The organism is Marinifilum sp. RC60d5, assembly GCF_052400665.1.
GTDB lineage: Bacteria > Bacteroidota > Bacteroidia > Bacteroidales > Marinifilaceae > JBQTGK01.
The window spans coordinates 1-57,671 of record NZ_JBQTGK010000013.1; the positions used below are offsets into that span (position 1 = coordinate 1).

36 protein-coding genes and 2 tRNA genes (1 of these 38 running past the window's edge) are annotated in these 57,671 nt (G+C 35.8%); 13 read left to right on the forward strand and 25 right to left on the reverse strand.

Features of this window, described 5'->3' with window-relative positions:
* The 3 genes from ACT3CE_RS17015 to ACT3CE_RS17025 form a co-directional block, all read right to left on the reverse strand.
* A partial coding sequence (locus ACT3CE_RS17015) for a hypothetical protein (protein WP_444710976.1) occupies positions 1 to 4,985 on the reverse strand: 4,985 nt, incomplete at its 3' end.
* Positions 4,986 to 5,310: 325 nt separating this feature from the next.
* Positions 5,311 to 6,036, reverse strand: coding sequence for a pseudouridine synthase (locus ACT3CE_RS17020; RefSeq protein ID WP_444710977.1), 726 nt, complete (start codon positions 6,034 to 6,036; stop codon positions 5,311 to 5,313).
* A gap of 102 nt (positions 6,037 to 6,138) precedes the next feature.
* Positions 6,139 to 6,678: a carbonic anhydrase gene (locus ACT3CE_RS17025; RefSeq protein ID WP_444710978.1), complete on the reverse strand. Its 540-nt coding sequence runs from the start codon at positions 6,676 to 6,678 to the stop codon at positions 6,139 to 6,141.
* A 384-nt stretch (positions 6,679 to 7,062) separates the two neighbouring features.
* Between ACT3CE_RS17025 and ACT3CE_RS17030 the strand changes: the two genes are divergently transcribed.
* Complete coding sequence (locus ACT3CE_RS17030; protein WP_444710979.1) at positions 7,063 to 7,779, forward strand: hypothetical protein; 717 nt, start codon at positions 7,063 to 7,065, stop codon at positions 7,777 to 7,779.
* Between the two features lie 4 nt (positions 7,780 to 7,783).
* Here the strand turns inward: ACT3CE_RS17030 and ACT3CE_RS17035 are convergent, their stop codons facing one another.
* From ACT3CE_RS17035 to ACT3CE_RS17050, 4 genes are all read right to left on the reverse strand, one after another.
* The gene (locus ACT3CE_RS17035; protein ID WP_444710980.1) at positions 7,784 to 9,127 is read right to left on the reverse strand and encodes a hybrid sensor histidine kinase/response regulator; all 1,344 of its coding nucleotides are present in this window, start codon (positions 9,125 to 9,127) and stop codon (positions 7,784 to 7,786) included.
* Between the two features lie 120 nt (positions 9,128 to 9,247).
* Entirely contained in the window at positions 9,248 to 10,294 is a 1,047-nt protein-coding gene (locus tag ACT3CE_RS17040) for a CNNM domain-containing protein (protein WP_444710981.1), read from the reverse strand.
* 77 nt (positions 10,295 to 10,371) lie between these two features.
* A complete protein-coding gene (gene pbpC, locus ACT3CE_RS17045) occupies positions 10,372 to 12,669 on the reverse strand; it encodes a penicillin-binding protein 1C (RefSeq protein WP_444710982.1) in 2,298 nt (765 codons plus the stop codon).
* Positions 12,670 to 12,859: 190 nt separating this feature from the next.
* Complete coding sequence (locus tag ACT3CE_RS17050) at positions 12,860 to 18,418, reverse strand: alpha-2-macroglobulin family protein (RefSeq protein WP_444710983.1); 5,559 nt, start codon at positions 18,416 to 18,418, stop codon at positions 12,860 to 12,862.
* Positions 18,419 to 18,697: 279 nt separating this feature from the next.
* Between ACT3CE_RS17050 and ACT3CE_RS17055 the strand changes: the two genes are divergently transcribed.
* Genes ACT3CE_RS17055 through ACT3CE_RS17065 form a run of 3 tightly spaced genes read left to right on the forward strand, consistent with a single transcriptional unit; the run spans position 18,698 to position 21,015 of the window.
* On the forward strand, positions 18,698 to 19,240 hold the full coding sequence (locus tag ACT3CE_RS17055; RefSeq protein ID WP_444710984.1) for an RNA polymerase sigma factor: 543 nt from the start codon (positions 18,698 to 18,700) through the stop codon (positions 19,238 to 19,240).
* Complete coding sequence (locus tag ACT3CE_RS17060) at positions 19,224 to 19,943, forward strand: hypothetical protein (RefSeq protein WP_444710985.1); 720 nt, start codon at positions 19,224 to 19,226, stop codon at positions 19,941 to 19,943. Before ACT3CE_RS17055 ends, ACT3CE_RS17060 begins: the two co-directional genes overlap by 17 nt.
* Positions 19,944 to 19,983: 40 nt before the next feature.
* Complete coding sequence (locus ACT3CE_RS17065; protein WP_444710986.1) at positions 19,984 to 21,015, forward strand: hypothetical protein; 1,032 nt, start codon at positions 19,984 to 19,986, stop codon at positions 21,013 to 21,015.
* An 86-nt stretch (positions 21,016 to 21,101) separates the two neighbouring features.
* On the opposite strand, the gene ACT3CE_RS17070 is transcribed toward ACT3CE_RS17065, so the two are convergent.
* From ACT3CE_RS17070 to ACT3CE_RS17125, 12 genes are all read right to left on the reverse strand, one after another.
* Positions 21,102 to 21,320, reverse strand: coding sequence for a hypothetical protein (locus ACT3CE_RS17070; protein ID WP_444710987.1), 219 nt, complete (start codon positions 21,318 to 21,320; stop codon positions 21,102 to 21,104).
* A 9-nt stretch (positions 21,321 to 21,329) separates the two neighbouring features.
* Positions 21,330 to 22,610, reverse strand: a complete 1,281-nt coding sequence (locus ACT3CE_RS17075; protein WP_444710988.1) for a DEAD/DEAH box helicase — start codon at positions 22,608 to 22,610, stop codon at positions 21,330 to 21,332.
* Between the two features lie 196 nt (positions 22,611 to 22,806).
* A complete protein-coding gene (locus ACT3CE_RS17080; protein ID WP_444710989.1) occupies positions 22,807 to 23,511 on the reverse strand; it encodes a type 1 glutamine amidotransferase domain-containing protein in 705 nt (234 codons plus the stop codon).
* Between the two features lie 47 nt (positions 23,512 to 23,558).
* Complete coding sequence (locus ACT3CE_RS17085) at positions 23,559 to 24,551, reverse strand: NADP-dependent oxidoreductase (protein WP_444710990.1); 993 nt, start codon at positions 24,549 to 24,551, stop codon at positions 23,559 to 23,561.
* Between the two features lie 60 nt (positions 24,552 to 24,611).
* On the reverse strand, positions 24,612 to 25,274 hold the full coding sequence (locus ACT3CE_RS17090) for an NAD(P)H-binding protein (protein WP_444710991.1): 663 nt from the start codon (positions 25,272 to 25,274) through the stop codon (positions 24,612 to 24,614).
* Positions 25,275 to 25,285: 11 nt separating this feature from the next.
* Positions 25,286 to 25,864, reverse strand: coding sequence for a TetR/AcrR family transcriptional regulator (locus ACT3CE_RS17095; protein WP_444710992.1), 579 nt, complete (start codon positions 25,862 to 25,864; stop codon positions 25,286 to 25,288).
* A 9-nt stretch (positions 25,865 to 25,873) separates the two neighbouring features.
* On the reverse strand, positions 25,874 to 26,266 hold the full coding sequence (locus ACT3CE_RS17100) for a DoxX family protein (protein WP_444710993.1): 393 nt from the start codon (positions 26,264 to 26,266) through the stop codon (positions 25,874 to 25,876).
* A 271-nt stretch (positions 26,267 to 26,537) separates the two neighbouring features.
* Positions 26,538 to 27,335 (reverse strand): EFR1 family ferrodoxin, encoded by a 798-nt coding sequence (locus tag ACT3CE_RS17105; RefSeq protein WP_444710994.1) that lies wholly within the window; start codon positions 27,333 to 27,335, stop codon positions 26,538 to 26,540.
* 105 nt (positions 27,336 to 27,440) lie between these two features.
* Positions 27,441 to 27,515: transfer RNA gene (locus tag ACT3CE_RS17110), tRNA-Arg, on the reverse strand.
* Positions 27,516 to 27,550: 35 nt separating this feature from the next.
* Positions 27,551 to 27,628 (reverse strand) — tRNA-Arg (locus ACT3CE_RS17115).
* Positions 27,629 to 27,728: 100 nt separating this feature from the next.
* Positions 27,729 to 29,510, reverse strand: coding sequence for an aconitase/3-isopropylmalate dehydratase large subunit family protein (locus ACT3CE_RS17120; RefSeq protein WP_444710995.1), 1,782 nt, complete (start codon positions 29,508 to 29,510; stop codon positions 27,729 to 27,731).
* A gap of 122 nt (positions 29,511 to 29,632) precedes the next feature.
* Positions 29,633 to 31,441, reverse strand: coding sequence for an aconitase/3-isopropylmalate dehydratase large subunit family protein (locus ACT3CE_RS17125; protein WP_444710996.1), 1,809 nt, complete (start codon positions 31,439 to 31,441; stop codon positions 29,633 to 29,635).
* A 192-nt stretch (positions 31,442 to 31,633) separates the two neighbouring features.
* On the opposite strand from ACT3CE_RS17125, the gene ACT3CE_RS17130 reads away from it, so the two are divergent.
* A complete protein-coding gene (locus ACT3CE_RS17130; protein ID WP_444710997.1) occupies positions 31,634 to 32,806 on the forward strand; it encodes an MFS transporter in 1,173 nt (390 codons plus the stop codon).
* 94 nt (positions 32,807 to 32,900) lie between these two features.
* On the opposite strand, the gene ACT3CE_RS17135 is transcribed toward ACT3CE_RS17130, so the two are convergent.
* The 6 genes from ACT3CE_RS17135 to ACT3CE_RS17160 all read right to left on the reverse strand — a co-directional run bounded on the left by ACT3CE_RS17135 (position 32,901) and on the right by ACT3CE_RS17160 (position 43,354).
* Positions 32,901 to 34,463 carry a sulfatase-like hydrolase/transferase gene (locus ACT3CE_RS17135; protein WP_444710998.1) on the reverse strand — a complete coding sequence of 521 codons (1,563 nt, stop codon included), beginning with the start codon at positions 34,461 to 34,463 and terminating at the stop codon, positions 32,901 to 32,903.
* A 19-nt stretch (positions 34,464 to 34,482) separates the two neighbouring features.
* Entirely contained in the window at positions 34,483 to 35,916 is a 1,434-nt protein-coding gene (locus ACT3CE_RS17140; protein ID WP_444710999.1) for a glycoside hydrolase family 28 protein, read from the reverse strand.
* A gap of 4 nt (positions 35,917 to 35,920) precedes the next feature.
* Positions 35,921 to 37,999 (reverse strand): beta-L-arabinofuranosidase domain-containing protein, encoded by a 2,079-nt coding sequence (locus tag ACT3CE_RS17145; RefSeq protein ID WP_444711000.1) that lies wholly within the window; start codon positions 37,997 to 37,999, stop codon positions 35,921 to 35,923.
* Positions 37,897 to 39,441 carry an alpha-L-fucosidase gene (locus ACT3CE_RS17150; RefSeq protein WP_444711001.1) on the reverse strand — a complete coding sequence of 515 codons (1,545 nt, stop codon included), beginning with the start codon at positions 39,439 to 39,441 and terminating at the stop codon, positions 37,897 to 37,899. Before ACT3CE_RS17150 ends, ACT3CE_RS17145 begins: the two co-directional genes overlap by 103 nt.
* Positions 39,442 to 39,591: 150 nt before the next feature.
* On the reverse strand, positions 39,592 to 40,980 hold the full coding sequence (locus tag ACT3CE_RS17155) for a glycoside hydrolase family 28 protein (protein WP_444711002.1): 1,389 nt from the start codon (positions 40,978 to 40,980) through the stop codon (positions 39,592 to 39,594).
* Positions 40,981 to 41,272: 292 nt separating this feature from the next.
* Positions 41,273 to 43,354: a LamG domain-containing protein gene (locus tag ACT3CE_RS17160; protein ID WP_444711003.1), complete on the reverse strand. Its 2,082-nt coding sequence runs from the start codon at positions 43,352 to 43,354 to the stop codon at positions 41,273 to 41,275.
* 370 nt (positions 43,355 to 43,724) lie between these two features.
* On the opposite strand from ACT3CE_RS17160, the gene ACT3CE_RS17165 reads away from it, so the two are divergent.
* From ACT3CE_RS17165 to ACT3CE_RS17200, 8 genes are all read left to right on the forward strand, one after another.
* Positions 43,725 to 45,290 (forward strand): sulfatase family protein, encoded by a 1,566-nt coding sequence (locus ACT3CE_RS17165; RefSeq protein ID WP_444711004.1) that lies wholly within the window; start codon positions 43,725 to 43,727, stop codon positions 45,288 to 45,290.
* Positions 45,291 to 45,296: 6 nt separating this feature from the next.
* Positions 45,297 to 47,114 carry an arylsulfatase gene (locus ACT3CE_RS17170; protein WP_444711005.1) on the forward strand — a complete coding sequence of 606 codons (1,818 nt, stop codon included), beginning with the start codon at positions 45,297 to 45,299 and terminating at the stop codon, positions 47,112 to 47,114.
* Between the two features lie 34 nt (positions 47,115 to 47,148).
* Entirely contained in the window at positions 47,149 to 48,528 is a 1,380-nt protein-coding gene (locus ACT3CE_RS17175) for a family 43 glycosylhydrolase (RefSeq protein WP_444711006.1), read from the forward strand.
* A gap of 51 nt (positions 48,529 to 48,579) precedes the next feature.
* Entirely contained in the window at positions 48,580 to 50,112 is a 1,533-nt protein-coding gene (locus tag ACT3CE_RS17180) for a sulfatase family protein (protein ID WP_444711007.1), read from the forward strand.
* A 402-nt stretch (positions 50,113 to 50,514) separates the two neighbouring features.
* Positions 50,515 to 52,986, forward strand: a complete 2,472-nt coding sequence (gene galB / locus ACT3CE_RS17185; RefSeq protein WP_444711008.1) for a beta-galactosidase GalB — start codon at positions 50,515 to 50,517, stop codon at positions 52,984 to 52,986.
* Positions 52,987 to 53,034: 48 nt separating this feature from the next.
* Positions 53,035 to 54,627, forward strand: a complete 1,593-nt coding sequence (locus tag ACT3CE_RS17190; protein ID WP_444711009.1) for a sulfatase family protein — start codon at positions 53,035 to 53,037, stop codon at positions 54,625 to 54,627.
* A 13-nt stretch (positions 54,628 to 54,640) separates the two neighbouring features.
* Positions 54,641 to 56,296, forward strand: a complete 1,656-nt coding sequence (locus tag ACT3CE_RS17195; RefSeq protein WP_444711010.1) for a glycoside hydrolase family protein — start codon at positions 54,641 to 54,643, stop codon at positions 56,294 to 56,296.
* Between the two features lie 165 nt (positions 56,297 to 56,461).
* On the forward strand, positions 56,462 to 57,671 hold the 5' portion of the coding sequence (locus tag ACT3CE_RS17200; RefSeq protein WP_444711011.1) for an alpha-L-fucosidase. The gene runs 350 nt beyond the window's last position; the window shows 1,210 of its 1,560 coding nt (coding positions 1–1,210); the start codon lies at positions 56,462 to 56,464; its stop codon lies beyond the right edge, outside the window.

Here is a 57,671-nt window from a genome sequence, read left to right on the forward strand (position 1 = left end):
TCATCAGTAGCGGAACAACCATTGGCGTCAGTCACGACTACTGAATAATTACCGGAAGTTGAAACTGTAATTGTCTGGCTTGTTTCTCCTGTCGACCATAAATATGTTGAACCTGCATTGCCTGCGTCTAAAGTAATGGTAGTACCTGTACAAGTTTCCTGATCAGCTCCTAAATCCACAACTGGATTCGGGTGAACTGTCACATTTACATCATCTATAGCGGAACAGCCATTGGCGTCAGTCACGACTACTGAATAATTACCGGAAGTTGAAACTGTAATTGTCTGGCTTGTTTCTCCTGTCGACCATAAATATGTTGAACCTGCATTGCCTGCATTCAATGTAATGGTACTGCCTGCACAAATTTCCTGATCAGCTCCTAAATCTACAACTGGATTCGGGTGAACTGTTACATTTACATCATCGCTTGCTGAACAACCATTGGTATCAGTCACGACTACTGAATAGTTAGCACTTACATTTACTGTAATTGTCTGGGTTGTTTCTCCTGTCGACCATAAATATGTTGAACCTGCATTGCCTGCATCCAATGTAATGATAGTACCTGCACAAGTTTCCTGATCAGCTCCTAAATCCACAACTGGATTCGGGTGAACTGTTACATTTACATCATCAGTAGCGGAACAACCATTGGCGTCAGTCACGACTACTGAATAGTTAGCACTTACATTTACTGTAATTGTCTGGCTTGTTTCTCCTGTCGACCATAAATATGTTGAACCTGCATTGCCTGCGTCTAAAGTAATGGTAGTACCTGTACAAGTTTCCTGATCAGCTCCTAAATCCACAACTGGATTCGGGTGAACTGTTACATTTACATCATCAGTAGCGGAACAACCATTGGCGTCAGTCACAACTACTGAATAATTACCGGAAGTTGAAACTGTAATTGCCTGAGTTGTTTCACCTGTCGACCACAAGTAGCTTGAACCTGCATTGCCTGCATCCAATGTAATGGTACTGCCTGCACAAGTTTCCTGATCGGTTCCTAAATCTACTACTGGATTTGAATGAACTGTCACATTTACATCATCTATAGCGGAACAGCCATTGGCGTCAGTCACGACTACTGAATAATTACCAGAAGTTGAAACTGTAATTGTCTGGCTTGTTTCTCCTGTCGACCATAAATATGTTGAACCTGCATTGCCTGCGTCTAAAGTAATGGTAGTACCTGCACAAGTTTCCTGATCGGTTCCTAAATCTACTACTGGATTTGAATGAACTGTCACATTTACATCATCTATAGCGGAACAGCCATTGGCGTCAGTCACGACTACTGAATAATTACCGGAAGTTGAAACTGTAATAGCTTGTGTTGATTCACCGGTATTCCACAAATAGCTTGCTCCTGCATTGCCGGCATCCAATGTAATGGTAGTACCTGCACAAGTTTCCTGATCGGCTCCTAAATTCACAACTGGATTCGGGTGAACTGTTACATTTACATCATCGTTCGCACTACAACCATTGGCGTCAGTAATTGTTACTCTATAATTTCCGCTTGCAGAGACTGTAATTGCCTGTGTTGTTTCTCCTGTCGACCACAAGTAATTTGAACCTGCATTGCCTGCATCCAATATAATAGTAGTACCTGCACATGTTTCCTGATCAGCTCCTAAATCTACTGTTGGATTCGGGTGAACGGTTACATTTACATCATCGCTCGCACTACAACCATTGGCGTCAGTAATTGTTACGCTATAATTTCCGCTTGCAGAGACTGTAATTGCCTGTGTTGTTTCTCCTGTCGACCACAAGTAGCTTGAACCTGCATTGCCTGCATCCAATGTAATGGTACTGCCTGCACAAGTTTCCTGATCGGCTCCTAAATCTACTGTTGGGTTTGGGTGAACTATTACATCTACATCATCAGTAGCTGAACAGCCATTGGCATCGGTTACGACTACTGAATAGTTACCAGATATCGATGTTAAAATCGCTTGAAGAGTTTCTCCATTACTCCAAAAATAAGTAGATCCCGGAAGGCCTGCATCTATCATAACATCAACACCATCACAGGTTTCCTGATCCGGACCTAAATCGACAATAGGATTTGAATGAACCGTTACGTTAACATCGTCGCTACCATTACAACCGTTAATATCGGTAACAATTACCGAATAATTACCAGTTGTTTTTACAATTATAGATTGAGTTGTTTCCCCTGTATTCCAAAGGTAACTTCCACCAGAATAATTTGCATCTAAAATAATTGAATCTCCCTGACAAAATTCACGATTTACTCCTAAATCAATAGCTAAATTTGCATTGATATCCACACGAAGTGTATCTAAATCGGGATCGGTACATGGAATAATTGGCTGAACACTCAATTCAAGTTCAACATATCCATTAGCAATATCGGATAATCCAGGTGTATATGTAGCATTTAGATTTCCGGCGTTATCAAAACTTCCATCGCCTAAAGTATTCCAAACAAAGGAAGAAGCATTTTCCACAGACCCATTAAGAGAAACTGTTCCTGCTTCGCAAATTATAAGATCATCTCCAGCATCAGCAACAACATGTTGGATTACTGTGACTGTAACATCCAATGGCATTTCGGACAACTTGAACATACTAATTCCATCAAAAGCGAAAGCATTACCTGTTCCTGTTGTTGATGTATTATTAATTTGAATATTAAGCTGAGTTTCTGTATCAGAATACACCAATGTTTTATATTCTTTCCAATCACATGGATTATCAGTGCTAAACTGTAGAACAACACGTCCGTTAATTATTAATTCAAATTCGTCGGAGCTACTATTTTTCAGGTTAGTAACATTTAAAGAGAAAGTATAATAACTGTCTGTATCAACATCGATATCCTGTTCCCAAACAGTACTATTTACATTTCCACCTTCAACCACTAAAACATTATCGTTAGAGTTTCCTGTAACACCACCACAATTACTTTTGTCAGAACCAAAAGCATCTGTATCATCATCAATTGTATATTTACTACTTCTATTACGACATGACCTATAATAGGTCCTAGAACAATAGTAATAATCACTTTGAAAACCGATATTACCCAGAGTAAAATCACCATTATTAACAAGTTCCAGTGTTTTATCAACATAAAACAATCTTAAATTGTAGGTTGTTGTTGAATCGGGAGCAACTACAACACGTGAAGATAATCCATCTACATCCCAGTTAAACAAAAAATCGTTACCAGCATAAAGTTCTACAGATTCATCTCTACAAATAATTGTATCGTTAAGCGTAACATCTGGGATAGTTCCAGACACACTAGTAATATTAACCATATCCATTGCCGAACAGCCATTAATATCCATAACCCTAACAGCATAAAGACCAGGTTTGTCTATATTCAAATATCTACTCCTAGATCCATCATCCCATATATACATAAAATGATTACCAGCATCAAGTGTAATTACATCTCCATCATTAAGAACCTGATCTGGGCCTAAATCTACGGTAGGAGGAGGAACTAAATTAACATTTACATCATCGGTAGCATCACAACCGGATGAATTCGTTACTGTTACAGAATAATTACCCGCGTTATAAACAATTATTTCCTGAGTTGTTTCTCCAGTACTCCATAGATAGGTAGCTCCAGAGATACCTGCATCTAAGACTACAGGCTCACCTGTACAAACAGTTTTATCGGGACCAAGATCGATAGTAAGATTCGGATAAAATCCAACATGAACTGTATCTGCCTCAATACATCCGTAGGAATTTGTTACTTCTACAGAATAATCACCATCGGTAGATACAGTAATGGTTTGAGTCGTTTCTCCTGTATTCCATATATAAGTAGATCCCGAATTACCAGCATCAAGAAGATAATCTCCACCATCGCATGAGGCCTGATTATCGCCAAACCCAATAACAGGAACTGGATTAAAATTTAATCTTAAATCATCGCTAACAGCTCCGCACGGAGAATTTGAATTGGCATTTGCAGTAATTATTACCGAACCGTTTGCAACATCGTTTACTCCAGGAACATAATTAGAACTTAGACTTGTAGAATTAGTGAATACACCGTCGCCAGAAGTAGTCCAATAAAAACTTGAATAATTAGAAGCTGATGCTGAAATAGAGGCAGAAATATTTCCACAAATGGTCTGATCTGCCCCAGCATCAACAATTGCAGGATCAATAACATTCACAATTCTGGTATCCGGAACTTCGACCAAAGGATTAAAAGAAATACCATCTAATGCATAATCGTTACCACTCCTAATTAAGTTTTTATTTACAATAGATATTTCTATTGATGTTTTTGCGTCAGAATACCATAAAGAATAAAACTCTTCCCAATTACAAGTTAATCCAGAACTGGGTTCTATATAATCGCCCATTAAAACACCGTCAATCATAAATTCGAGTCTGGCCGGATTGGTTGGATGAACATTTGCAGCCCAGGTTGAAAATGCATAATATTGATTTGGGTTTACTGTAATTGTCTGACTCCACACAACAACATCCTCATCGGGTGCTCCATTAACAATCAAAAAATTATCTGGAGAATTCCCTGTATTCCCACTGCACGCAGAAAAATTTGCATGATATTCGTTAGGATTATCATCTACAGCATATCTTCCTTCCTGCCATAATGATTGGGAATGAGCATGATTTGCTGAAGAAACTGAAGGATCAGGACAATATACATATTCACTATAAAAGCCGGAATTTCCTTTTTCAAAATCGCCATTGTCGATTAATTCTGTTCCTGTATCAGGGATAAAAACACGTAAACTATAAGACGTAGTTGTTAATGGCGATACCGAAATCCTTTTAGATAAAGCTCCGGTACTCCAATTATACATGTATGAACCTGCTTTGGCTTCGAGCTCAACAGATTCTCCAACACAAATTGTTGTATCACTAGACGGTCGTACAATTTGAGCTTTTCCAAAATAACAACTAAATACAATAATCGACGTAAAACAAAAAACACGTAAAATTTTATCCATCTGTTCTCCTTTTAAAACATCATCTCCACAATCCCCAACGTTAAAGTTGTTTTTGACGAAAAACTATTTTATATACTTTAACTACGTAAATTTACTGATTAAAGTTCAATTATTTCATGTCAAGCCCCTATGATTTTCAATAAAAACATCCAACATACTGAATATTAGAACATTTAAGATACTCTCATTTTTTATTAAAAACGAGATTAAATAAGAAAAAACCAAGTACAACAAACAGAAATTCAAGACATAAGAATCCCACACCTAAGACCATTTAAGGCTTACAGTACTATTTTAAAGAATAAAAAGAGAAAAGTGTGATTATTTAAAAACTATCGTGAGTTTTAAGAGAATCTTCACAAAGAGCAAGCAGATCCTTTAACTCTTTTTTAGTAAACGAACGATACTTACCAGGCTTTAAATTCCCTAGTGAGATATTCATAATTCTTAATCTTCGTAAGGATGTAACTTCGTATCCTAAAAATTCACACATTCTACGAATCTGACGATTTAATCCCTGAGTCAGGATAATTTTAAAGGTATAATTATTTACTCTGGTAACGCGACATTTTTTTGTGACTGTATCGAGAATAGGAACTCCATTACTCATTTTCTTAATAAAATCGGAGCTTATCTTTTTATTAACAGTTACAATGTACTCTTTCTCGTGATTATTTCTGGAACGAAGAATTTTATTTACAATATCACCATCATTGGTCATAAAAATAAGGCCATCGCTTGGCTTATCCAATCTACCAATTGGAAATATTCTTTCCGGATAGTTGATATAAGATATGATGTTTCCTTTAATTCGAAGATCGGTAGTACAAGTAATCCCAATGGGTTTATTAAAAATCAAATAAATATTACGAGCTGTTTTGGTAAGTACTTCTCCCATTACCGATATTTCATCCTCACGGGTAACTTTTACACCCATTTCGGCAAGTTTACCATTTACTCTTACCTTCCGTTTTTCAATTAGCTTATCAGCTTCTCTTCGCGAACAGTATCCAGTCTCTGCAATTGCCTTATTTAATCTTGTGTATTCCATTGGGTGTTAATTTTAAATTCAATCGAACAATGAAGGAATTAAAGTGGGGCAAAAGTACGGCATTATTTTTAAATGATAATATTTTTTCGAATCTCTGTTCAACTATTCTTCTATCATGTACAATTTATTGTCATCAACATTATAAAACAATGGAGCAACAATAATTTTAGGATATTTAACTCTCAACCTTTTTGCTTCGGAAACCACAAAATCGATAGCATTCCCAATTTCAAACATAGGCGCGAAATTATTGAAGTGCTCTACAGCCTGATCCATTGTCCAACCAGCTTGTTTAACTAGTCCACCAATAAACTGCTCCTTTTTCGAATTCAAGTTCACCATTCCGCAGTTATTGTGTCCTATCAAAGCAATGTGCTTTATGCCACCCACCGAAATTGCATAGGAAACTTTAAATTCACTATATCTTAAATTTGCTCCCCCAGTTCTAATAATATATGAAAAATTCTCAGGAATATGAAGATGTTTCCTATGATCCATACACATTCCCACTAAAAGCTGGGCTTGCTGATAATCAGCATAAGGTCGGTTTAAATTATGAAATTCAATTAATAAACTAATAGGCGTATTCTGATATTCTGGTAATATATCATTAAACTTTATAATCTTTATTAGTTGGCTCATAGTTCTGTAAAAATTGTGGTTGTAGAATAATATTAAAGATAAGTAAACGAATGACATCTACAAATCAAAGTCATTCCCTAAAATATAGAAGACTCAGAAACTATAAGTCTGAAATATAAGATGCTATATTACGAAAAACATCTAGAATCCTGCATTTGAAAAAAAATTCGAAAATATTTCCTGATACTACATTCATATTTAGTTAGGATAAAGATACATATAGCTTGTAAATTACCTATGCCAATTATGCTCAATTTTTGTAGATAAAAACAAGTAGATTTTTCCTTAAATCAAAACATTCCCACAAACACAAAATTTAACAAGGCAATATTCACCAACTTAATCCGTTTTAGAACAATACTTTAAACAAATACATTCACATTCATGCTACACACAACAACAAACACTCATATAAAATATTATTTTATCTTATTATTAATTGGCATTAGTCTATCTTCAATTGCACAAGAGCAAACTAAATTTAAAGAAAAAACAGATTTTCAGTTTACTGCCGGACTTAACAGAGGATTTGGCTTAGGCGTTAATTTATTATTTAACGATCCTGCTAAAGAATTTCCTCTTGACATTAGACTTGGACTTGGATACACCTGGCTAAAACCAGGAAGTTCCTCTGCTGCAAGAAAAATTTTCATTAACAATGCAAGCAATGGTGTCCCCGAAGAAAAAGGACATAACATCGATCTTCGCTTAGATTTTCTAAAAAAGATCACAATACTAGATAATCAGGATTCTTACGGATATTTTGGCCCAAGGTACTCCTCTTTCAAAGGAAATTTTAAATATGTAGGCGGCAACGAAGATTTTGATATCACAACAAAACAATATGGTTTGGGCGCAGGTATCGAAAGTCGTTATAATATATCTTCGAATGTAAAATTGGTAGTAAGTGCAGGATTAGATTATTTTTTCGATGCAAAACTTCAGGGACATGATACATCGTACTCGCCCAATAATGATAATACCAATGCCCGAACAAATAACACTACTGATGAACAATTTCGTTATAAAGACGCCGATAAAGCAATAGACCAACCCGGTTTTATGCCTCGCATAATGTTTGGAGTACAAATGGATTTATAAAAAACTAATTTAAATTTTGAAAATTCTCTATCAGAGTTAATATGTCTGTTTTTTTAAATGGTTTTGCGATATAATCTGTACATCCAGCTTCGATTGCTTTTGTTCTTTCATCGCTCATTGCAAAAGCTGTTTGGGCAATTATAGGCACATTTTTATTAAACTCACGAATTTTTCCTGTTGCCTCATAACCACTCATCAAAGGCATTTTTATATCCATTAGTATAAAACTTATTTTCGGGTTCTTTTTAAATAAATCAACAGCCTCAACACCATTACATGCTCTTATAATTTCCAGCCCGGCATTTTCTAATATTGTTAATAAATAATAGAAATTCGTATCCTCATCCTCGGCTACTAAAATGCAATTTTTATCAGGCATAACACAAGGTTTCTCCACTTTTTCAGATAAACCTTTGATTTCCTCAGCTTTTTCGAAAGGAATTGTAAAATAAAACGAAGAACCATTCATATGATTTGGCTCAACCCATATTTTACCTTTCATAACATCCAAATTTCCACGACAAATTGCCAAACCCAAACCTGCTCCACCAATAGTTTTTGTCGTTTCAATTTTTGCCCTTAAAAAGCGATCAAATATTTTCTCTTTCATTTCTGGATCAATTCCAATACCACTATCTTTCACATAAAACAATAGCTGAAAATCATTTAATTCGTAACCAAATTCCACATTTCCTTTTTCTGTAAATTTTTGAGCATTACTCAGCAAATTATTTAATATCTGACGAAATTTTACATCATCAGTAATAATTTTCAATCCCTCTTTTACGCCTTTATTTAGTTGCAAATTAATTCCTTCTTTCAAGCTAACGGAATAAACGTCATAAAACTCATCTAAAACTGCATTTACATCAACAACATCTCTTTCAAGAATAATACTTCCGGTTTCAATCAAAGATAAATCTAACACATCATTTACCACATGCAGCAATTGATCTGAGCTCTGAGTTAAAATGTTTAAGTATCTGTCTCTCTGCTCTTTCGTTATATTACTATTTCTAAGAAGTGCGGCAAAACCAATAATTCCATTCATGGGAGTACGAATTTCATGCGACATATTTTGTAAGAATGCGGATTTTAATTGCTCACTTTCTCGGGCTTTTAATTCGGCATCCCGTATTTTGATAAGATGTTTTTTCAATAAATAATAAAAAAACCAACCTGTAATTAACACATAAAACCAGCCTTTATAAGTTTGAATAGTAGTTAAATAATCTTTATCTGAAATAAATGCATTTAAAATCTTATCAGAAAATAATATCCACAAACATCCAATTAATAAATATCCAATAAAAAACTTATACTCAAATTTTAACAGCAGTTTCTTCACAATTTTAATTTTATCTATCAGCAAATCGTTATACCATTTATTACAGGTATACTCTTAAAAATAGTCAATTCTAAGAACCAACACAACTACTTACTATAATAGTATTAAAAACAAATAAAATCACTCTTTAAATACATTATATTTCACTTGACGTTGTTTCCATCTTTCCCGCGCATATTGCTGCATATTTTCAATTTGATCATGCTCATCGAGAATTTCAAGTCCTAGTAATGTTTCAATAATATCTTCCATTGTTACAATACCATCCATTCCGCCATATTCATCAACCACCAGTGCCATGTGTTCTTTTCGGTTTAGCAAATTATCCCAGGTGTTTAATATAGTCTGAAATTCGGGAACAATAACAATCTTACGAGCTATATCTTTTAAGCGTAATTTTTCTTCTCCCTCGGCAAGCTTCTCAAAAACCTTCTGCCTCAATACATAAGAAGTTATATTATCAGTATTTTTAGAATAAATAGGAATACGGGAATAGTACAAATATTCCTTTTTACTCATAAACTCTTTTAAGCTCATATTTTCGTCAGCAATAGCAACAACAACTCGTGGAGTCATTATTTTAGTAACATTTATATTCCTTAATCGGATTAAGTTTTGAATAATTCGATTTTCTTTCTCCTCAAAAACACCTTCTTTCGTTCCAATTTTTGCCATTACGGATATTTCTTCTCTACTAATACTTCCGCCTTCCTGTTTGTTGGATAGTAAGCGAGAAATATAACCCGTTAACACCACCAAAGGATAAGTAATAACTACCATTCCGTTAATAATTAAACCTGAAGCAATAGCCAATCTTCTCCAATATATTGCCCCAATTGTTTTGGGAATAATTTCCGAAAATATCAATATCAGGAAAGTCAGTACTGCCGATATTACACCAAAATAAACTTCTCCAAAAAGTTGAGTTGCCTGAGCTCCTACTCCTGCAGCCCCAATTGTATGAGCAATTGTATTTAATGATAAAATTGCAGAAAGAGGTTTCTCAATATTCTCTTTTAGTTTAATAAAAGTATTAACTGATTTTATTCCCTCCTCCTTTTTCACTTCTAAAAAAGATTGTGGAGTCGATAATAAAACTGATTCCATAACAGAACACAAAAATGAAACAAAAAGAGCTAGAAATAAATAAAATAAAAGTAAAACCATTTAATTATATGAATTAATAAAGCATGTAATTTACCAAAAAACACAGGGATTTAAAACTGTTTTCTCCTAAGAATACTCTAATTATTGTGAACAACGGACCTTGCATTTTTCCCAACAATAGTAAATTTCTTGTACAATGTACTTCCCTGTTCATCTACAAAAGTAAGAAGATGTTCTCCTTCGGCAGGACTCAGTTCCATTTGGTGAATACCGCAGGTGGTTCCAATAAATTTACCATCTAAATGCCAATACACCTCCATATCCGAATCGTGATGTGCCATTTCGAATACAATTTTCCCTCTGCTTCCATCCAGATTTACCGGCACAAAAATTCTATCGTTCCCTTTTGGATATACTAACTCCATGGCTTGTGCTTCTATAGTCAGGCAGTCATCCCGAAAAGGCGGTAATGGCCTATAAAGTGGATTTCTTTTTTTATAATACCATTCCATTGCGGGGGGCAGCACAAACCACGATTGATGTATCATATTACTCACCTTTTCGCAATTAGAATTAACCCGAAAGCTTTTTGACTGATCTAAATGCACCAAACGATGATAAGGACAGACTTCAGTTTTCAAACCCTGCTTACAAATCCATAAAGAATCTGTTTCTTCACACCATCTTCCGGCCCGGTATCCACTTTTTCGACATATCGGCACTAGTTCCATTTCATCAAAAGGCTGTTCGAACCATTCGCTATCTGGCAACATACCAAAAACATCGAACATTACCGGAGCTGCAACACTTACACCAGTTAGACCAGGTCTTCCCTCACCATCAGCATTTCCTACCCAAACGCCAACAACATATTTTGAGCTTGTTCCTATGGCCCAGGCATCGCGAAAACCAAAACTTGTTCCTGTTTTCCATGCAATTTTCTTTGATGATGAAAATGATTTCCACCCATTTTCTGCATCGGGACGATTCACCTCTAATAAAGCCTCGTAAGTTTGATAAATTGCCGATGCTTTTACAATAGATTGAGAAACCGTTTTACCACGATCAAATTTGCTATCGATATAAACCGGATTTGCAATATCATTCAAAAAGTAACTAGAATTAAAATGATTGTAATGGTTTAAAATTCGAGTCATACTTGCATACATACCACACAAATTCCACAAGTTTCCTTCTGCACCTCCTAAAATTAATGATAAGCCATAATGGTTGGCAGGTCTGTTTAAGGTATTCATCCCAAATTTCTTTAAAAAGAAATGAAATCGCTCTACTCCATAATCTCTTAACATGCGAACCGAAGGAACATTTAATGAACGAGCTAATGCCCTTTGAGCTGGAACAGCTCCATCGTATCTTAAATTAAAATTTTTAGGAGAATAACCTGCAATTTGAGTAGGAATATCAGGTACTAAAGTATTGGGTAATATCTCCCCCTGACTTAACATATTTGCAAATAAAAATGGCTTTAATACGCTTCCAGTACTGCGAGGGGCACGAATAATATCTACCTGATTGCCATGATTTTCTTTTCCCAATTTTTCGGTATTCCCAAGGTAAGCAATGGCTTCTCCGCTTTCTACCTCTAAAACCAAAACAGCCAGATTATGAATTTGATTGCCTTCGAGATTTATCTGATGTTTTTTTACAATTCTATTTACTCTTTGCTGCAAATTATATTGAATTGAACTCGTCACTTTCTCGCCTTTATAATCAGCATGTACTCTATCGAGCAAATGAGGTGCTACCCTAGGAAGGTGATGAATCTCTCTGGGAATTTCTTCTAATTTTGCCAGCTCACAACTCGTTGAGTCGATTATTGCAAGGGAACGCAACTTATTAAGTAATCGATTTCTTTTAATCCGTAATTTTTCACTATTTTTTCCCGGATAAATTAAAGAAGGAGCATTGGGTAAAACTGCAAGAGTTGCAGCCTCGGCCCATGATAACTCTTCAGCGGTACGTCCAAAAAAACGCCATGCGGCAGCATCTACACCAACCACATTTCCGCCAAAAGGAGCGTGAGATGCGTATAATGCCAAAATCTCCTTTTTCGAATATCTTAACTCCAGGCGCAATGCTAAAAACATCTCGATAAGCTTTTGATATACCGTTCGTGCTTTTCCCTTTCTGGATATTCTAATCAATTGCATACTAATAGTACTACCTCCACTAACAATCTTGCCTGCTTTAAAATTTTGTATCATTGCCCTGCCCACCGCAATAGGGTTAATTCCCGGATGAGAATAAAAATACTGATCTTCGAAAGTTAAGAGTGCCTTCTCAAATTTTTTGGGGGTGCTATTTAATTCAGGAAAACGCCATTGTCCGTCATCGGCTATTCTGGCACCCATTAAATACCCATCATTACTATAAAGAATTGTAGATGTTGGATCCTTAAATAATTCTGCTGGCAAGGAAAACCAAAAAAGAAAAGACAGCAGAAAAAATGCCAACAATAACATGCGGCATTTTCGGGATTGGCAATATTTATTTTTCTTACTAAACAATTTCTATATCACTAAATATTTTTAATTATTTAATCAACATTGTCACATTAAATAATCTGGCAAGTTTCAGAAACCTACCAGATATTTATGTACTTTTTTATTTAATCACTTCTACCCATCGACCAGGTTTTCTGGCATTCACCCGATTGTCGTACATTGCTTCACAACTTACGGTTGGCAAATAATATTTCCCAACATAAGCAGCAGTTAAATTAATTACAAATGTCTTGCGCTGATTTTTCTCCAAATCGAAATAAGAATACACCCTATCGTCACGAATATCCTGGTAATTAGGCGTATCCGATTCAATAACCTGATCTACTTCACCATAACGAGTATTTAATATCTCCCAGCCCGAAGGAAAAATCTGGCTTAAAGCCATTTGTTCGTATTTACCCATTACACCAGGATTTTCGATTGTTATTTCAGCCTTAAAATCAGTTCCCTGTTTTAATCTTCCCACATCAATGGTATTGCCCTTCATATCTGTATAATTAATCTCCAGATTCAAATTCATTTCTGCAGAAGTACGATCGCCAGTTTCTGGAATTCCACTAACAATTACTCGAGCATAAAGAACACCTTCCGCTAAATTTTCTATTTTCACATTTGGTGCACCCTCGCTCAAATTAATCGGAATTTGACTTATTGGACGATTGCTTGATATTTCCTTCTCCTCATTATTTATGGCATACTTAAACCTCATTGTGCCAGCATCGTTATTTGCTGCAAATTCGGCCATTGCAATTAAACAAAATGCCGTTGTCTGAGTACTCATCCATGAATCTCCCGACAACTTATTCGATAATTCCTTAACAATAGGAAAAGCTTTCGTTTTTTGTTCCAGCAAGCTTAATGTTTCTAGTATCATCGCTTGATCACGTACAGAAGAACCAAAACTACCCGAATGTTCACGATAAGTATTTACCTCAGTACTTGCTGTTTCAACCAATTCTTCGGCCACTTCTTTTTTACCAATAATTCTATAAGCAGCAGCGAGTCTCCATCTTGCATCATCCGATAATTTTGCTTGTTCTCTCAATCTGTTCATCGATGCCAAATCAGGATGATCAGCCAAAGCTAAAGTATACAGTCTGTAGGCTTGCAGTAAATCATTTCTGCGATAATAAGAACCTGAATAATCTGTTTTTTTCCAGCTTTTGGCAGCCGATTTTTGATATTTAAGCCATGATGATTTTAAGCCAACAGGTAAAGTATAGCCCATCTCTTCTGCTTTCAGCATAAAGTGTCCGGCATAACTTGTTCCCCAGGAATTTGCAGAAGCTGCTCCCGGCCAATAAGAAAATCCACCATTAGCCAACTGAAAACTTAACAAACGACTTAATCCGGCTCGTACATTTTCTTCTATTCTTAATTTTTGATCGGCAGTAAGCTCAATCACATTTTCCAAAAACAATTGAGGAAATACTGCCGAGGTAGTCTGTTCGATACATCCATGAGGATAATCAATAAGATATTCTAAACGACGACCAAAATCAATTGGTGGAATGCTAGACAATTCTAGAACTGCTTTATTAGTACCTGGCATTCCTGGTAAGTGCAACAAATGAGTCCAATTCTGATTTGTTTGCAATAAAGTATCACTAAGATTATGCACTCTAGGATTCGGATTTCTCACATCAAGCTCAATATCGTAAGTCGCTTTATTATTGCCACTTTCTGCAATTACTTTTACTTTTGCAACGCCTAATTTTGAAGCTACTTTTAAGTCAAAATTTACGACCTGCTCTCCAATTTTATTAAATGTTAAGTTTTTAACCTTATCAGCTTGAGGAATTAAAAATTCATTTGGCTCGATTCTGATTTTCACATTTTTAACTTTCGAATCCATAGCAAAAACTGTAGCTGGAAGTTTAACTGTTTCGCCAGGTCCCAAAACCCGAGGAAGAGTAGCCAATACCATTAAAGGCTTACGAACCTTGGAGGTTTTTTCGGCACAACCATAAGCTCCATTATCACCGGCAACTACCATTGTTCTTACCGACCCCACATAATTAGGCATGCTTATTCTATGTAATTTAGAATCGCCGGCATGAAGGTTAAAAGGACCATAAAACATTACAACAGGTTTAAATCTATTGGCTTTGGCCTGCTTTTTCCCTTTTAAATCTTCGTCACCACCAATAGCAAAAGCTTTCTCTAAGCGAGCACCAAATGCTCCCATAACCAAATCGTACATATCCCAGGTTTTAACACCTAGAGCCTCTCTAGCATAAAATACATTCCAGGGATTTGGAGTTTTATAACGAGTTAAATCCAACAATCCATCATCAACAACCGCAATGGTATAAGTCATTGCTTTTCCATCTTTTTCTGATACCCTGACTTCAAATTCTTTTTCTGGTTCTAAAACATCTGGTATTTTAATTTCCGGATTCAATCTTGTATTCGGGTCTTCAACCATTATTGGAATTACACCATACATTCTTATTGGTAAATCATTTTCTACCTGTCCGTGTGGTTGTAATAAGCTTACATGAACATAGGCATTGGGAGCCATTTCGGGAGTAATCTCGAAAGAAAATTCCGATTCATGCGATTTTGTATCTACCCAAAAAGCCTTCAATACACTAGCTCCGGTTTCGATACTAACCAATGCTTTTCCTGATTTAGATGAAGGAATGGTTATTTTTGCTTTATCACCAACTTTATATTTATCCTTATCGGATAAGAAAGATAATAAACTTGCATTGCCAGGCATTCCTTCGGGTGTTCGACCATACCATTTCGAGAAATATGCTGTAAGGCCCGCCGAATGTCCACTTTCCTTATCGGTAACACGAATTAAATAGCGACCATAATCGCGCCAGGAATGATAAGGAATATTCAATTTTAATTTTCCCACACCATTTTTAGTTGATATTTTTTTGTGTAATACAACACGCGTTGATGAACGGCTAATATAAGAAGCCAAATTCTCATCATTCGAATCCCACCACCAGCGCCAATCAATTTTATATACTTTTACCTCTATATTTTTACGGCTTAAAGGTTTTCCTTCGGCATCAACAGTTGCTATGTTCACCTCATGATCGGTATCGGTGAGGTACCATCCGCGCTCCGATTCTGGCATTTTTAATCCTACAAAAGATTGGTAAGGAGCAAATTTCACCCTTTGCATATCGATACTAAAATCGCCACCTTCTTCAAAAACCCGGGTAATAAAGCTCGCATTTAACATTCCCGGAGCCGAATTGTTTCCTTTTAAATTTAAATTCACATTTGCCTCTCCATTGGCGTCAAGTTTACCGTCAAAAATAAATTGCTCATCTGCATAAAAATCTTTAGCAGGATCGTCGAATACAAATTTTTGATAATCTTTAAATGTGGTTTTTGAAGGAGATAATCGCAAGCTCATATTCGATTTTAGATTACGTGCGATAGCGCCATGCAACCATTTCACCTCCATTTTTACTTTTTGATTACCGGCTTTGGCTTTTAGTATTTTAGTTCCAAAATCGAGATTAATTTTTAAGCGATTTGGCTTAACAGTTTCTATTTTAATTTTTTTAGTAAAAGTAGCGCCGCCAACTTTAATCTTAACCGACCAGTTTCCTGTAGGAGCATCGGCCTTGGTAGAAGTATTAAAAGAATAAAAACCATTCTCTCCAGCTATTCTTAGCTTACGCTCTACAATTTGACCTTCCGGATTTTTTAGTTCAAAAATAACCGGATGGTTATCTGGCAATGTTTTTGCCACATCTTCCAACACAAAAGTGAGGTATAATTTATCACCCGGACGCCAAACACCGCGCTCTCCATAGATGTAGCCTTTAATCCCTTTTTGTGTACTCTGTCCTCTCACATCAAAATTACTAAGAGAAAGAGCCGACCCATCATCTAAACGTAAATAAGCACGCTGATTTCCTTTTCTGGCTACCAATAAAAAAGGACTTCTATCTAACTGAACTTTTGCCAGTCCCTGATCATTGGTTTTTACCGTAGCCATTAATTGTTTCTGATAATTATAGACCTCAAGATCTACGTCGGCTTCGGGATTTGCACTTATTAAATTCGACACTGCAAAAGTTATGGAATTATCATTTCCACCTTTTGCAATTAAGCCTAGGTCTGATGCAAATATATTTCGTCTAATAAATTTATCGGAACGATAATAGGATACATGACAAGGATTATCTTTTTCGTTCCATCTATATCCTTTGGGGTAATAATAATTGCTATACCAACCAGGCTGATCCCATTCTGACATTTCATTTTCCAATTCCTGTTCCTTAAGCAGATCATCTATACTTGCCAGATTATCTTCTTTTTCCTCATCATCTCCGCAAGCATACAAAGCATATTCTTTATTAAACCTAAGCTCTACTCTATATATGGAACCAGGTTTTACGTCTACAAAGTCTGCAATATCTATTGTATAGGCATTCCATTTGCGCAAATCTACAGCTCTATTGGTTCCCAAATCGATACGCTTTTGCATAATTAATCGCGCCACGCGTTTCAGATTATCACTTTGATACATCCTGTTATCCTGCAAAAACTGATGAATATTATTTTCATAAATCTCTATTACACGCAAGTCAACCGATTTAAGGCTTACTGCCTCGAAAGGAAAAATTAACCCCTGCGATGATGGTGATATGGTTCCTTTGCCCAACAAACGAACGGCAGGTTTAATATTCTCAAATACCAATTCAATTTTACGACTCTCTTTCAACGAATAGTCCAATGCATTTCTAATTCCTTCCTCTATTTCAAGAATTTTTGTTCCCGTTAATCGATAACTAGGAAAGGCTCTCACTTCATTTCCATCAATAATAAATTTAAAATTAGACTGCCCATCTACCCGAATTAAGCCTTTCAAATTCTGATCTTTTTTTAATGGATCGGTAAAACGAATGGAAACATATTGTTCTGGTTGCTGAATTACCACAGCACTCATCACCTTAAAAACATTAAGAGCTGGAATTTCTACTTCTTCTTCTCCACTTTCATCTACATTTATTATTGATCCATCCCATTTTATCACCAATTGTTTTTTCTCTTCTTTACGAATTAAACTATCAACCACAAAATAATGCAACTTACCATCAGCAGAATGAGTCCATGAGATGGGTTTTTTATTTCCATTTACACTTGCACTTAATACCGATTCTATTTCATCATCAGGAATGACATCTGCAGTTGTTAAATAACCTTTGTACTTTTGGCTTAACATATCCACTTTATGGTAGGATTGTAAACCTTCTCCTGTAAAACTGAAGCTCTGTTTAATGGTTTGAAAACTAAATTTTAGGCTAGCATATTTTTCAGGCACTTCTATAAGCTTACCTAAATTTACATTTAACTGATAAAGAATACCAGATTCCATCCTATTTTCGGGACGAAACACAACTGTTCGCGAATCTTTCCAATAGGCTTTTCCATTAATTTTTGGAGAAATACTTATTATTCCTTTTTCTAGTTCCTGCCCCGATTCAATTTTCAGTTTACTATCCTTCACAAGTCTAATTTCTATTGGCGATTCTACCGAAACAACTCCCGAGGTAAAAGCAGAAACGAATTGTCCAAATCCTGGATCAACTTTGCGTTTAACTCTTTTGTTATCTTTACAGGAAAATACGGCCAAAGCAATAATTACTGGCAAAATCAGGTAGTAGAAAACTTTTCTCATCTGTTCTTTTTTGGGTTATATATATATCAGCATAATATTAACTATTGAAAATGAATATTCAAAGTTTACACCAATCATAATCATTCTAAAATAATAATTCGATTTAGAATATTCTTATTGTTTCGAACCAAAATTTTAAAAAAAACAAACACACTCATTATCTGCACAATAAGTTAAACTTTTAGATTTTAAAAAAATTATTCAAAAATCTAAGGCAACCAAATTACATCAAATTGCATTCTTATGTTTGTAAGTCATCAATAATGATTAGTACTATTTGTGAAAAAAATTATTAAAGCATTAAAAAAAAAGAAACCAAAAGCTCAGCAAAAAGCTTTCGACACTTACGCTGATTATTTGTTCAGAATCTGTTATCGCTATTTAAATAACAGAGAACGAACAGAAGAAGTACTATCGCAAACTTTTTTGAATGTATTTAATAATATTCATAAAACTGATATTACAGAAGAAGCAGCTCTAAAAGCCTGGATGAAAAAAATTGCCATTAATCAATCGCTTATGGAGATTCGAAAGCAGATTAAATTTTCACAATCTCTCGAGCTGATTGAAGAAATTGAAGAATCGGAAATTACCAGTGATGAAAATTTATTGGAGAATGATTTAATTCAGATGGTATTGGCTCTTCCTGATGGTTATCGTACTGTTTTTAGTTTATATGCTATTGAAGGATATAAACATGAAGAGATTGCAAAAAAACTTCAGATTTCGATTGGCACATCGAAATCGCAGTTAAGCAAAGCCCGCAAACTATTAAAGAATATGATTCACAAAACAGAAATCAGACATGAAGCAATCCGTTGAAAGAAATATAAAAAATGCCTTTGAGGCCTGGGATGATCAGAAAAACGATATTGGTTTTGATAAAACTGCTTTGTGGAATTCTATGCAACCAAAGAAAAATAAAGTTATTTATCTGACTTGGTTTAGAGCAAGTGCAATTATAATAATTCTATTCTTACTCGGCGGTTTAGGGTATACTTATAAAATGAACCAATGTTTGCAGATGAGTAACAATCAGCTAATGCTTAAATTGAGCCAAAAGCCAGATGCGCAGAAAACAGAAGTGAAAAAAGAAATTGAAACGAAAATAATTTACAAGACAAAAATTAAAACTATTGAATCGGAACAAACAAAGTTGGCTTTATCGCAATTAAATGCAAAACTGAAACAATTTCAATCGGAAAATACCAAATTAAAAGAACAAATTAGCCAACAAAATATAGCTAGCAACACATTAAACGATAGCATTATCAACTTACAGAGTCAACTCGAAAAAACGAGCAAATGGTATGCGCAACAGCTTAAAAATATTGAAGGTAAGAATCAATCGAACCGGTTATCAATTGATATTGATGAAGAAGCTTTACTGGCTTTATCGAAGAATGGTTCGCAAAATGAAACAACAACAATTCAACCAACAAAAAGATTAAAAATCACATTTAAAAATAGCACGCGTGAATCGGGAACATCGGCGCCATTGTTCAAGGATATCACGAGCAAATAAATCAGAATCTTGTTTATTCACAGATTAAAATGTAAAACAAATGACAAATAAAATAATTCTACTCAGCACAATTCTTTTTCTCTTTTCGGTAAAAGTATTTGCAGCAGACGAAAATAAATTTCATTCGGATACCATACGCATGCAAATGCCTAACGGTACAACCGTAGAAAGCAGATTAACCTATGATAAAAAACACAATCTGGCAGGTAGTGTCGATATCAATCAACTTCTTGATAATTTTTTGAAACACTGGGCTATTTTAAATATCAAAGAACCAGATGGAAACAAAGGACTACATATTAAGTGTACAACTGAAAAAGAGTACATTAACCTAACAGACAACCAAAATATTATCTCAATAGAAGAAGTCGAAGTTCAAAAAAGAATTTACTTTCCTGTTGACACTGCCATTGCCTTGGTAATAAAAGGCAACAATAAGGTAGAATTAAACCCACAACTAGCCATTTATTTTAATTCGGTAAAGCAATTAGAGGAACTCAAAGAATATGATTTCACTCAAATTCTAAAAAATACCGACGAACAAATCACTAAAGATGATCATTGGTATACAAATTCAGCTCTGTTTGCGGCTTGGGTAAAAATAAACAAAGACAGTTCGGCAGAATTACTTCATCGAACCAATACTATGGCATCTTCGAACGATCAAATTCTAATAGGTTTCGGCACTTCACTCGAAAATGTAAAAGGGGAATGGAATGGTAGTTTTTATACCAAATTAACGCTTATTTTAGGCAATAAAAACATTCCCAAGCATGCTTTTTCTTTAGGGTATGAGTGGATGTATGATTTTTCTTCGGGAAAGGAAAATATCAATCATTGGGTAGATTTAGGCTACCAATACAACTTCTCGAAAAATCCAAAAAAGCAAGAATGGTATAATTTATCTTTAGGTTATCTGGCAAAGCGAAATGGGGATTTATTTGATAAAGATACTTTCAGACTTGGAATTAGTAAGAATGTACACGAAAACATAAGCATTGTTCCGCAAATCTATTTCAACAATTTCTTTAAAGATGCCTATCCTGGATTTAAAATTAAGATTCATTTATAAAATTTAAAAATATCGCATTCAAAGAAAAATCCCCCAGAAGTTTTATCTCCTGGGGGATTATTTATATTATCAGAATCCTGCTTTAGCTAGAAATCTTTCTTCTTAATCTTCGTCAGCTCCATTTTACGAATTCGTGCACGAACCGCACCTTTGCTTCGGTTTAATTTTGCAGCCATTTCGCCAACAGGAACACCATCAAAAAACAGATTGATTAATTTATCATCATCATCTCTGCTCCAGGGATTAAAAACTTCCTTTCCCTCTTTATTTATTTTTCTGATTTTGTCAAAATCCTCTTGTCCCATGACTAAATATTATGCTCTTTTTTTTCTTTGATTATTCGATGATCCTGATCTTCCTCTGCGCCAATCTTTTTTACCAGAATTATTTGGTTTAGAAGATCGAGATTTAGGTCTCCCTCTTGTTTTTAACGGCTCTTCTTTCGGCAACTCACTAATTTCATCAACCGAGTAGGGATGATCTTTTACCACAGAAAGGGTTTGTTTAATTAGCTTCTGAATATCTTTTAAATATGGTAATTCATCTTCGCTACAAAAAGAAACTGCCGTTCCACTTGCATTAGCACGACCTGTTCTTCCAATCCGGTGAACATAAGATTCAGGAATGTTTGGCAAATCGTAATTCACCACTAAAGCCAAACCTGCAACATCAATACCACGAGCTGCAATATCGGTTGCTACTAAAACTTTTGTTGTTCCTTCTTTAAAATTGCTTAATGCTTTTTGCCTTGCATTTTGCGATTTATTACCATGAATAGCCTCGGTATTAATTCCTGCTTTTTTCAAGATACGTGTTACCTTATCGGCACCATGCTTAGTTCTCGAAAACACCAAAGTAGAACCTAATTCTCTGGCCTTTAACAAATGAGTTAGCAACTTTGCTTTCGATCTTTTACTTGTAAAGTAAATAGACTGCTCCACTCTCTCAGCTGTTGTTTGCTGCGGCTTAATGGTTACTTTTTCAGGATTTCCCAAAATCTGCTTCGAAAGACTCACGATTTTTGGCGGCATAGTAGCCGAAAAGAATAGTGATTGTCTGCGCTTAGGAAGTTGATCGATAATTCTACGAATATCATAAATGAAACCCATATCGAGCATCTGATCTGCCTCATCCAAAACAAAATAGTTAACATCCCTTAAAGAGATATAGCCTTGATTTATCAAATCCAATAATCTTCCGGGCGTTGCAATTAGCACATCAACCCCTTTTGCTAAAGCTTTTGTTTGCGCTCCTTGTTTTACACCTCCAAAAACTACGGTATTCTCAAGACCTGTATATTTTCCGTACTCACTAAAATTATCTTTTATTTGAATGGCCAGTTCCCGCGTAGGAGTAACCACCAATGATTTTATTTTTCGCTTTCCTTTAACTGGTTTCTCTTCATACAAATGCTGAAGAATAGGAATTGCAAACGCTGCAGTTTTTCCGGTACCTGTTTGAGCACAGCCCAAAAGATCTCTTTTTTCTAGTAAAATAGGAATTGATTCTGCCTGAATAGGTGTTGGATTTGTATAACCTTTCTCCTCAATCGCTCTTAAAATAGGTTCAACTATTTTTAATTTGTCAAATGTCATATAAAAAATGTAAGCAGCAAAGATAAGTTAATAGTTTTAATTATCAGCATTTTATCAAAATTAGTTGTGAATCAAATATTTACAAAAAAAATTCAAAGTATTCAGATAAATTAGCCTTAACTTTGAACTTCTTATTTTTATTATTATCGCCAAACGATAATTAATGTAGATTAGATACTATTTAACAAGCGATAACTTATTTCTTAAGCAACATTTTTAATAGTATTTCGGCTACCAAAGCAGATGATGCGGGATTTTGTCCGGTAATTAAATTACCATCCTGCAAAGCATAAGCAGCCCAATTCTCTCCCCGACTGTAAATTCCTCCATTCTCTTTCAACATATCTTCTACCAGGAAAGGAACTACTTTTGTAAGCTGAACAGCCTCTTCTTCTTCATTACTAAAACCAGTTACTTTCTTTCCTTTTACCAGAAATTCGCCCTCCGCATTTGTTACATTCTTTAGTGCTGCTGGTGCATGGCAAACAAAAGCAATTGGTTTGTTCTGAGAATTAAAATCCTGAATCAATTTTGCTGAAGTCACATCTTCTGCTAAATCCCATAACGGACCATGACCACCAGGGTAAAACACAGCATCATAATCTTCAAAATTAACGTCAGCCAAAGTTATCGTATTTGCAATTTTTTCCTGTACTGCCTTGTCTTTATTAAAACGCTCAGTATCCTTAGTAGCATTCTGCGGCAAATTCGAAGTCGGATCTACTGGTGCAGCTCCTCCTTTTGGTGTTGCAATGCTAACATCCACACCCTTATCGATTAATGTATAATACGGATTGGCAAATTCTTCAACCCAAAACCCTGTTTTATGTCCTGTATCACCCATTTGAGAATGAGAGGTTAGCACAAATAATATTTTTAAAGCTCCTGTTGTTAACGACATATCTTTATAATTTTAATGTTTGTTATTCGTATTTATATTTCTTGATATTAAACTTTTACAATCATTTTTCCTTTGTTCTTTCCTTCGAACAGATCGATAAATGCTTGAGGTGCATTCTCAAATCCTTCCACAATTGTCTCTGTAGAGATTAACTTTCCCTCCTGCAGCCATTTAGCCAACTGAGGAATTGCTTGTCCAAATTTCTCCATGTAATTGGAAACAATAAAACCTTGCATCAAGACCGAATTCTTAATTAAAATTGGCTGAACTCTTGGCCCCTTAGGTATGCTTGTTTCGTTGTACATAGAAATAGCTCCGCACACAATAACTCTTGCAAAACGATTCACATTCAACATCACCGCATCAGAAATTTCACCGCCTACATTATCATAGTAAACATCAACTCCATCTGGACAAGCATCTGCAATTGCCTGAGTCATGTTTGCTGTAGTTTTATAGTTAATTCCCGCATCAAAACCATATTTCGATTTTAGCTCTTCTACTTTTTCATCACTACCGGCGATACCCACTACACGACACCCTTTTATTTTTGCAATTTGACCAACTACACTTCCTACTGCACCTGCTGCGCCCGAAACCACAACTGTTTCGCCTACTTTTGGTTTTCCAATCTCTGTTAAACCCAAATAAGCTGTTAAACCCGTCATTCCTAAAACACCTAAATAAGACGATAGAGGAGCTCCTTTGCTATCCACTTTGAAAAGACCTTCCCCCTTGGAGCTTTGATATTCCTTCCATTCCAACATACCTGAAACAAAATCACCTTTGCTAAAACCTTCTAATTTCGACTCAACAACTTCGGCAATTATACCAGAAACCAGTGCTTTGTTAAGTTCGAATGGTTCTATATACGACTTTGCATCCATCATTCTGCCACGCATATAAGGATCTACAGAAATATAAGATGCCTTTAAAAGAATTTCTCCATCCGCAAGCTTCGGCCTATCTTCATTTATCATTTTAAAGTCAGATAATTGTGGCACTCCTACGGGTCTACTATTTAATTGTATTATTTTCATACTTATCTTTTATTAATGAATGTTCATTCTCTTACGAGAATAAAAAACCCATATCTGCATTTACAGATATGCTCCTATTTCTTGTATTTTGTTTGATTCAATAATTTTATAATTTGGCTTTGCCTGAGCTAATGCATACATTGTATTTGCGATAGTTTCAGCTTTAATAGCTCTGTATTTTTTCCATTTCCCAATTAAAAATGGGTTTAACATTTTCATGATAACAGAGCCCATTGCTTCGGCAAATCTTTTTTCAGTTCGCTTTCCTTTAATCAGTGAAGGTCTTAAAACATAAACATTCATAATTTTCTGTCTTAAAACAAGCTGTTCCATCTCCCCTTTTATTCTATTGTAAAAAATTTTGCTTTTTGCATTCGCTCCTAAGGCAGACACCACAATAAAAGTGTCTATTTTATTGATTTTACAAATCTTAGCAGCAGCAACAGGAATCCCAAAATCAATTTTCCTATACATTCCTTTGTCTTTTGTTTTTTTTGCCGTTGTTCCTATACAGCAAAAAACCTCATCTCCTGTAAATTCCTTTTCAAATTTTCCCAAATTCAAAAGATCACCTATATGCTCCTCTATCTTAGGATTAGACAAATTCAAACTTCTTCTGGCAAAAATTTTCACTCTCCTATAAGTTTCATCTTCTAAAAGTTGATTTAACAGTAAACTTCCTGTTAAGCCACTCGCTCCAAGTACAATTGCTATTTTTCCCATCCCATTATTCTTTATATTCTAATGCTGTCCCAGGCAGATTGAAAAACCTGATCAAGACTTTTGTTATCAATTTGAAATAATTCTCGCTTTTGCATATTCATTAAAAAAGATAGTGAGTTAATTGCATAAGCATATAAAACATAATGCGATACATCTTTAACAATTCCCTCTTTCTGTCCTCGTTCCCACAAGTTTAATAATGGCTGCAAGTGCATTAATCCTTCTTGTCTCACTTCCTCATCAATCATCATTGTATTATCACATTGCGATAAAAACCATGATTCCTCTAACTCTTTCAATTTGTAATCAGCAATATTATACCAAATCAATTCAAAAGCTTTTTTTACCGGCATACTCTCCGAGTAGCCTTCAAAAGCATGTTTTGTATAAGCCTTCTTTTTTTCCAGATACAACTGATTTATAAGATCTTGCTTATTATCAAAATAAATATATATAGTTGCTGGTGACACCTTAGCCATTTTTGCTATTTTCGACATGGGAGCAGCATGAAAACCATTGTTGTTTACCAAACTCAAGGTTGCATCTAACAAAGCATTCCGTTTTTCCTTACTTTTCTCTCTTATTGCCATAGGACTATATTATTTATAATTAATTTCAGATATTGCTTTTAGTTTCCATGCAATTGCCATAAATAAAAATTGAATCGGTAATCGGATTAAAGCAGCTTTTTGCGTTCCGATAGCGGGAGTATCAGAAAATACATCCCAAATATGAATGGGCAGAAATAATATCATTAAAACAAAAATACCCAAAGCTGCCATTCGTGAATATTTTTTAATCAGTAGAAAAATACCTAATGCAATTTCGATTATACCTGACAGATAAATTATCTCTATTTTAAATCCTAAAAAACCTGGCACAAAAGGCAGAAAAAATTCTGGTTTTAAGAAATGCTGCACTCCTGCTACTACCATAAAAAGTGCAAATAATATTCTAAGTCCTGTCCAAATTACACTGCTAAATTTATTCATTCTTTCAACCTTTTATTAATTTTGATAGAACGAAGATAAATAATACAATTCACAAAATGAATGAATATTCATTTTTTAACTTTTATTTACAAATTGCTCGCTCTTGTAAATTTGTAATTTACGACTAAACAGCTTAGGATGTGTAATCCATAAAAAATTGAATTAAAAATTCCTGACTCATAAATTCCTGATTACAAAACAGGGATAGCCTGAAAACAAAAAAGGCCTGCAAATAAATTGCAGACCTTTCGATTCTTATTACATATATTTTTTACATAAAAAACTCTGGTTCCCTGCGTTCCGAGCAGTTTGTAAAAAGCTTTTCTCTTATTCCATCAATAAACTCATTATCAAAAACCCGAGCATCAGTAGGACATGCTTTTATACAAGCACAACAACGAATACAGGCTTTAGAGTTGGTAAGAACCTTATCCGTTACATCAATCACATCTACCGGACATACCTCGGCACAGATTCCACACAAATCACAAAGCTCTTCCTCTGTTGTTGGAGCAATATCAGGCATTTGACCTTTTGTTTTGTAGGGAACATTACCCGGCACATCACAAATTTTGAAACCATTTGCTTCTCCATCTTGTATTTTCAACAACAAGTCGTGTGCAAATTGTTTTGCCTTTAAAATATCAGACTCATCAGGACGATTTTGAGCTATCGGCTTACGATCTATCGAATAAGAATGCTCTCCTATAAAAGCTCCTGCGGCAAAAGGAGTAAATCCTATTTCCAACACAGCATCTTTTAATTCCAATAAGGCATCATCGTAATGTCTATTTCCGTAAACAGCAAGTAAAACAACAGGAGCATTTTTAACTTGGAATTTTTGCAAATGCTCCAAAGCTTGCTCCGGCACACGTCCGCCATATACAGGAATAGCGATAATCGAAAGCTCATTCTCAATTTTCACATTTTCTGATGATGCAAAAGCCAATGGCGTTATATCAAACTCATTGACCTGTTGAACACCCAATTCTTGTCCTATAGCTTTAATAACTTTCTTACTTGTTCCAGTTGGAGAAAAATAGATTAAATTAACTGATGATGTATTCATAAAATATCCTTTATTTTTAAAACTGACCTAAAGATATGAACTATTGAAATAAATTATATTTTTTAGGCATAAAAAAAAGGATAACATTTCTGTTATCCTTTTTTGTGATCCAGCCAGGATTCGAACCTGGGACCCACAGCTTAGAAGGCTGTTGCTCTAATCCAACTGAGCTACTGGACCGTCCTTGTTAATCTTTTTTTGCGCTTTTAAAAAAATGGTGATCCAGCCAGGATTCGAACCTGGGACCCACAGCTTAGAAGGCTGTTGCTCTAATCCAACTGAGCTACTGGACCATTCCCTTAAAAGGCGATGCAAATATAGGTATTTATTACTTTCCTAAACAAATAAAATTGCATTTTTTTCAGTAAAAAACACCTACTTATCAGTAAGAGCTTAGGATTCAGATTGTATCCAATTTACAAGACCTTTATATTTTATAATTTGCTGTAATTTTTCAGGTAATGGTGGTATTTCAAAGCATTTTTTGCCAATTTGTACTATTCCTTCCTGAAAATCAAGCTTAAGCATATCTCCTTTTTTATAAAAATCGACAATTTTGCGGTTTACGATCAATAACAGTCCCTGGTTTATGGCCGAGCGATAAAATATCCGGTTTACCGATTTTACGATAACAGCCTGCACTCCGGCATGCGCTAAACCCACTGCCGGATGCTCGCGGGAACTTCCACAGCCAAAATTATCTCCACCTATTAGAATATCACCTGCACCTACTCTATCGGCAAAAGAATTGTCGAAATCTTTAAACAAATAAGGTCGTATTGCTTCCGGATCGGAACTCAGAATCTCGTAGGTTAAATTTCCGGCGAACATTTGATCGGTATTTAAATGATCTATATCGGAATAATCCCAAACGCCATTTTCTTTTCTATCCTCTTGATCAGAAATGATAATTTTAGCACTCTGCTTCTTTTTAAATGGGAATTGCCTGTTTTGAGAAAAATTTTTTCGTGGATCGGTAATTTTACCTGCCAATGCAGAACAGGCAACTGTTGCCGGAGATGCGAGGAAAATTTTAGCATTCTTATTCCCCATTCGCCCAAGAAAATTACGATTTGCAGTTGATATTACATTAAAACCATCGGCAGGAATTCCTTGTCCGGTTCCCAAACAAGGTCCGCAGGAAGCTCCTAAAATAGTAGCACCCGCTTTCATCAGCTTTGTAATAATTCCCTCTTCGATAGCTTGCAGATAAATATTTTTGGAAGCCGGAGCCACCAACAATTGAAATCCGTTGGCAATATTTTTCCCCTCGAGAATATGAGCGGCAATGCGTAAATCTTCCAAACGCCCATTTGTACAAGTTCCAATTAAGCCTTGATTGAGGATTGTGCCATTCAATTCTGATATGCTTTTAACATTATCAACATGATGAGGAGCAGCTATCAACGGCATTAAATCGCTCAAATTAATTTCATATTTTTTGAGGTATATGGCATTTTTATCGGCCCAAAGCCCTGTTATTTTTTGGCCGTAATATTCTTCCAGGATCTTATCGGGGGGGAAAACTGCATTTTTAGCACCCATTTCGGAAGCCAGATTGGCCAGTGTCATCCGTTCCGAAACGGAAAGCTTTTCTACAGCCTCGCCATGATATTCAATAGACATATAATTGGCTCCGGCAGAACCGAGCATACCAATAATATATAAGGAAAGATCTTTTGTATAAACGCCCTCGGGAAATTCTCCTTTTAAAGTAATTTTAATGGATTCGGGCACACGAAACCAGGTTTCTCCGCGCTTCCAAAGACCTGCCGCTTCGGTTCTGTCTATTCCTGCGGCCATGGTATTAAAAGCACCTGCTGTACAAGTGTGGCTATCGCTTCCAACAATCAACATTCCGGGTTTTGCATGATTTGCCATGAGTTGATGGCAGATACCAGAACCTGCATCGTAAAATTTTTTGACTCCCTGCTCCTTCACCAATTCTCTAATTCTTTGATAATCGTTAGCCAGCTTTGCATTTGTAGGTGGTGCATTATGATCCAAAACGACTAAGAGTTGATCGGGATTTTTCACCTTTTCACCTCCCATTTTCTGAAATGTTTTTTTAATGCTAGCAGTATTATCGTGTGTGAGTATAATATCCGGACTTTTAAAAACAATACTACCACATTTAGCTCCAAAAATTTTCTCAACAAAAGTTAGATTTTGCATGATCGTAATCTATTTCTCAACCACTAATAAACTATATGAAGAATATCACGAAGAATAATCAATAAAATATCCTTTGCGTGACTTTATGAAGTATTTTGAGATTCCTTTGTGTTTATCTATCGCTAAAACAAACCACCATTTTGGTAAATCTCTAATTGTACTTCAGAGAAACGTTCTGCTTGAACCAATATATTTTTAGATCTGTTTATGATTTCGCCAGTTTCTAAATCTAAACGAAGTACATCTCCATCGCTTACATTCAGTTTTGAAATTACATCACAACTCACAATTGGAAAGGCTGCATTAATTGCATTTCGCTCGTAAATGGCTCCATACGATTCTGCCACTATAGCCTGAATACCGAGAGCTTTAAAACAATCAACGGCCTGTTGGCGAGAACTACCACTCCCAAAATTTTTATGTACAACTACAATATCACCTTTCTCCGCTTTTTTGGAAAAATCTTCATATCCTTCCAAATTATCGAAGGTATATTGTCCCATTTCATTCACATCAGTAATGGTTAGATATCGATTATGAAAAATCATATCTGTATCGATATTATCCATAGGAATATACCACACACGACCTTCTATAAAGGTAGGTTTTTCATGCGATTCTGGAACAATTGCAGTTTCAACTATTTTCCTCCTTAATTTATGCCTTGCAAATTTTACTGGCAAATCGGGAATTTCATTGTGTGGCACAATACAACCCGCAATTGCCGAAGCGGCAACTGTTGCTGGCGAAGCCAAATAAACTTTCCCTTTTCCCTGTTTACCAGGAAAATTTCTATTGCCTGTGCTTATGCTTACTTCCCCTTCGCCATTTTGTCCAACCTGACCGGCAGCACAACCTGCACAGCCCGCATTGGATACCATTGCTCCCGCTTCCTTAAAAATATTAATCAAACCTTCCTTCAGGCATTCATTCCAAATTTCATCGGTTGCAGGAACCAGCTTAAACACCACATCCGGCGCCACTTTTCTTCCCTTTAAAATACTTGCTACAACTCTAAAATCTTCCATTCGTCCGTTTGTACAACTTCCTATAAAAGCGGAGTCTATTTTCACTCCTTTAGCATCACTAACGGGAACTGTATCGTGTGGTTTTCCGGGTAAAGAAAGGCGAGGAACAAACTCATTCAAATTTAAATTATAAATCTCATGATAATGCGCATGATTATCAGCTTTTACCAAATCAAACTTTTTCCCATTTCTAAACTTACTGTACTCCATTATGGCGTTGTTTGGAGTGAAAAATATAATTACACAACCCATTTCTGTTGCCATTGAGGCAATGGTAATTCTCTCATCAAGAGTTAGATGATCTACTTCATCGCCATACATTTCCACTGCATAACCCAAAAGAGAATTGGCTCCGAAATAATTAAGTAATCCCAGTACAATATCCTTGGCATAAATTCCTTTAGGACGTTTACCATTTAAATTGATTTTAACAGATTTGGGAACCTTAAACCATACTTTCCCATTGTGAATTGCAGCCGCAATATCCTTATCGCCCATTCCCTGTCCAAAAGCTCCTACAGCTCCTAAAATATTGGCATGAGAATCGGTCGTAACGGCGGTAATTCCCGAATAAGCCAAGCCCTGTTCTATAAGGGTATGAGTTCCTATTCCGGTATTAATATCGTATACTTTTATTCCATTATCCCGGGCAAACAACCGGCATATTTGCTGATTAACAGCATATTTCTGATCTGAACCTGTGGGGTTACAATCGAAAGTGAAAAAGGTTTTTTTTGGATTGGCAATTTTTAAATTATACTCCTGAATATTTTTTACAACATTAGCACCACCAAAATCTCTGGCAGCACGAATATCAATTTCAACATCAACAATATCTCCTGGTTTTACAATTTTTTCTTTGGAGTGATTCACCAAAATTTTTTCAATCAATGTCATTCCCATAGGTCAGAAATTTTTAATTAAAATACTACAGCTCACAAAACCAACTCCTCCTTTCTAATTTACACAAATAAATCCTCATCCTTAATTATTTCTATCGTTTTTTTGTTTTACTAAACTGATAACCTATAAATTAAGAAAGAAATTCTTTCTCGTTACAATCGGACAATTATCTTTGCAACACAAATTAAAGCAATGACAAGATCTATTTCTGGAAACATTCCAAAGCTGTATTTGATTAAAATTGCCAAGTGGTTCATGCTAACCATGCCCATTATCGTGCTTTTTTATCAAGAGAATGGTTTAAGCATGCAAGATGTATTGACTCTAAAGGGGATTTATTCTGTTGCGGTTGTTGCGCTTGAAATTCCATCGGGATACATTGCCGACGTTTGGGGACGAAAAAAATCGCTAATTCTAGGTTCTATTTTAGGTTGTTTGGGCTTTATCGTCTATTCTTTCAGTCATGACTTCTCTGGTTTCTTAATTGCAGAATTGATCTTAGGCATTGGCAGTAGTTTTATATCTGGATCGGATTCGGCCATGCTTTACGATAGTCTTTTAAAGATGAATAAGGAAAAAGACTACTTGAAACAGGAAAGTAGAGTGATGTCGGTTGGTAATTTCGCAGAAGCCCTTGCAGGTATTGCTGGAGGTAGTTTGGCTTTAATCAGCTTAAGAACGCCTTTTGTGTTTCAATCATTTATTGCTTTTATTGCAATACCCGCCTCCATTCTATTAATTGATCCGAATCAAAATTCCGAAAAAGTAAAAGTTGGCTTTAAGCACATTTTAAGCATCGTAAAATTCTCTTTGTGGGACAACGCTATACTACGTTGGAATATCGTTCTATCATCGGTTATTGGCTGTGCAACGCTTACGCTGGCCTGGTTTATTCAGCCTTATTTGCGTGATTTAGAACTAGAAGTGAGCACCATCGGAGTCATCTGGACACTTTTAAACCTAACAGTAGGCTTTGTGGCACTTTCAGCCCATCGAGTAGAAGCTTATTTGGGTAAGATTGGCACTTCTGTATTTATTGTTCTTGGTGTATCGGCTGGATTTGTTTTAACAGGCTGGTTCAATTCACTAATTGGAGTTGGCGTGCTCTTCTTTTTTTATTTTGTACGAGGAATTGCAACACCTGTTCTAAAAGATTACATCAATAGAATAACTGAATCGGAGATGCGAGCAACCGTGCTTTCTGTTCGAAACTTTATTATTCGAATCTGCTTTGCACTCATCGGTCCGTTTTTGGGTTGGTACACCGATCATTACACGCTTTCTTCTGCCTTAATGCTAGCTGGAGGAATCTTCTTTATTTTGGGTGGAATTAGTGTGTTTTTCATGACGAAAGTGGAGAAATAAAAAAACTGCAAACAATTCTAGTTAAAGAATTGATTACAGTTCAATATATGTTGCACAATAATCGGTCATAGTATGCTATGACCCTACATTTTAATTAATAAAAATCCCAGAAATCATAGGCATAATCAACATGCTCTTTGTAATCACCTAATTCAACAGCTTTCTTTTTCATCTCTTTTTTCATTTTATTCAAAACTTCCTTGTACTCAGGTAAAAATGCAAGGTTCGTTGTTTCCCAAGGATCCTTTTTAATGTTGAATAAAAGAGTAACTCTCGATCCCGAAACAAATTCACTTTTTGACTTTCTATCGTAATCTTTCGCACGTACAAATTCAATCAATTTATAATTTCCTTTTCGATATGCTCTTTGATGCTGACGATAAGCATGATAGGTATAATCTCTAACCTGTTTTTTCTCTCCTTTTATTACTGGAACTAAACTTTTTCCATCAACGGATGCTGGAATGGACAAACCCGTTAAATCACAAATGGTTGGAAAAATATCATAGGTATAAGTCAAGGCATCAATTCTTTTTCCTTTATCTGCCACATTTGCACCTGAAACAATGAAAGGCACATGAACACCATCCTCATCGTAAACACTTTGTTTACCCATTAAACCATGGCAACCAACTGCCAAACCACTATCTCCTGCAAAAACAATCAAAGTATTTTCGTACTCTCCACTTTCTTTCAGCGCGGCAATAACTCGTCCTATTTGAGCATCCAAGTGCGTAATAATCGCATAATAATTGGCCAATTGATTGCGCACAACTTCTGGAGTTCTTGGCCAAGGTGCTAAAGCTTCATCGCGCAAAACCATATGACCATTATCAAAAGGATGCTGTGGCATATAAGAGGGTGGCAATTGAATGCTATCTGCAGGATACATGTCGCGATACTTTTGTGGTGCCTGACGAGGATCGTGTGGCGCATGAAAAGCCAAGTACATAAAAAATGGATCTTTCTTTTTATGATTTTTGATATAATTGATCGCATTATCAGCAAAAACTTCGGAAGTGTGTGGTCCTGTCTTCTCGGTTCCTGTTGGGCCACGTTTATCGCTTTTAGTAATTGCCCTACGAACAGTTTTACCATTTTCATCGTACTCCAATAAGTAGGCATCTTTTTTTGCAAAAATTCCTTTTTTATCCCAATCCCAAATAGGCATGCGAAAGTGATCGGTTAAGTAAACACCAATTCCCATAATTGTAGAACCAGTATCGAACGAACGAACCAAGGTTTTAATATCCTGATGCCATTTCCCAACAATATGGGTATCGTAACCCGCTTGCTTAAATGACTCACCTATAGTCGTATTGTCTTTTGGAATTTCACGCCCCTGCCCTTTCAGATGAAACACCTGACGACCCGACAGTAACATAGCACGACTTGGCATGCAAGTGGCTCCAGAAAATGATCCCATCAGGAAGGTATTTGTAAATGCAATCCCATTATTAGCCAAAGCATCGATATTTGGCGTTTTAACCTGCTGATGCCCTAATGCATGAACACCTGAATACCGATGATCATCGGTGAAAATTAGCAATACATTCTGTTTTTTAGTCTTCTTTGCAAAAGTTTGTTTTACTCCTGAAAATAAAAACAAGCTCATTAAAATAAGCAAAGCACTTATACTTTTTTGTTTGAAACACATAAGTTTTTTATTTATTCGTTTATTGAATTTGATATTTTTCTCCGTTAATTTCAGCCCCAACAACTTGTTGATTTTGAACATCTAGCATAACAAGCGGAAGCCTCTCATCTTTAGCTTCGGTCTGAATTAGCAGATTTGAAATTGTTAGCGATTCCATATGACGCCCCATAATTCCATAAGATGGAAGTACTCCGAAGAAACTAAACTCAGGATATCTTTTTTCATCCTCCAAAACAATGGTTTTACTTTGCTCTTTCGTTCCTCCTCCAGGCAGATAAATTTGAACATTTTCCAATTTTACAGCTCCAAGCTGATGATTTTTTGTACCCGTCATTAGAATTCCCGATGGAGGAGAAACTCTAGATTCTTCCAAATCCCAAGTTGTTGCCACAACATTACTAATCGTCACATTATTTATACTTCCTACATTTTGTTTTGGCGCATCACGATAAGTTCTTAATCGCTCTCCCAATCGAATGAAGATTGGCATATCCACCTTCTCCATCTGAATGCTATCAATCACAATATTATCGATATTCGCACCATCAACACTCAAAATTTTAATTCCTCCGCCACGTGTTTCGTGGATGTAGCAATTTTTGATTGTAATATCGCGAAAATCGCCCATCGATTCGGTTCCAAATTTGATGGTGCCCCAGTTACTTTTTAAACGACAATCACTAACCTGAACATTTTGTGTAGGAACAGGACTAGTTGTTTTGAAGCAAATTGCATCGTCTCCCGAATCGATAGTGCAATTTTTAATTACTGCATCTTTACTGGAATCTAAATCGATACCATCGTTATTTTTATGAGCATGACTATAAATTGTAATGCCATCAACTAAAATATCATCACACTGAAAAAAATGACAAGTCCAAGCAGCAGGTTGACGCAATGAAATATCAGTAACTTTTACTCCTGATGACTTTACAAAACGAACCAAAAAAGGCCGATTATTAACATATTCCTTCAATTTATTTTTATCAACACCCAATTTCTTCATGGTTTTTGTAAGCTCATCTCTTTTAAAAAGATGACCTCTTCCATCAACAATTCCTTTTCCGCCAAGGGCAATATTCTTAGCATTTAACGCACCAATTAAACACTTACCACGCTGCTGTCCAACTGCATCCGTAAACGGATCAATGGTTTGATAATCTTTAGGGTTTGCACTACCAATCAATTTTGCTCCTTCGGCTACTTTCAACCTCACATTATCTTTCAATAAAACTGTTCCTGAAACGTAAATTCCATCACAAATAAGAACTGTTCCTCCTCCAGCTTTACTACAATCATCAATGGCAGTTTGAATAAATAAAGTATTCAAAGTCAAGCTATCCCCTTTAGCTCCGTAATCTTGAATGTTCCAAACCGTTTTGGGTGTTTGACAAGAAATAAGGAAAAATACAATTCCAACAAACAATAATAATCTATTTTTAAGCATACTCATTCTATTATTTTTTCAATTCTGGTAATATTGTCATTCGTAAATAACTAACTCCCAAAGGCACGAACTCTAAAATTTCTTCTTTATCAGATAATTCTATTTTTTCAGGCCAAGAATTTAAATGTTTAGTTCCATCCAAATTCCAATTACCAACCTTTTGAGCCCTTACTTTTAACTTTACAGGTACAGCATTCAGATCCCAAGGATAACTTCCTTTTACCTCTGATTTAATAAACTCAATATCTTTCGATGAGATTGCATAATTCCAATCTCCTTTTGGCAAATACATTTTATGAGGGAAATCGCCTGCATCAGCACATCCAATAAAAGGAAAATCAATCATTTCTGCTTTAACAGGCAGAGAATATACCAACGGACCTCTTTCAATCGCAATTCCATCCCCATCCGTTTTCCAAGTACTTATCTTAATCTTCATGGGTAAATTTAAAGACAAGAGATCTCCATTTTTAAAAGTGCGATTTAAACAAACAAAACCTTTCTCTATTTTTAATTTCTCAATCTGTTTTCCATTAAGCCTTACTTCTGGATCCGTACACCATTGAGGAATGCGCAACAAGAAAGAAAACTTACTTTTCTTAGCCATCTTCATAGAAATTTTTATTTCTTCCGAAAAAGGGTAATTGGTCTGTTCTACAAATGTGACATCCTGATTGTTAATTGATGTAGTAAATGTTCCAGGACCATAAAGTGCTTTAACCACAGACTCTCCCGCCTCATCTCTCATCCACATTCTACCTGCATAAGCAGGCATCATGCGTTCAACATTTCCGGTGCAACATTCCGTATCGTGCCCGGTTCGGTAACACATTCTACCATAAGCCATTCCTCCCCACTTCAACTTCTCATTAAAACGACTCGATGTTGTAGAGGCTACTGGCTGATTGGGTGCAGAATAATATTGGTGTCCTTTAAATTCTTTGTTGATCGCTCCCATTCCCGCATTGAATATGGCACGTTCAATAACATCTGCCCAACGCCCATCTTTTGTAGCCTTCAATAAATATCCAGCACTCCAGCTTAAATCAACAATATCACAAGTTTCATGTGCCATGCTAATCGATTTTCCACTTAAATGCTCAACAGAACTTGGGCAACCATCCACCAACATGTGGTGCTTCTCCAATTTCTCCATTCCATGAATTGAAGCATCTAAGTATTTTTGTTTGCCAGTGTGTAAATATAAAATACTAGGGATTTTTACTTGCTCGAGATACGAAACACCATGACCTGCAGGAATTTTATCTGAAAGTAAAACATCTAAAAATTTCGACTGTGGTTCTGCATGATCCTCTTCGCTATATTCTCCCCCCTGCTGAGTTCCTGTATTTTGCGAAAAAGACTCCTCTGCCAAAACTAACAAATTCTGATTATTTGTTTTTCCATAAAGCCATAAAATCGACTCGATACTTAGTAAGGCTCGTCCCTTTGTAAATAAGCGTTTTTTCTGTAAAAAATGAGTCGTCAACTTATCCAAAATCCTTTGATCTTTCGTCACTTCATATTCCGCCATTAAGACTCTGAAAAATACAACCCGACTCCAATCATCACTGTTTTTAAAACCCAAAATACCCTCTTTACCAGGATGTGTCAGCACATAATCGATGTTCTTTTTTACGACTTGAATTAAAGTTGTATCCTGCAACAAATAACCCGCTCGTAAAATACCATCCAAATAGTAAGCAGTTTGCTCATAAGGCCAATCTTTTTTCCCTAAATGACCTTCAGGCACTTGAATATCTTCTGTCCACATTTTGGTATTAAATGGATAGCCTGAGACATGAGGATGTCCTCCTAAACCATTTTTCTGACGAATAAAATATTCTTTCAACCATCCTTCTGGATGAATTGTATTTAATGGAACCTCTTTAAATTGAGGTACGTTTTGAGCCGACAAATATGAGGCAAAAAACAATGAGACTACAAAAAATAAATGTTTCATAATTAGTTGGTAAGCTTTCGATTTTATTTTATTAATTTCTTTCGTTCTATTTTTAAACAGTAAGCAAAATCGCATGGTTTTTCTTTCGGAAAAGTTACCACCAAAGCTCCTTCGGTTTGTTCCCATTCAATTTTATCTTTTGAACCAATAAGGCTTATATTTTTAATTTGTCCTGGGTACAATTTCCCCTGAAAGCCAAGACTTTTAATATGTAATTTATCCTTTGGCCAATCCAAACATATCGCGTACAAGTCATCTCCTTTTTCCGTAAAACGGATGTCTTTTTCGGTGTAAACAGGAATCTCTTTCCCATGATTTTTTCCCTGACCATGATGTCCCGGATTGACTACTTCTGCTGGTCCTTCACCATAGATTACCCAAGGAGATGTTCCATAAATTGCTTCTCCATTTAATTTTAGCCAATCGCCCATGGCATACAATTCTTTTTTAACTTCATCAGAAAAGCTACCATCTACTTTTGGAGGCACATTCAGCAAAATTCGACCATTCTTACTGGTTATATCTGCCAACATATCAATTAGCATGTTCGCATCTTTCAATTTATTTTTAGGATTGTAAAACCAAACTGTTGGCCAAACCATGTGCTGTTGCATGTTGATATCAGCCATCCATGGATCGAATTGTAATCCATTCAAATTCCCATTTTCAATATCTCGCATGGCAATTCCTGGTGGAATATCGAATGATTTATAGATAAAACCAACCTCTTTGCCCCATTCCTGAGCTTTGTTAAAATATCGACTTAAATAGGTCTGCTGAACATCTTCACGAATACCAGACATACGAACTGCTTTTCCTTTATCTATTATTTTTCCACCAACCAATACTTTCTTTTTCTCTAATTGTAAGGTTCCTCCAAATCCAACATCGGTCCAAACAATATCTGGCTGATATAGCTCCATAGCTTCAGTCATTCGTTCTAACCAACCTTGCAGGTATTCGGTTCTAAAACGACCTTCTTTTCCATAAACAACAGGATCAGTTCCGGTCACTACATTTTCATGCTTTGGCGATACATAGGTCGTATCGGTAGATGAAATCTGTCCCCACAAAGTACTGCTATGGAAAGAAGCAATTAACTTCATATCTCGTTTTCGGATTTCACTTGCCAAGCTTCCAAAAATATCAACCTTTGGACCTTTTTTTACCGAATTCCAATCTGTAATTTTCGAATTCCAGTTCAACATCCCATTTACATGCCATGCTACTGGACCCGCAAACTGAGCTCCAGCTCTTTCGAACAAATCCACCCATTCTTTTGCCGAGAATTTCTCCCCTTTCCATTTTTCAATCGCTTCTGCGTGTGGCATATCCGGATTACCACTTTCGAGCACTACCGACTGAGCTCCCCAATGACTGTAAATTCCAAATTTTGAATCTTCTAACCATTGCGGTGTATTGTGTTTTCTCAACGACGACCAATTGGCTTCATACGGAATTTGGTCTACCTCCTTTTTTATCGCATCTTGAGCACAACTAGAGAGTAGGATGCTTGCCATAACAGCAAACAAGCTCAAATGCTTTTTAAATGGATTTATTTTCATCATGGATCTATTTTTTTGTGACTGAGCTATTATCACAATACAGTTTTATGAAACTGCTGATCTATTTTCTTTATTTCATACTCAAAACAAAAATGATAACTAGGAAGCTTTTTAGGTAGAATTGATACGATTTAAACAATCAGTAAAAGGCTCTTAATTCTTAACTTTAAAACGCTTCCCATTCATATAAAATTTACTTACCTCACTATTTGTAACATCATTTAAAATGATTGGTTTGCGAGCATCTTCATCAACTACAGTCAAATGAAAGTTCTCTACGTATACATTTTCCATATGACGCAAGTAAACTCCTGAAGCTGGCAATGTACCTACCAAACTAAATTCTGGCCAGTGTCCTTTTAGCACTTCTAAAGTGTACTCGTTCAAGTCTGTTTTTTCAGCATCTTCTTTTGTCCCTCCTCCCGAAACAAAAAATTGAATGTCTTTAAGAATGATGTTTTCAATCTTATGACCCTGCATACCAGTTAAGAAAAAAGCGGAATTCTTGTCTAACTCTGTATTATCAGCAATAATATTTTGAAAGATGAAGTTTTTCATCTCCTTGTAAGGATACATCTCATCCGGAGCATCAACACAGGCCTTTTGTTGCGTAAAAGTCATGAAAATTGGACGCGGTACATTTTTCATGACCAAATTCGAGAAAGTCATGTTCTTCATCGAACCTCCTTCATTCATCTGAATTTTCAGCCCAGAATCATTAATATTTTTAAAGGTACAATTGGTAACTGTTACTGATTCAAAATCGCCACGTGATAGCAAACCAATTCGCATTCCACCCCATTTGGTCTCGAAAATACAATTTGAAATCACCACATCTTTACAAGGTTTATCCACTAATGAAGCTTGCAAGCAAATGCAATCATCACTGTTATCAAAAGAACTATTTGATACACGTACATTGGTACATCCGTCGAAATCTAATCCATCACCATTTCTATTCGAGCGACTATGAATGTAAATCCCATCAACAACAATTTCGTTACAATACAACCAAGCTGAAGTCCACGCTGCAGGGTTAATTAATTTCACATCTTTCAGATGAATGTCATCACAATTCATGAATCGCATTAACATTGGACGCTTCTTATTAAAATATTTTCGATGTCCATTCCCATCAATTGTTCCATATCCATCAATGGCAAATGATTTTGCATCTTTTGCAAAAATGAAACAAAGATCCATATGCTTCTCACGCTTGTACATGATTTTATGCGTATCGTTTGAATAATCTTTCAAATCAGGACTCGCCAATAAGGTAGCACCATTCTCAACTCTAAGCGTTACAAAACTTTTCATGTAAATGGTGCCCGACAAAACTGTTTTTCCAGCAGGAATACGAACAACACCTCCACCATTTTCGTTACAAGCATCAATTGCAGCTTGAACAGCTTTAGTATCTTTTGTGACACCATCTGCTTTGGCTCCAAAATCAATTACGTTAAAATCTTTGGCAAATGTTTGAGCAGAAAAAATAATCAACATGCAAATTATCAAACCAATACGTCTAGAAACTTTATTCATTATATCCATTTAGATTTATAGTTAACGATTCAAATAAAACAGATCGCCCCAATTATTTCGGATACAATATTGAATCCAAAGCGATACATGAGTATATATCTACAAATGAAACAGCTAGATGGTTTTTAAATGGGATAACAAGCGGGTAAAAAATGGGGTAAAATCTATTATTCTCTCTATTTTACACATTTTACCCCCTGAATAATTTTAATCTCATAATGATTCGTAGAGCACAACAAGGAAATGCATAAAACAATCTAATACAGTTTACTTCTGGATATCTTAAGATTATTTATTCGTGGGAGGAGCAAGCATCAAATGACAATTGCAATTCTTCATTAAGCATGGTTTTATAATTTGTACTAAAACGACTGTAAGTATTTAGTGCTTTTTGTTTTTGTTTTGAATTCAACAAAGCTTTCACTAAATAACACAAGGCTTCCTCACTAAGTGAATCAATCGTTAACCACAGCGAAGCCAACTTATTTAAAGATCTCCAATCTTTCTGAGAAAAAGACAAAGCACAATAAGCTCTTAACTGATCGATATACTTATCGTTTAAGGAACGAAGCAAACCATCAAAATTCTCATTTTTTATCGGCTTACAAAGGTATAATTTCTTAAATGGAAGATTAAAATCTCCCTCTAACAAACTTGCTTCAAAATAGAATAAATCTACGAACAAATGCTTCGAATTATCAATTATCCATTCCTTGTTACGATAAACTAAAGCTAAATCATTAAATTGCTTTAGCAGAGTTCGTAACCTATGAATGTTGGTCCCTCTGTTATTTTTTTGTTGTGCCACATCATCTGTGTCCCATAAAATATCAGACATTTCCTGAGATGTAATATTCCGATTGTAAACACGCGGAAATAGCAAAATCAAACTGAACAATCGTATTAAGGTCGGCGTAAAATCATGCGAAATATCCTTCCCCTCTTTATCGAAAGCCCTAAAAGTTTCAAACAGATACAAAGCATTTTTTCGCGGAAGCACAACTGGCTCATCTTCCTTAAACTGTTCTTTACGAGCATTCTTTAATTTCATTCTTGCAATTAGCCATAGAAAAAGCACAAGTACAAAAAGCACAGCTACCAATATGGAAATGTATAAAGTATAGGGAGTGTTTTGCTCCTTTTGCAAGAGAACATCCAATTTGCCATTGTAAACGGCCTTAATTTCAGATTCGGAAAGAGCTCGATTCCAAATCGCCAACTTTGTCATTTGTCCATTAAATGTATTTCCCCAAATACTCTGACCAATAGTTATTACATCCTCCTTGCCTGTTCTCCCTTGTATTTGTTTGCAATCAATCAGGCATCCATTCACATAAAAATTGGCTTTATGATTGTAATTCACAGCGATTGCCAAATGCACCCACTCACCAAAATTGACTTTCTGTATTCGCGACTGACAGCTATATGCCATTGGAACATTAAACCACAATCGGCCCTGTTTTGTAAGGTAACGAAAGCAAAAATCTCGATTGCCGGCAAGAGCCATTACCCAATCTTTATCCGTTGGTTTTGCCCACACCGAAATGGTCATTTGATTATCAAAAGAAAAACCAGATGTTGTAATGTGGGAATTTTTAGATTGAAAATCTGCAACCATTCCTTTTACACTATCCGTTACGAATTGCACATCAACACTCTCTTCTATGCTTTTGGAACCATTCGAAATATCAGTAAAATCTCCTGACAAAGGCATATAAGTAACCAAACGATAAGATAAATCTGGAATTAACAAACTTTCGGTAAACACCTCTTTCATTTCCTGAGGTGACAATGCCTTACTCCACATCTTTAAATCATCAATACAACCCTCTGCATCTACTTTATATCTATCCTTGCCAATAAATATCTCATTTTTTATGAGCCACCAATCAGAAGATATACTATCTGTAAGAATACATTCTCCATTCAAATAAATCCCAAGATCGCCTTTCTTATTTATTGTAAACCCAAGGTACTGCCACTCGTTATCTGTCAACACGCCATCCGTGTCAATGTCTTTTTTATAATAATGATTAAACTGCAACTTACGATTCGATAAATATCGAAAGTAATAGACGGAGTCCTCACCAATAATCGTCCCTGAATGGATGTCAATATTTTCAGGTCGGAACCAAAAAGCAATAGTTAAAGCTGTATCTCGTTGATTATTTTGAATAACTAGAGCATTATCGGCAGAAATAAATTTCGCTACATCAGCTCTAACCTCATTATCAAAATAAGGCTTAAGATTTATGTGCGATTGATTTGCAAGTACATTCAAATCGTCAGAAAAAAACAAGTTCTCCTCAATCGATTGAGAAAAACCCATTGAAATGAAAACAAAAAAGAAGATTGAAACAAAAATTATTTTCATGTGAGATTTAAAGTAAAAAACAACTAAAGGTATACATATAAAAATATTCTTTCACAAATTAACAAATTTGTATCCACTTTGTAAAAAGAATGAAAAAATAGAATAGGTGTCATAATAGAGTACAAAAAGGGGGTAGATAAACAATACAAATCATAAATCACTATTAAACATTTACTTATACTTAATAATCATTTTTAAATTTCAAAAATAAAAATCTGTTAAGTTTAACTCTAGTAAAGTATTTGTATAGGATATTACCCCATCACATCCTAATCATATGTTTACCTTTGAATTTGAAGCTAGCTCCTATATTTCAATTAGGTCCAAGTTTAATCAGATAAAATAATTTGTTTAAAAAACTCAAAAAGCTATGACTCACTTCAAACCTATATCAATCTTACTCCTAAGTCTTTTCGCAATGATTGGTTGCACTAAAAATCAAGAAAAGCCAAATATTATTTTCTTACTTTCCGATGATCAAACAAGTATTGCCACAGGATGCTATGGAAATGATCAAGTCGTAACTCCAAACATGGATAAATTAGCTAGCGAAGGGGTGATGTTCCTAAATCATTACAATACAACGTCAATTTGCATGGCAAGCCGAGTAAATATTCTAACAGGAATGTACGAATATAAAACCGGATGCAACTTTATGCACGGAGATTTGAAACCTGAAAAATTAGACAAAAGTTATCCTGTATTGTTACAAGAAGCTGGATATTTCACAGGCTTTGCTGGAAAAGTTGGTTTTGATATGGACACAACAGAAACCGATAAAATTAAAAATAAACTTCCTGTAGGTTATTTCGACATGTGGGGCGGTGGTCCCGGACAAACCTTATACAAAACAGCAAAAAATCCTAGCATTGCCAAATATGCTGAAAAATATCCTCACAGTACAAGAGCCTATGGCGCATGGGCTAATGATTTTATTAAAGAAGCTAAAAAATCTGGCAAGCCATTTTGTATGTCTATCAGCTTTAAAGCTCCTCACCTGCCTTTTACTCCCGATAAGTATTTCGACTACGTATATGAGGGTAAAAAATACAATAAACCCGAAAATTATGGTGCTGAAAATGCAAAACATCTTTCAGCACAAGCAAAATCTGGTCGCCAATACAACAGCTACAATTTCTGGAGAGAATCAGAAGAATCGTATCAAGAGGCAATTACAAAATACAATCAGCTAATTCATGGTGTAGATTATGCCATTGGAATGATTCGCAAATCGTTGAAAGAACAAGGCATGGATGAAAATACTATCATCATATTTACTGGTGATAACGGATACAGCTGTGGCGCTCATAACTTAGCCGGAAAAGTACTTCCCTACGAAGAAGCATCCAAATCTCCATTCATCATTTACGATCCTCGAGCTCCTAAATCAAAAAGAGGTTTAAAACGTGAAACCGTAACTGCGAATATCGATATGGCTCCAACCATTTTGACTTATGCTGGTCTCGACATTCCTAAAAATATGGATGGCGTTAATCTTTTGCCCTTGATAGAAAAACCTGAAGGAATTAAACGTAAAACAGTTGCATTAACCAACATGTGGGGAAACGATGAAATTCAAGCCATGTCGGTAGTTTCAAAAGATTGGAAATACATTTACTGGCAATATTCCGACGAAAACATGGAGTCTACCGAAGAGCTTTTCAATATTGGAAAAGATCGATTGGAGATGAAAAACTATGCAAATGATCCAGAATTCAAAAATAAATTAGTTGAAATGCGACAGCTTTACGACGAACAATACAAGCAAATGGCAAACAATTCGATAGACTGTAATGATTACCCAAAATACTCAATTCTATTTGATCGTCATGCTAAAGCCATCGATAAAAAGCCTCACTTAACCGGCAACTACCAAGAGGTATTAAAACAAGATGCATTGAAAAGAAAATTAAAAAATCAACAAAACCATAAATAATAAAACATGTCATTGATAAAAAAACTAGCTTTCACAGCTACTGCAGTAGCACTTTGCATAGGAAGCATCACTGCAAAAGCACAAAGCAATAAAAAACCAAATGTTATCATTATCCTTACCGATGATCAAGGCTATGGAGATGTTGCAGCTCATGGCAACAAAGTGATTAAAACCCCAAACATGGATAAAATGCACGACAATGGAATTCGCCTTTCGAATTACCACTGTGGTACAACCTGCGCGCCGAGTCGTTCAGGATTAATGACTGGTGCTGATGGAAACCGTGCTGGTGTTTGGCATACCATTGGAGGATGTAATATTCTTAGAGAAAAATTTGTACTGATGCCAGAAGTATTCAAAGAAAATGGATACTCTACAGCCATGTATGGAAAATGGCACTTAGGTGATTCTTATCCGTACCTACCTGAAGACAGAGGGTTTGACGAAACAGTTTCCCATGGTGGTGGTGGAGTTGGTCAAACACCAGATTATTGGGAAAATGACTATTTCGATGATACTTATTTCCGCAATGGAACACCAGAAAAATTTAAAGGATATTGCACCGATATTTTCTTTGCGGAAGCAATGGATTTTATCGAACGTAAAAAAGATGAACCATTCTTTGTATACCTTTCTACAAATGCCCCACACGGCCCTTACAATGTAGAAAAAAAGTACTACGATATCTATAAAGATGAAACTTCAATCACCGATAGACAAAAGGCTTTTTATGGTATGATTACCAATATTGATGACAATATGGGAATCCTTGATAAAAAACTAGAAGAGCTTGGTTTGAAAGACAATACCATTCTAATCTTCACAACTGATAATGGAACTGCGGCTGGCCATTCAGGAAAACTAGGTAACGAAAAAGGTTTCAACGCTGGAATGAGAGGTCATAAAGGATCACAATACGAAGGTGGTCACCGAACTCCTTTCTTTATTCGTTGGAAAGATGGTAAGCTAACTGGAGGTCGAGAAATTGACCAACTATGCATGAATTTCGATATTCTGCCAACTCTTATGGATCTATGTAATTTAGGAAAAGTGGATGGTCCTGCTCATGATGGAATTGACTTAGCTCCTGTACTAACAAAACAAGTGAACAAATTACCTCATCGTTACTGTGTGGTAGATAACAACCGCATTCAACAACCCGAAAAATGGAGAATGTGCTCTGTAATGGATGACGAGTGGCGTTTAATCGATGGCAAGGAATTGTACAACATCAAAAATGATCCTGGACAAGCTAAAGATATTGCTTCTCAACATCCTGATAAAGTTGAAGAAATGAGAGATGCTTACGAAAAATGGTGGAAATACACTTCTCGTGATTTTGGGCACTACGAAGCTTATAAAATTGGATCTACTCAAAATGATGAATCTACAATTACTGTTCACGATTTACACACCTTCACTGCAAATGCTTGGAATCAATCGTATGTTCGCGATCCTTTTTATGGAAAAAAACCAGCTTTAGCCAAAGGGTATTGGATGATTGATGTGCAAGAAGAGGGAGAATATGAAATTTCAATTTCAAGATGGCCTCGCGAATCTGGTCTTGCTTTAGGAGATACAACTCCTCAACACGGTACTCAAACGAAATGGAATAATGTTAATCCTGCAGGGATTTTTATCGATCTAAAAAAAGCAACACTAAATATCGAAGCAATTCACCAAGAAAAACCTGTTGATCTGTCTAAAAAAGAAGTCAATTTCAAAGCATACCTTTCAGAAGGTCGCCAACACCTAGAAGCTTCATTTACAACTAGTAAGGATGTTGAATTCTCAGCATTCTATGTTTATATTAAAAAGTTGTAGCACATTACAAAGCACTCTAAAAAATCAATTAAATATGAAAAATTCTTTAATAGGCTTGAGCTTATCAATTATGATCTTTTGCTCTTGTACCTCAAAAGAAAAAGCAGTGAAAAATAAGATTCCGGGGTACAATCCCCATGCGGTATCTGTAAATTCTATTGCTCCCGATCGAGGCCTTGCCGATCCACATGTTATAATTATTGGCGATACAATATATGCAATGTGTGGGCACGATCGAGATTGGAATATTGTTGATTTTTGTCATATGAATCGCTGGGAACTTTGGGCTTCCTCTAACCTAACAGAATGGAAGCACAAATTAAATATTCTGCCAACCGATACTTACATTGGCGATCAAGACAATTGCTGGGCAGGAGATCTTGCGACCAAAGACGGTAACTATTACTGGTACTTTTCGAACCGTAATTTCAATACAGGAGTAATGATAGCTCCAACAATAAACGGGCCTTGGAAAGATGCTTTAGGAAAACCTCTTTTGCCAAAAGGCCTTACACCTAGCAATTCTTATGACCCTGAGGTTTTTGAAGAAAACGGAGTGCACTATATTATTTTTGGCGCAGGACAATATTACATTGCAAGATTGGGCAATGATATGATTTCTCTGGCAGATGAACCACAAAAACTTTTGGTACAGAATGACGATGGCACAAGAAAACCAACCGGAGATAAACCAGCAATTTTTAAACGTGGCGATTGGTATTATCTATTTTGGGGCTATAAGTATTCTATGTCAAAAAATTTAAAAGGTCCTTACACCTTTAAAGGCGACTATATAGATGGCGGTCATGGAAGTGCGTTTGAATGGAAAGGCCAATGGTACAGCATTCAGGAAAATCACGAGACCAATGCCTTTTACCGTGGCGTACAAATTAGACCATTGTATTTTAACAAAGACAGTACAGTTTACATTCCAGAAAATAACTTTGAATACCCACTCCCTGGGCGCATCTACAATTTTGAATATACTACTCAAGGCTGGAGAAGTGAAAAGGGAACCAATCTAAATAGAGATGAAAAATCAGCTTGTATTTACGGTACATCAGAATGCAAAGATGCCATTGTTGCATCAACTCCATTTATTCACACTCCGATTTATTTATGCAAACAAGTAAAAATTGTTATTAAAAATGTATCGGGTAGCAATTCTATAAAATTGGCATTAAACGGATACAATGACCCAACACGTTTTACTCGCGTTGCACCAAAAAAGGTAGATTGGGACAAAGAAGAATGGGTTATTGCCGATGTTAAAACAAATAACGAATGGCAGGAAATAATCATCCCTTTATCACAATTTAAAACACGCAAAAAACACCTTCACCAATTGGCTATTCAACCTGTCCCCAACAAAACGAATGCAGAATGGATAATTAAAAGCGTGATTGTAGAATAAAAACTCAAAATAATCAACACCAAATCATTACTGATACTAAAGAAATAAGTTATGCTTAAAAAGATATTTTTCGTCTCCCTACTTTCCATTTTTGCTTGGAGTAGTAGTTTTGCAGACAAGCGCCCTAATGTTATTGTTATTTTAGCCGATGACCTTGGTGTTGGTGACATTTCCAACTATCGTCGCATGCACACCAACCAAGTGATTTTAGAAACGCCAAATATTGATAAATTGGCAAATACAGGCATGAAATTTCTGAATGCTCATGCGCCTGCAGCCTTATGTGCAACCTCTCGTTATGCGATCATGACTGGAAATAGTTGCTACAGAAGTAAACTTCCTTGGGGTGTTTGGGGTGGTTATTCAAAATCTGTAATCAGAGCAGACCAATTGACTTTAGGACGCTTAATGAAGCAAGTTAATTACCATACTGCTTTCTTTGGCAAATGGCATATAGGAACTACTTTCAACAGAAAAGATAATCAGAATAAGGAATATATTCCCAATAAGAAAAAGAAGATTGAAGATGAAGTAGACATCAGTAGAATTGTTGCTAGTGGTCCCAATCAAAACGGATTCGATTACAGCTTTAATTTACCATCTGGAATTCAAAACGTTCCTTATGCGGCTTACGAAAACGACAAATGGTATCCATTAACAAAGGAATCTACTATTGCAGTAATTGATAATGAATACATGGCTTCTTTAGATCTTAAATTGGATAAAAAAGAAGGATTAGGAGACTCAAACTGGGAACCCAGAAAAATTGGTCCGTTATTGGCAAACAAAGCCGTGAACTACATTAAGCAAAATGCCAATAAAAAAGAACCTTTCTTTATGTACTATTGTTCTCAAGCTGTTCATTCTCCACATTCTGCTCCCAAAGAGTTAAATGGAATAAAAATAGCGGGCACAACTCCATCCAGACATATGGATATGATTAAAGAGCTAGATGTTCAAGTAGGAATGATTGTTGAGACCTTAAAAGAACAAGGTATTTATGAAAATACGGTTTTAATTTTCACTTCTGATAATGGTGGCTTACACACAGATGGAGACACTTGGAATTCTCATCATGAGCCAAGTGATATTTACCGAGGATGCAAAAATGATCCATACGAAGGAGGTCATCGTGTACCTTTCATTGTTTCATGGCCTGAAGAAATTAAGCCAAACCAAAGTTCAGAACAACCCATTTTAGGTCTTGATATTATGGCAACCTTGGCTGCTATTACAAATCAAAAAATCAGCGAAGAAGTTGCACAAGATTCGTACAACCTATTGCCTGTTCTAAAAAATAAAAAAGGCGCTAAAACTCATCCATACCTGATGGTACAAGGTGGTTCTCATAAAGAAGTTATTATCATCGACGAAGGTTGGAAATTGATCATACAATTTGATCGAAAAGATAAAACGGACAAAACAAGAACCGCAGTTGCTCTGTTTGATCTTAAGAACAATATTAGAGAAGATGAAAGATACAATTTGGTAAACGATAAAAAATACCAAAATAAAGTAGAATACCTGTTCAAGAAATACAACGATACAAGAGACAATAAACCTTTCACAGGAAACCATTTGTAACTTATACATAACAAATCAATTTCAGAAGAAAAAATACATTTTACAGAAGACAGTTAATCAATTGGATTAGCTGTCTTTTTTTTAGTGAAAAAATCGCCCAAAATTCTAACGAATAAATTACACAAACACATGCCTATAAAATTATATTCTCATCTTTTTCAACGTAAAAATACTCATAAATAGACGCAATTTGTTATACCATAACAAAAGCCCAGACAAACACCATAACTACTTATCTTTCAGTATCCAACACAAACATCATCTTTTCCCCTTTCAATATACAACCTACTAACAAATGATTTTACCTCCCCCTAAATAAAAAACACCCCTTATTAGCAGAAATTATTCTCCGTTATTACTCCCTATTTTCTAGATCTTTGACAAAAGCAAAAACAATAGTCTATGAATATAACAAAACGCATATTTGGTATTCTTTTTTTCTTTGTTCTTATTACAAGCGGATATCAATCTACTCAAGCACAGAACTTGAATTTCAACGAATCATGGCGCTTCTTTAACGAAGAAGCCGAAGGTGCTGAAATGCCAAGTTTTAATGACTCCAGTTGGAGAAGTTTAGATCTACCTCACGACTGGGCAATTGAAGGCCCATTCAACGAAAAATACAATGCTCGTTGTGGTGGTCTTCCTTTCCACGGAACTGGATGGTATCGTAAACAATTCAAAACACCAAAAACAGCAAAAGGAAAAGTTGTTCGCATCGAATTTGAAGGTGCAATGTACGATGCTCATGTATGGGTAAATGGAAAGTTTGTTGGAAATAGACCCTATGGCTACATCGGTTTTGAATTTGACATCAGTAAAGAATTAAAATACGATGGTACCGATAATGTAATTGCTGTTCGTTTAAGACCACAAGATTTATCTTCAAGATGGTATCCTGGTGCAGGTCTATATCGCTCGGTATGGCTAAAAATTGACGAACCTGTTCATGTTGCACAATGGGGAACTTACATTACAACTCCTACAGTAACTGAAAAAATTGCAGTTGTTCAAAATGAAACTACTGTTGTAAATAAAAGCGATAAAAGAGCACATATTACCGTAAATCACGAATATTTTTCGCCTGATGGAAAATCGGTAGCCTCTGTAAACGAAAAAATTGAAGTACCTGCCAATTCCTCAGCAATTTCAGCCTTATTTTGCAAAATAGATAAGCCACAACGCTGGGATATTGAAAATCCAAATCTGTATAAAGCGGTTACCACAATTGTACAAAATGGAAAAGTGGTAGACACCTATAATTCTCGTATTGGTTTGCGATCAATTGCTTTCACAAAGGATGGCTTTTTCTTGAACAACAAGAAAATTCGTTTCAATGGCGTTTGTTTACATCATGACAATGGAGCATTAGGTTCTGCTATCTATCGCAGAGCTGATCAACGAAAGTTGCAAATCATGAAAGACATGGGTGTGAATGCAATTCGTACAAGTCACAATCCCCCATCGCGCGTATTTCTTGAATTGTGTGATGAGCTTGGATTAGTCGTATTGGATGAAGCTTTCGATGTTTGGAAAAAAGCAAAAGTTCCAAATGGCTATAACGTATTCTTTGAAAAATGGGCAGAACGCGATATCAAGGATATGGTTCGAAGAGATCGGAATCATCCATCTGTTATCATGTGGAGTACAGGAAACGAGATTTTGGAGCAAGGAGATAAGAAGAATGGTTGGAGAGTAGCAAAAATGCTAAACGACTACGTTAAAGAAGTAGACCCAACTCGTCCAACAACAGTTGGAATGAACAACTACTCTAATCCTTACAAATTCAATTTTGCACAACAAACTGATATTGCAGGAGTCAACTACAAACCTACTAAATACAGTGAAATTCGAGAGACTTATCCTGAATTGCCTATTTACGGTTCAGAAACTTCCAGCTGTACAAGTAGCCGTGGTGTTTACCATTTGCCAATTGAGAAATACAAAACTCATGAATCTACTCATGTTACCAGTTACGATTTAATTGGACCTCCATGGGCATATCCTCCAGATGTTGAATTCCATTACCAAGAACAAAATCCTTACAGTATGGGAGAATTTATTTGGACTGGCTTCGATTACTTAGGAGAACCAACTCCTTACGGTGGAAAAGATAATTCGACCAATGGCTATTGGAATGGAGATTGGCCATCGCATAGTTCTTATTTTGGAGCTGTTGACTTGTGTGGCTTCCCTAAAGATCGCTTTTTTCTATACCAAAGTCACTGGACTACTAAACCAATGATTCACCTGCTTCCTCACTGGAATTGGAAAGGAATGGAGGGCGATATGATTCCTGTTTACTGCTATACCAACTGCGACGAAGCTGAGCTTTTCGTGAATGGAAAATCGATGGGGAGAAAAGTAAAAGGAAAAGACTTAACTGAGCTGATCGTAAAATTCATTCGTTACGAAGGAGATTCATTTCAATCTAAATATCGTTTATCGTGGAATGTTCCTTACAAAGCAGGAACGATTAAGGTAATTGGCTATAAGGATGGTAAAGAAATTCTAAGTGAACAAATTTCAACCGCTGGTAAGCCAGCAAAAGTAAACCTTTCAGTTGATCGCAGTGCAATTGACGCCGATGGTAGAGATTTGGCTTATGTTACGGTTCGTATCGAAGATAAAAACGGAAACCTATGTCCAATGGCCGATAATTTAGTGAACTTCTCAGTAAAAGGTGCAGGCGAATTAATTGCTGTGGATAATGGAAACCAAATTAGTCTGGAATCTTTTCAAGCAAAGCATAGAAAAGCTTTCAGTGGCATGTGCTTGGCAATTGTTAAAGCCTCAAAAACAACTGGTAAAATCACTTTAACAGCAAAATCAAAAAAGCTAAAAAGTGCTCAAATTGTTATTGAAACAAAATAATTAAATGTTGATACAACATCTGATAAATAGATCAAAAAAAAAATTACCATGCTTACCAAAAAATATCTCATAACCATCTGTTTTATAGCACTGTGTAGCATTTCCTTTGCTAAAAAGAAGCAACCAAACATCTTGTTTATCATGTCTGATGATCATACTGCTCAGGCAATTGGTGCTTATGGTGGTTTACTAAGTAGCTTAAATCCAACACCAAATATCGACAAATTAGCATCAGAAGGAATCCGATTTGAGAACGCGTTTTGCACCAATTCAATTTGTACTCCTAGTAGAGCTTGTATCATATCAGGTCAATATTCTCAAACTAATGGTGTTTTAGATCTAGATAATCCTCTAGATACCGACAAACAATACTTACCTAAAGAATTAAAAAAACTTGGCTATTCAACTGCCATGATTGGCAAATGGCACCTACATACCGAACCTGTTAACTTCGATTATTACAAAGTTCTTCCGGGTCAGGGAAAATATTTCAATACGAAATTCCTCGAAAAAGGAAAAGGAGATTGGCCAAATAATATCGTAACATCAAAAGGTCATTCGTCGGATGTAATAACTGATGTAACAATTAATTATCTAAAAAATAGAGACGAGTCAAAACCCTTCTTTTTAATGCATCATTACAAGGCTCCTCATGATATGTTTGAGAATGCGCCTCGTTACGATAACTATTTAAAAGATGTTGAAATACCAGAACCTGCAAGTTTGTATAACCAACCATTTTGGGGATCGGAAGCAACAAAAGGAAAAAATGATAGTCTGATCCATTACATAGGAACTTCAATTTCTCCAAGACATCAACAAAATCACAAAAAACCAACCAATTATACCAATCGTTGGTATGGAGATTCAATTGATCCAAAATTAGGAACTCACTTGGCTTATCAGAAATACCTAAAAGATTATTTACGATGTGTAAAAGGTGTGGATGATAATTTAGGACGGTTATTCGATTACCTAAAAAAAGAAGGACTGTGGGAAAACACCATCATCATTTATACTGGCGACCAAGGAATGATGCTCGGAGAACATGATTTAATCGATAAACGATGGATGTACGAAGAAGCAATGCGCATGCCTTTCATTGTACATTATCCAAAGATGATTGAAAAAGAACAGGTTTCTGATCTATTGATCAACAACACCGACTACGCTCCTACTATGATTGAACTTGCTGGTGGTAAAACTCCAGAATACATGCAAGGACATAGTTTCATCAACACTTTAAAAGGAAAAGCAGAAGAAAACTGGCGCGAAGCAACTTACTATCGCTATTGGATGCATATCATTCATCATTACGTTCCTGCTCATTTCGGCATCAGAACCAAAGAATACAAATTGATGTTCTTTTACGGAGCTCATTACATGCCAAAAGAAGATTTCAAAGGTCACTATTGGGCAACACAATACAATGGAATCGATCGAGAAACACCACATACTTTTGAGTTTTACGATCTAAAAAACGATCCTCAAGAATTGCACAACAGATACAACGATCCACAATACAATGAGATAATTGAAAAATTAAAAAAACAATTGATTGAAAAACGTGAGGCACTGAATGAAACAGATAAAAATTATCCTAAACTTGAAAAAATAATTCAAGAGAACTGGAACAACTAATACTAATTAACTCATGAAAATTCGTCTATTACTACTTTCAATTCTAGGATTTTTTGCGGCTAGCATCTCAAATGCTCAAGACGTAGAAAGAGAGCGTCCTAAAGAATGGGACGGATTAGTTGAAGGCGGAATGTTCATGGATCGATTTTTACCAATTCCAACAATAGGAAAATTAACAAATGATACCTGGGGGGCAAAAGGTGTTAAGCCTCGCTATGTTGACAATGGCATTGAAGATAAAGAATGGTCGTATTGGGGTGGAAACATTGTGCTTGGATCCGATGGCAAATACCATCAATTTTTGTGTAGATGGAGAGAAGATTCAGAAAAAGGACACATGGAATGGCCTCGTTCCGAAGTTGTTCATGCCATTGCCGATAATTCTTTAGGACCTTTTAAATATATCGAAACCATTGGAAAAGGACACAACCCAGAAATATATCAAATAAAAGATGGCCGATATGTTATCTATGTAAATAACGGATACTACATTTCAAAGAGCTTAAATGGACCGTGGAAATATGCAAACTTTGAATATGACCAACGCAACAGACCTGTATTCGATCACATGACCAATCATACATTTGCACAACGCGAAGATGGTTCGTACCTAATGGTTTGCCGAGGTGGTGGCATTTGGTTCAGTGAAAATGGGCTCCCTCCTTTCTATGAGGTAAGCGAAAAAAGTGTTTATCCTCCTTACGAAGGCAGATATGAGGATCCTGTAGTTTGGCGCACCAACATTCAATACCATATGATTGTTAACGATTGGCTGGGACGAATTGCTTACTACTTGCGATCGAAAAACGGTATCAATTGGAAAGTAGAACCAGGAGAAGCTTATCAGCCAGGAATTGCAACATACGAAGATGGAACCTTAGTTAATTGGTACAAATTCGAACGAATTAAAGTTTTACAAGATGAATACGGACGAGCCATTCAAGCCAATTTTGCTGTCGCAGACACCATTAAAAAACAAGACAAAGGAAGCGATCGTCACAGCTCCAAGAATATTAGTATTCCATTAACTGTTGGCCGTTTAATTACTATTCTTAATAAAGAAAAAATCGATTCCTCGACCAAAACCATTCGCATTAAAATTAAAGCAGAAAAAGGTTTTAATCCACATAAGGATATCAATATTAAATCTCTGCGCTTTGGTGGCTCCGAAAAAATAAACTTCGGTGGAGGTTCGAAGGTATTGAAAACAGAAAAATCAGGTAATGATCTGATAATCGAGTTTAATACTGCTGAAAACGGACTGACAAATGACAATTTTGTAGCTAAATTATTGGGAAAAACAAAAAAAGGAAAACTCCTATACGGATATGCTCGTCTGCCAGGTATCAATTACAACGAACAGGCACTTTCGTGCAAATTTCCAATTCTCGCTTTAAACGGACGCGAATTAAAAATTAAACTGGAAGTACAAAATTTTGGACAAATCACTTCTACTGTATCAAATGTAAAAATTGAATATTTAGAAAAAGGAAATTGGATTCTAATCAAACAAGGAAATATCAAACCATTAAAACCATTTGAAAAAACAACACTTATTCTAAAAGCCAAGAAATTTGCAGAAAGAGAAAGTGCTGTAAAAATAAAAGTAACAATTAATCAAAAAGAACAAAAGCCAGCTGTTCTTGCAGGAACAATAATAATTAGATAATGACTAATAAACTGCATTTAAACACTAAGAAAACTGAATAAAAACAAAGAAAATAAATAATTACATACTACTATCATGACAAAAAGAATATGTCGCATAAAAACAATGATTCTAAATCAGTTCGCATGTGCATCTTACTTAGTCTTGATAGCAAATTTTTAAATCATGAGAATTAATTACTTGCGAGCATTTGCCTTCCTGCTAATAGCAGTAAACACCATTGGGTTCGCGAATGCAAAAAAGAAAGAAAAATTTAAACCAAACTGGGAATCTTTAGAAAAAATAGAACAAGTGCCGGAATGGTTTCAAGATGCTAAATTTGGTATTTATGCCCATTGGGGACCTGTATCAAATGCATTTGTAGGAACCGATCCTAATACTTTCTATGCTGGATGGCATGGAATGAAAATGTACGAAGATGGAGTAAAAGTTCCTACAAAAAATGGGAAACCTACCAGTAACTTTATTCATCATTCTGAACACTTCGGAGATCCTGCTGAATTTGGTTATAAGGAACTAATCGAAAAATTTGACCCATCTGGTTTCGACGCTAAAAAATGGGCTGATTTATTTGCTCTTTCAGGTGCAAAATTTGCTGGTCCAGTTGCCATGCACCACGATAACTTTGCCATGTGGGATGCAAAATCTACACGCTGGAATTCTATGAATTATGGTGGAATTGATCCATCGGCAGAATTAAAAAAAGCAATTGAAGCTAAAGGAATGAAATTTATGGCTTCTTTTCATCATGCATTTACCTGGAAATATTACGCTCCAGCTCATGCTTATGGTGGAGTAAGCCCAGAAGATTACGATTTATACACCAATCCTCATGCCTTAGATTCGGAAACTCCTGATGCCCGTTTTTACAAAGAATGGTGGGCAAAACTAAAAGAATATATTGATGTATATCAACCTGACTTAATCTGGTTTGATTGGTGGTTAGAAAATATGACTGAAGAATGTCGCGAGAAGTTTCTTGCCTACTACCACAATAAAGGATTGGAATGGAACAAAGATGTTGCTGTTTGTTACAAAGAAAGTACTTTCCCAGCAAGTACAGCCATTAAAGATTATGAACGAGGAAGACCTAACCAACCTGTAGAACAAATGTGGTTAACCGACACTTCTCCAGGAGCATGGTTTTACCGTCCAGGTGCTAAATTTAAAACACCCAACCAATTGGTTGATATCTTGGTTGATATCGTAGCAAAAAATGGTTGTATGTTACTAAATGTTCCACCAAACCCTGATGGAACTATTCCTGAAGTAATGGTAAACCTATTAACTGAAATGGGAAAATGGTTAAAAGTAAATGGCGATGCTATTTACGGAACACGTGTTTGGACTGTTTTTGGAGAAGGCCCTACGCGTT

Excerpts from the sequence above, each read along its gene's own strand:
- ACT3CE_RS17020 (WP_444710977.1), bottom strand. The coding sequence starts at position 6,036 with ATGGAATACACAAGATTAAATAAGGCAATTGCAGAGACTGGATACTGT.
- ACT3CE_RS17025 (WP_444710978.1), bottom strand. The coding sequence starts at position 6,678 with ATGAGCCAACTAATAAAGATTATAAAGTTTAATGATATATTACCAGAA.
- ACT3CE_RS17030 (WP_444710979.1), top strand. The coding sequence starts at position 7,063 with ATGCTACACACAACAACAAACACTCATATAAAATATTATTTTATCTTA.
- ACT3CE_RS17040 (WP_444710981.1), bottom strand. The coding sequence starts at position 10,294 with ATGGTTTTACTTTTATTTTATTTATTTCTAGCTCTTTTTGTTTCATTT.
- ACT3CE_RS17050 (WP_444710983.1), bottom strand. The coding sequence starts at position 18,418 with ATGAGAAAAGTTTTCTACTACCTGATTTTGCCAGTAATTATTGCTTTG.
- ACT3CE_RS17060 (WP_444710985.1), top strand. The coding sequence starts at position 19,224 with ATGAAGCAATCCGTTGAAAGAAATATAAAAAATGCCTTTGAGGCCTGG.
- ACT3CE_RS17065 (WP_444710986.1), top strand. The coding sequence starts at position 19,984 with ATGACAAATAAAATAATTCTACTCAGCACAATTCTTTTTCTCTTTTCG.
- ACT3CE_RS17070 (WP_444710987.1), bottom strand. The coding sequence starts at position 21,320 with ATGGGACAAGAGGATTTTGACAAAATCAGAAAAATAAATAAAGAGGGA.
- ACT3CE_RS17075 (WP_444710988.1), bottom strand. The coding sequence starts at position 22,610 with ATGACATTTGACAAATTAAAAATAGTTGAACCTATTTTAAGAGCGATT.
- ACT3CE_RS17080 (WP_444710989.1), bottom strand. The coding sequence starts at position 23,511 with ATGTCGTTAACAACAGGAGCTTTAAAAATATTATTTGTGCTAACCTCT.
- ACT3CE_RS17085 (WP_444710990.1), bottom strand. The coding sequence starts at position 24,551 with ATGAAAATAATACAATTAAATAGTAGACCCGTAGGAGTGCCACAATTA.
- ACT3CE_RS17090 (WP_444710991.1), bottom strand. The coding sequence starts at position 25,274 with ATGGGAAAAATAGCAATTGTACTTGGAGCGAGTGGCTTAACAGGAAGT.
- ACT3CE_RS17095 (WP_444710992.1), bottom strand. The coding sequence starts at position 25,864 with ATGGCAATAAGAGAGAAAAGTAAGGAAAAACGGAATGCTTTGTTAGAT.
- ACT3CE_RS17100 (WP_444710993.1), bottom strand. The coding sequence starts at position 26,266 with ATGAATAAATTTAGCAGTGTAATTTGGACAGGACTTAGAATATTATTT.
- ACT3CE_RS17105 (WP_444710994.1), bottom strand. The coding sequence starts at position 27,335 with ATGAATACATCATCAGTTAATTTAATCTATTTTTCTCCAACTGGAACA.
- ACT3CE_RS17120 (WP_444710995.1), bottom strand. The coding sequence starts at position 29,510 with ATGCAAAATCTAACTTTTGTTGAGAAAATTTTTGGAGCTAAATGTGGT.
- ACT3CE_RS17125 (WP_444710996.1), bottom strand. The coding sequence starts at position 31,441 with ATGGGAATGACATTGATTGAAAAAATTTTGGTGAATCACTCCAAAGAA.
- ACT3CE_RS17130 (WP_444710997.1), top strand. The coding sequence starts at position 31,634 with ATGACAAGATCTATTTCTGGAAACATTCCAAAGCTGTATTTGATTAAA.
- ACT3CE_RS17135 (WP_444710998.1), bottom strand. The coding sequence starts at position 34,463 with ATGTGTTTCAAACAAAAAAGTATAAGTGCTTTGCTTATTTTAATGAGC.
- ACT3CE_RS17140 (WP_444710999.1), bottom strand. The coding sequence starts at position 35,916 with ATGAGTATGCTTAAAAATAGATTATTATTGTTTGTTGGAATTGTATTT.
- ACT3CE_RS17145 (WP_444711000.1), bottom strand. The coding sequence starts at position 37,999 with ATGGGAACAAACCGAAGGAGCTTTGGTGGTAACTTTTCCGAAAGAAAA.
- ACT3CE_RS17150 (WP_444711001.1), bottom strand. The coding sequence starts at position 39,441 with ATGATGAAAATAAATCCATTTAAAAAGCATTTGAGCTTGTTTGCTGTT.
- ACT3CE_RS17155 (WP_444711002.1), bottom strand. The coding sequence starts at position 40,980 with ATGAATAAAGTTTCTAGACGTATTGGTTTGATAATTTGCATGTTGATT.
- ACT3CE_RS17160 (WP_444711003.1), bottom strand. The coding sequence starts at position 43,354 with ATGAAAATAATTTTTGTTTCAATCTTCTTTTTTGTTTTCATTTCAATG.
- ACT3CE_RS17165 (WP_444711004.1), top strand. The coding sequence starts at position 43,725 with ATGACTCACTTCAAACCTATATCAATCTTACTCCTAAGTCTTTTCGCA.
- ACT3CE_RS17170 (WP_444711005.1), top strand. The coding sequence starts at position 45,297 with ATGTCATTGATAAAAAAACTAGCTTTCACAGCTACTGCAGTAGCACTT.
- ACT3CE_RS17175 (WP_444711006.1), top strand. The coding sequence starts at position 47,149 with ATGAAAAATTCTTTAATAGGCTTGAGCTTATCAATTATGATCTTTTGC.
- ACT3CE_RS17180 (WP_444711007.1), top strand. The coding sequence starts at position 48,580 with ATGCTTAAAAAGATATTTTTCGTCTCCCTACTTTCCATTTTTGCTTGG.
- galB (WP_444711008.1), top strand. The coding sequence starts at position 50,515 with ATGAATATAACAAAACGCATATTTGGTATTCTTTTTTTCTTTGTTCTT.
- ACT3CE_RS17190 (WP_444711009.1), top strand. The coding sequence starts at position 53,035 with ATGCTTACCAAAAAATATCTCATAACCATCTGTTTTATAGCACTGTGT.
- ACT3CE_RS17195 (WP_444711010.1), top strand. The coding sequence starts at position 54,641 with ATGAAAATTCGTCTATTACTACTTTCAATTCTAGGATTTTTTGCGGCT.